Origin of the sequence: Ancylobacter koreensis (assembly GCF_023016525.1) — a bacterium.
Lineage (GTDB): Bacteria > Pseudomonadota > Alphaproteobacteria > Rhizobiales > Xanthobacteraceae > Ancylobacter > Ancylobacter koreensis.
The window spans coordinates 167,170-222,274 of sequence record NZ_JALKCG010000007.1; the positions used below are offsets into that span (position 1 = coordinate 167,170).

The window sequence follows — 55,105 nt, forward strand, 5'->3', positions numbered from 1 at the left end:
GCAACACGCACGGCACCGGCTGCACGCTCTCCTCCGCCATCGCCGCCGGGCTCGCGCGCGGGCTGAAGCTGCGCGACGCGGTGACGGCGGCGAAGGACTACCTCACCCGCGCGCTCGCCTGCTCGGAGGAACTGCATATCGGGCAGGGCCACGGGCCGGTGCATCACTTCCATTCCTGGTGGTGATTTTCCGGTGGTGATCGGCTGGGGGTGATCGTCCGGCCCTGACGCGGCGGCATCGATCTCGCGCGGGCGGCGTGGGGCTGCTATCGAGGCGCGTTCCCGCTGGTGCTTCCCCGTGCCCGTCATCGCGCCCCGCCATGCCATCGCCGCCGCCTATGCCGGGCTGTTCTTCGGCATCGGCGTGTTCCTGCCGTTCTTTCCGGTCTGGCTGCAGCATCGCGGCTTCGACGCGGCGATGATCGCGCTGGCGCTCGCCATCCCGCAGGGCGTGCGGCTGCTGACCATGCCGCTCGGCGGCTTTCTCGCCGACCATAGCGGAAGGCCCCGCGCGACGCTGATCGGCTATTCGCTGGCGACCGCCCTGTGCTTTGCCGGCATCGCGCTGGCGCCGGGCGCCGTCTTCGTGCTGCTCGGCCTCGGCATCGCCGCCGCCTTCTGGCAGCCGAGCCTGCCGGTGCTCGACGCCTATGCGGTGGCGCGCCGGCGCGAGGGGCTGCTCGACTATGGCCGCGTGCGGCTCTGGGGTTCGATGGCCTTCATCGGCGGCAATCTGGTGGCCGGCGGGCTGCTCGCCGGCCTTGTCGGGCCGGTGCCGCACGACGCGGTGATTTGGCTGATCGTCGCCGGCAGCCTCTCCGCCGCGCTGGCCGCCACCACGCTGAAGGAAGCGCCGTCCGTGCCGCGCGCCCATCGCGAGGGTGCCGCCGGCGGGTGGCGGCTCGTGAGAAGCCTCGCCCCGGTACTGCTGGTGGGCATGGCGGCGGCGGCGCTGGTGCAGGGTTCGCACGCCGTGCTTTACGCTTTCGCCTCCATCCAGTGGCACGCCAAGGGCCTGTCGGACGGCATCATCGGGCTGCTGTGGTCGCTCGGGGTGCTTGCCGAGGTGGTGCTGTTCCATTTCGGCACGCGGGTGACGCGGCGGCTGGGGCCGGAGCGGCTGCTGCTGCTCGGCGGGGTGGCGGGCATGCTGCGCTTCGCGGCGATGGCCTTCGATCCGCCGCTGCCGCTCCTGCTTCTGCTCCAGCCGCTGCACGCCCTGACCTTCGGCTGCACCTATCTCGGAACCGTCGAGCTCGTTGCCCGCCACGCCCCGGCAGGGCGCGGGGCCAGCGTGCAGGGGCTGGCGGCGATGGCGACCGCCGTCGCGATGGCCGGCGCGACGCTCGCAGCCGGGCCGCTCTGGCAGGCCTTCGGCGCGGCGACCTTCCTCGCCTCGGCCGCGCTCGCCACCGCAGGCGCCCTGCTGGCGCTGGCGGCGGGCTGGATGCGGGCGGATCAGCCCCAGAGCGCCGGCTCGGGCGGGTAGACCACGCTGCCCTCGTAACGCAGCGCCGGCTCGCGGTCCTGCGCCAGCAGCAGCGGCCCGTCGAGGTCGACGAAGCCGGCCAGCGGCGCCAGCAGCATGGCGGGCGCCATGGCGAGCGAGGTGGCGACCATGCAGCCAACCATGATGGCGAGCCCTTCGGCCTGCGCGGCGCGGGCGAGCTCGATGGCCTCGGTGAGGCCGCCGGTCTTGTCGAGCTTGATGTTGAGCGCGTCGTAGCGGCCGATGAGGGCGGCCAGCCCGTCGAGGCCGTGGGCGCTCTCGTCGGCGCAGATCGGCACTGAATGCTCGATCCGCGCCAGCAACTCGTCCTGCGCCGCCGGCAAGGGCTGCTCGACCAGCTCGATGCCGAGCCGCGCGCAGGCGGCGAGGTTCCCGGCGATGGTGTCCGCCGTCCAGCCCTCATTGGCATCGACGATCAGCCGCGTCTGCGGCACCGCCGCGCGCACCGCCTTGAGGCGCGCGATGTCACCCTCCGCGCCGAGCTTGAGCTTGAGCAGGTCGTGCCCGCTGGCGCGGGCGGCCTGCGCCATGGCCTCGGGCGTGTCGAGGCTGATCGTGTAGGCGGTGAGCGCCGGGCTGGGCGCCGGCAGGCCGGCAAGCTCGTGGACGCGTAGGCCGGCGCGCTTGGCATCGAGGTCCCAGAACGCGCAGTCGAGCGCGTTGCGCGCGGCGCCGGGCGGCAGCACGAACTGCAGCTCGTCGCGGCGCATCCCCGCCTCGACCTGCCCGGCGAGGGCGGTGAGTTCCTCCACCACGCCGGCGACGCTTTCGCCATAGCGCGCATAGGGCACGCATTCGCCCTGTCCGACACGGGCGCCGTCGCGCAGCTCGACCCGCACCACGGCGGCCTCGCTCTTGGAGCCGCGGGCGATGGTGAAGCTGCCGCGGATCGGGAAGCTCTCGGCGAGGACGTGCAGAAGGGCCATGATGGGCGGACCACAGGGGGCGGCCGAATCGCTGGCCGTTCCGGAGCATAATCCGGCCGCCGTCGGTCGTGGCGTCGCTTCGAAACCACACCGGCGGCGATTAAGTGCCGTTCCGTCCGCGCCGGCCCGGCATACGGGGTCGGCTCTCTCGACGGCCGGTGGCCTTACGGCTAAGAAATACATTGCGAATTCGGCGCATGGGGAGCCAGTCTTGGGAGCCGATCTTGGGAGCCGTTGAGGCGCCGCTGCTGGCCACCGCCCGCAATGGCCGCGAACTCGTGTTCGTGGGCAATGGCCGCTGGTTGGCCGTGCAGGGCCGGGGCCTCGAAGGCAGCGTCGATGCCGCGCTGGCCGAGATCGCCGCCGCCCCCACCGAAAGCGCCCGGATCGACCTCTCTGGCGTGCGCGGCTTCGACACGCTCGGCGCCGTGGTGCTGGACCGGCTGATCCAGGCGCTGGAAAAGGCCGGGGTGCGCTTCCAGATCGTCGGACTGGAGCGGCGCTTCCGCCCGCTGCTCGACGAGATCGTCAAGGGCAGCCACGAGAACCCGCCGCGCGCGCGCCATGTGAACGCCGTGCTCGGCGGCATCCAGCTCGTCGGCCGCACCACGGTGGCGACGGCGCAGGACGCCATGGCCCTGCTGTCTTTCATCGGCGCCGTCGTGGCGGCCATGCTGCGCGTCATCGTGCGCCCGCAGACCTTCCGCTTCACCTCGATGACCTATCATCTGGAGCGCACGGGCCTGCGCGCGGTGCCGATCATCGCGCTGATCACCTTCCTGATCGGCTGCATCATCGCCCAGCAGGGCATCTTCCATTTCCGCAAGTTCGGCGCGACGACCTATGTCGTCGACATGGTGGGCATCCTCACCCTGCGCGAACTCGGCGTGTTGATCGTCTCGATCATGGTCGCCGGCCGTTCGGGCAGCGCCTTCACCGCCGAGCTCGGCTCGATGCGCATGCGCGAGGAGGTCGACGCGCTGCGCGTGATGGGCTTCGACCCCAACGAGGTGCTGGTGCTGCCGCGCCTCGTGGCGCTGATCATCGCGGTGCCGCTGCTCACCTTCATCGGCAATATGTGCGCCCTCTTCGGCGGCGGGCTGGTGGCGTGGATCTATGGCGGCATCTCGCCGGAGATATTCATCAGCCGGCTCAAGGAGGCCATCGCCCTCAACACCTTCGAGGTCGGCATGATCAAGGCGCCGTTCATGGCCGCCATCGTCGGGCTGATCGCCTGCATGGAGGGCATGCGGGTGGGCGGCAGCGCCGAGTCGCTCGGCGCTCACACCACCGCCGCCGTGGTGAAGGCCATCTTCCTCGTGATCGTGGTGGATGGGCTGTTCGCCATGTTCTTCGCCGCGATCGACATGTGAGGGCGAGGGTGCACGCGGAACTCGACACTCCCGCAGGCCGGCACGAGGCGGGCGACATCGCGCCGGGCGAGCCGATCATCCGCGTGCGCGACATCGTGGTGGGCTTCGGCGACCGGGTGATCCTCAACGGCCTGTCGCTCGACGTCATGAAGGGCGAGATTCTCGGCTTCGTCGGCGCCTCGGGCGGCGGCAAGTCGGTGCTCACGCGCACCATTCTGGGGCTGGTGCACAAGCGCTCCGGCACGGTGGAAGTGTTCGGCCAGAACATCGACACGCTGAGCTATGAGGAGCGCCGGCAGCTGGAGCGCCGCTGGGGCGTGCTGTTCCAGCAAGGGGCGCTGTTCTCCTCGCTCACCGTGCGGCAGAACATCCAGTTCCCGATGCGCGAATATCTCGATCTATCGCCGAAGCTGATGGACGAACTGACCATCGCCAAGCTGGAAATGGTGGGGCTTTCCCCTGATGTCGCGGAGAAGGCGCCCTCCGAGCTCTCCGGCGGCATGATCAAGCGCGTGGCGCTCGCCCGCGCGCTGGCGCTCGACCCGGAGATCCTGTTTCTCGACGAGCCGACTTCCGGTCTCGACCCCATCGGCGCGGGCGAGTTCGACGATCTCATCGCCACGCTGCAGCAGACTTTGGGGCTGACCGTATTCATGGTAACCCACGATCTGGACAGCCTTCATACCGTGTGTGACCGCATCGCGGCGCTGGGCGAGGGCAAGGTAATCGCAGTCGGGCCGATCGAGACCATGCTGGCGTCGAAACATCCCTGGGTGTCGGCCTATTTCCACGGCAAGCGGGCGCGCGCCGCCGGCATCGTCTCCGAGGGGGCGCGCTGATGGAAACCCGCGCCAACTACACGATCATCGGCCTGTTCACCCTCGCCATCGTGGCGGCGGGCTTCATCTTCGTCTGGTGGTTCACCGGATCGAGCAATCGCGGGCCGCGCACCTCCTACGACGTGGTGTTCTCCGGCGTGGTGAGCGGCTTGCAGACCGGCTCGGCGGTGACCTTCAACGGCATCCCGGTCGGCGAGGTGACGGGGCTGCGGCTCGACGCGCAGGACCCGCGCAAGGTGGTCGCCACCATCGCCGTGCAGCCGAACACGCCGATCAAGTCGGACACCCGCGCGAACCTCGATTCCCAGCTCCTCACGGGCCTGTCCTCGGTCGGCCTCGTGGGCGGTTCGACCGACGCCACCGCGCTGCCGGCCCCGCCCGAGGGAGAACTGCCGCGCATCGACGCCAACACTTCGGCGGTGCAGGACCTGGTGCGCACGGCGCGCGAGGTGCTCGGCCGCGTCGACGACATTGCCACCCGCATCGACGAGCTGGTGCGCGCCAACGATACCAAGATCGCCTCGGTTATCGACAACGTCGACAAATTCACTACCGCGCTGGGCAACAATGCCGGCAACATCGACAACTTCCTGAAGGAGATGGGCGGGGCGGCGCAGCGCATCAGCACGCTGGCCGACAATCTCAACAATGTCGTCGTCTCGCTCGATCCGGCCAAGGTCGGCAGCACGGTGGACGATGTGGCGCGCTTCACTGCGCAGCTCGACGGCATGGCGATGAAGTTCAACTCCATCCTCGACAATGTGGCGGCGATGACGACCAGCGAGGAAGGCAAGGGCATGTTCAACGAGATCACCAGCGCGGCCACCGAAATCCGCAAGCTGGCGGTCAATCTCGACGCGCGCACGGCCGAGCTTTCCACCAATCTCAACAAGTTCACCGGGCCGGGGCTGCGTCAATACGAGGCGCTGGCGGTCGACGGGCGGCGGACGCTGGGTGAGATCGAGCGTGTTTTTCGTAATTTCGAGCGTAACCCCCGCCAGTTCATCTTTGGCGGGTCGAATGTTCCCAACTACACTGGGCGCTGACAGATGGGGCTCTGGGGAAGCTACGGGGGCGGGAGCGCAGGCGTGACGTTCAGCAAGACCTACCGCAGGCTGGCCGGCCGCGCGGGCGTGATGGCTCTTGCCCTTGCGCTCGGTGGCTGCGGCTCCCTCCTGTCCGGCGGCGACAAGTCGGTGCCGACCTTCGACCTGAGCGCGCCGGCGGATTTCAACGCGCCGCGCCGCGGCTCGGGGCTGATCGTCATCGGCCCGCCGACCGCGCTGCAGGTGCTGGACACCGCGCGCATCGTGGTGGAGCCGGCACCCGGGCAGATCACCTATCTCGACAATGCGCAGTGGAGCGACCGGCTGCCGGCGCTGTTCCAGGCGCGGCTGATCGAAGCCTTCGAGAACGGCAACCGCGCGCGTTCGGTCGGGCGCGCCGGCGACGGGCTGAGCCCGGACTACATCCTGCTGTCGGACCTGCGCGCCTTCGGCATCCGCGCCTTCGACGGCGACCCGCGCGCAGTGGTCGAGGTGTCGGTGAAGATCGTCGGCAACAGCTCCGGCCGCATCGTGGCGGCGGAGGTGTTCTCGGCCAGCGTGCCCGCCTCCTCCACCAGCGGGCCGCAGGCCACGCAGGCGCTCGACGCCGCCTCGGACGAAGTGTTCGTGAAGATCGTGCGCTGGGCCTCCGCCCGCTTCTGACCCCGCAGCTACGTAAGCTTCGGCGCGCGGCGGGGCGCGCGCCTCCCCTGAAATGCGAAAGCCCGGCGCGAGCCGGGCTTTGCTGCTTCTGGCGGCCGCCGCGCGGGCGGCGGGAGCTGCGCGATCAGAACTTGTAGCTGATCGCCGCGCGCACGACGTTGGTCGTCAGATCGGCTTCGGACGTGATGTAGCTGCCCGGCGTGCCGGCGAGATAGGTCGTGACGTCGCTCTTGCCGAGATCGACATAGAGATACTCGGCGCGCAGGATCCAGTTGTCGGTCAGCGCGTATTCGAGACCGCCGCCGACGGTCCAGCCGGTGCCGATGGTGGTGTCCGAGCCGCTCGTGGTGGTGAACGGGTCGGGAATGCCGCCGTCGAGGCCCGAGACCGAGGCGCTGGTCTTGACCTGGCCGTAGGCGAAGCCACCGGTGCCGTAGACCAGCAGGCGGTCGAAGGCGTAGCCGAGGCGGGCGCGCACGGTGCCGAACCATTCGAGATCGGCCTTGGCCTGATAATAGGGGCCAGAGGTGGTGGCGTAGAAGTCGAGCGAATCCTCCGCGCCGGTCCACTGGAAGTCGGCCTCGACGCCGACCACCCAGTTATTCTCGAACTGGTAATTGTAGCCAAGCTGGCCACCGGCGATCCAGCCGTCCAGGCCGCCGAACTTCACGTCGTTGCCGGCGTAGAAGCCGGGCTCCGGCGTGTAGACGCCGCCGGTGCTGTCGTAGAACAGCACGTCGGTCGCCTTGGACTCGCCCCAGCTGTAGCCGGCGTTGCCGCCCAGGTAGAAGCCGGTCCAGGAGAAGGGCGGGATCACCGCGATGGCGGCGGCGGGAGCCTTGGTGGGGTAGGGCAGGTCGGCGGCATAAGCGCCGGTGCTGGCGAGCAGGGCAGCGGCGCCGAGAAGCAGGGTGCGGTTCATGGGAGGCCTCCTCAATAGGTGCGTAAGGCACCCTATGACACTGAACTCACCAAATAGTTCGGTTGATCCGTACCGAGTCGTTTCCCGCACTCACTGTGTTCCGTATGCAACGATTGGGTGACATGAGGTATTATGTGGTTCATCGAGGGTATTGGGCTCCCTGATCTGCGCCCCTTCTAGCCGTTGCTTCCCGCGTGACGCAGCGACCGCTCACCAATGCGTGATCGCAGGAGCATTAAAAAGGGCGCGGCTCACGCCGCGCCCTCGGATGCTGTCCGCCCGCCGAAAGCCGGCAGGTGCCAACTCTGGCAGGCGGTGTCGGAAGCGTCGCGCTTCCTCAGAAGTCCATGCCGCCGCCCGATGAAGTCGGCTTGCACCGACTTCATGTATTTGCGTGGTGCCGGGCGGCGTTGGGAGCGTCCGGCTTCCTCAGAAGTCCATGCCGCCGCCCGCTGAAGTCGGCAGTTGCCGACTTCAGCCTCTGCGTGACGCCGGGCGGCGTTGGGAGCGTCCGGCTTCCTCAGAAGTCCATGCCGCCGCCCGGCATGGCCGGGGCGGCAGGGGCGGCCTTCTTCGGCAGCTCGGCGATCATCGCCTCGGTGGTGATCAGCAGCGAGGCGACCGAGGCCGCGTTCTGCAGCGAGGAGCGCAGAACCTTGGCCGGGTCGATGACACCCGCCTTGAACATGTCCACATACTCGCCCGACTGCGCGTTGAAGCCGAACGAATAGGTGTCCTTCTCAAGGATCTTGCCGACGATCAGCGAACCGTCCTCGCCGGCATTGGCGGCGATCTGACGGGCCGGGGCCTGGATGGCGCGGCGCACGATGTCGACACCGGTCTTCTGGTCGGCATTGGCGACCTGGATGCCTTCCAGCGCCTTGATCGAACGCAGCAGGGCGACGCCGCCGCCCGGCAGGATGCCTTCCTCGACCGCCGCGCGGGTGGCGTGCAGCGCGTCGTCCACGCGGTCCTTCTTTTCCTTCACCTCGACCTCGGTCGCGCCGCCGACGCGGATCACCGCGACGCCGCCGGCGAGCTTGGCCAGGCGCTCCTGCAGCTTCTCGCGATCGTAGTCCGAGGTGGTCTCCTCGATCTGCGCCTTGATCTGGGCGATGCGGCCCTCGATGTCGGTCTTGGAGCCCACGCCGTCGACGATGGTGGTGTTCTCCTTCTCGATCACCACCTTCTTGGCGCGGCCGAGCATGTTGAGCGTCACCGAGTCGAGCTTGATGCCGAGATCGTCCGAGATCGCGGTGCCGCCGGTCAGGATCGCGATGTCCTGCAGCATGGCCTTGCGGCGATCACCGAAGCCGGGGGCCTTCACCGCCGCGACCTTGAGGCCGCCGCGCAGCTTGTTGACGACGAGGGTGGCCAGAGCCTCGCCCTCGATGTCCTCGGCGATGATGAGCAGCGGCTTGGAGGTCTGCACCACCGCCTCGAGAACCGGAAGCAGCTCCTGCAGGCCGGAGAGCTTCTTCTCGTGGATGAGGATGTAGGGGTCCTCGAACTCGACCCGCATCTTCTCGGCATTGGTGATGAAGTAGGGGGAGAGGTAGCCGCGGTCGAACTGCATGCCCTCGACGACGTCGAGCTCGGTCTCGGCGGTCTTGGCTTCCTCGATGGTGATCACGCCCTCATTGCCGACCTTCTGCATCGCCTCGGCGAGGAACTTGCCGATCTCGGCGTCGCCATTGGCGGAGATGGTGCCGACCTGGGCGATCTCGGCGTTGGAAGTGACCTTCTTGGCGTTCTTCTTGATGTCGGCGACGATCGCCTCGACGGCGAGGTCGATGCCGCGCTTGAGGTCCATCGGGTTGATGCCGGCGGCGACCGACTTGGCGCCTTCCTTCACGATGGCCTGGGCGAGGACGGTGGCGGTGGTGGTGCCGTCGCCGGCGAGGTCGTTGGTCTTCGAGGCCACTTCGCGCACCATTTGCGCGCCCATGTTCTCGAACTTGTCCTCGAGCTCGATCTCCTTGGCGACGGTGACGCCGTCCTTGGTGATGCGGGGAGCGCCGAAGCTCTTCTCGATCACGACGTTGCGGCCCTTGGGACCGAGCGTGACCTTCACCGCGTTGGCGAGGATGTCGACGCCGCGCAGCATCTTGTCGCGCGCGTCGGTCGAAAACTTAACTTCCTTGGCAGACATGTCTCTCTCTCCGGTGGAGCGGCCGCCGATGAGGCGGCCTTAAGTCAGGCATTGCGGAAGGAGGCGGCGCTCACGCGGCCTTCTTGGCGGAGGCGGTGTCTTCCAGCACGCCGAGGAGGTCGGACTCCTTCATGATGAGGTAGTCGACGCCGTCGATCTTGACCTCGGTGCCCGACCACTTGCCGAACAGCACCTTGTCGCCGGCCTTCACGTCGAGCGGCACCAGCTTGCCGGCCTCGTCGCGCGCGCCCGGACCGGCCGCGACGACTTCGCCCTGCGAGGGCTTTTCCTTGGCGGTGTCGGGAATGATGATGCCGCCCGCGGTCTTCTCTTCCGCTTCGAGACGCTTGACCACGACCCGGTCATGCAGGGGACGGAACTTCATCGGTTCTCTCCAGATTCCTGAACGATCGTTTGATCCGGCCAGCCACCGGAACGCGTCGCCTGTCTGCCACGCGTCCGCTGCACTGCCGCGGCACATCTAGGCGGCGTGGAAAAGCCGCGCAAGGTGCGAACCGGAAAAAATTGGCAGTCATCAAAGGAGAGTGCCAACGGGCGGCGACACAGGCTGTCAGCACTCCGTCGTACATGCTGCTAGTGCATTGAAAGTCAACATGAAATGAATTTTTCGGCCTTGCCGCGCGCCGCGCCCTTCCTACAATCGGATTCGTCCACGAAAGGAGGTTGCGCATGGCAGGTCACCCGTCGTCGAACCCCGGCATATCGGGCGAGGCCCAGCCCGCCCGCGAGGCATCCGAGGATTTCCGCCGCCAGCTTGCGGGCTATGGCCTTACCACGGCCCAGATCCTCTACCGGCTGCCGGACCATCCGGCGATCCTGCAGAGCTATCTGTGGCAGTGCTACGATCTGTGCCCGCATTTCCCCGAGCTCAACCGTTTCCTCGATTTCTGGAAGCGCGAGCTGGAAGGGCCGCTGCACTCGGTGCGCGTCGCCCATGCCCGGCTGATCGGGCCGGCGGAACTGCGGGCGGTCGGCGGGCTCTACATGCTGAACTGACGGCCGGGACACGGTGCCATTGCCGGGCACGCCGGCAAGCTATGCCGAACGATGCCCTCTTCTTGACGCGAGTGACGTGCTATGAGGGCGCGGATCGGGGGTGCCTCGCGGCCTCCCGGCGACTGTCAGGCATTGGTCAAGGCCCCGTGGATCACCGTTCGCCCCGCACATCGGAGCTTCTCTCCGCCATCGTCACCGCCCATTCGGCGGAGCGTATCGGCGTCGGCGAGATCGTGCATGCGCTGCGCAACCGCGCCTTCGGCCTGTCCATCCTGCTACTGGGCCTGCCGAACTGCCTGCCCATGCCGCCGGGCCTGCCGGTGATCTGCGGAATATTGCTCTGCCTCGTCGGCGTGCAGATGCTGATGGGCCGCGACGAGCTCTGGCTGCCGCGCTGGCTCGCCAGCCGCACTGTCTCGCGCGCGCTGATCGAGAAGATCATCAACGGTTCGCTGAAATGGATCCGCCGCTTCGAGGGCTATTCGCGCCCGCGGCTGCCCTATTTCTCCTCGCCGTCGGCGCGCTTCGTGCTGGGCGGCATGGTGCTGGTGCTCGGGCTGCTGCTGCTGCTGCCGATCCCGATCTTCGGCAACCTGCCGCCGGGCATCGCGGTGGTGATCCTCGGCCTCGGCCTCGTCGAGCGGGACGGCGTGTTCATCTTCGCCGGCGTGGTCGCGACGCTTCTGAGCGTCGGCGTGATGGGCCTTTTGAGCTGGATGCTGTTCCAGGGCGCCGTCGCCTATATCTGACACCCCAGTGTATCGGCGGCAGCGTTAAATAACGCGAAGTTGCATTTCTTGGGATGCAACCTAAGGTAATTTCTCCATCCATCGACATGCGGGGGGCGTGGCATGAATGCGGGGGATTCGCCGAAGCCGGCCTCGGGGCCGGAGACGCCACGGCCGCGCCGGCGCCTGATCCTGTGTCTCGACGGCACGTGGAACACGGCGGACGGGGAGACGATCACGAGCATCGTCCGCCTGCGGGACATCATTGCGCCTGGACGGGTGGAACCGGAGGGCGGGGAGCCTGTCGAGCAGCATATTTACTACGACGAGGGCGTGGGAACGGGCGGCTGCTTCCGGAAACTGGTCGACGGGGCGACAGGCCGTGGCCTGAGCCGCAATATACGGCAGGCCTATCGCTATCTCGCCGGAAACTACCGGGAGGGCGACCAGATCGTCATCTTCGGCTTCTCGCGCGGCGCTTTCACCGCCCGCAGCCTTGCAGGCTATATCGGCGCCAGCGGCCTGCTGCGTCCCGAGCACTGCACCGCAGAGAATGAGCGGCGCGCCTGGGACCATTATCGCACGCCGCCGAAGGACCGCTTTCCCGCCGAAAGCCGGGGGCTGGCGGCGCTCTGCTTTCCGCCGGTGAGGATTTCCGTGCTCGGCGTGTTCGACACGGTCGGCTCCCTCGGCATTCCGGGCGTCCTGCGCAGCCTGTCGACGCGGCGCTTCCGTTTCCACGACGCGACGCTCGGCCAGAACGTGGAGATCGCCCTTCACGCGCTCGCGGCCGACGAGAAGCGGCACAGCTTCGGCCCGGCCCTGTGGCAGTTGCCGCAGCACAAGGCCTATGGCGTGGTCGAGCAGGTCTGGTTCCCCGGCGTGCACTCCGATGTCGGCGGCGGCTACGCGGAAGACGGCATCGGCCGCGTGGTTCTCGACTGGATGCTGAAACGTATCCACGCGCTGGGCAAGGCGCAGCAAATCGACGTGGCGCTGCGGCCCGAAGCCAGGCATCTGCGTGAAAGCACGCCGACCGATCAGGAGGCTGCGATCCACGAATCGCGCACGCCGATCTTCTTCCTGGACCGGCTGATGCCGAGTGTGCGCGTCATCGCCCAGCAGCGGCCGCAGCAGCGGGGGCGGGAGCGCATGAACAGCCTGCCACGCCATGCACGCCCGATCGGCGAGTATCTCCACATGACCTTGCTGATGAGGCTCTTCGATGCGAAGGGGCGGCCGACATTGCCGAACGCCTTTGCGCCGCTTGAGCGGATCGCGGCGGGTGCCGATGCCCCGATCGGCTTCGTGGACCTCGACGGGCGTCCCTATGAATGGGGTCGCAACCCCGACACGGGGGACCGGATGACGTTCTACCAGTTGCTGCCGGCGGAACTGCACGAGCCGCTCGACGCCTTTCTGGCCGGGCGCTGGAAGCGCAACCTTGTCGAGCCCGACCCGCGGACGCCTTTCTAGCCTGGGGGCCGACCGGCGGGTCGACCCTTCGACCCATTCGCCCTCAGCCGCGCCCGACGAAGGGGGCGGCGGTGGCCATGATGGTCATGGTCAGCACGTTGGCGTCGAGCGGCAGGCTGGCCATGTAGGCGACGGCGCGGCCGGCATGGGCGGGATCGAAGGTCGGCTCGACCATGATCTGGCCGTTCGCCTGCAGGATACCGGTCTTCATCTTCGCCGCCATGTCGGTGTCGGCATTGCCGATGTCGATCTGCCCGCAGGCGATGTTGTGGGCGCGCCCTTCCAGCGCCACCTGCTTGGTGAGACCGCTTACCGCGTGCTTGGTCGCGGTATAGGAGCCGGTCAGCGGACGGGGAGCGTGCGCCGAGATCGAGCCGTTATTGATGATGCGCCCGCCCTTGGGGTCCTGCGCCTTCATCAGGCGGATGGCCGCCTGAGTGCACAGGAAGACGCCCGTCAGGTTGACGTTCACCACGCGCTGCCAGTCCTCCAGCGGAATGTCCTCGATGGGCGTCGCCGGCGACCAGCCGCCGGCATTGTTGAACAGCACGTCGAGCCGGCCGAAACGCGCGGCCACTCCCTCGAACAGGGCAGCGACCGAGGCGGCGTCGGCGACGTCCGAGGTCACGACGTGGCCCTTGCCGTCCATGGCGGCGGCGACCGCTTCCAGCGGCTCGGCGCGGCGGCCGGTGAGCACGACGGTGAAGCCGGCCTCGCCGAGGGCGAGGGCGGCGGCCTTGCCGATGCCGGTGCCGGCGCCGGTGACGAGGGCGATGCGAGTGGCGTTCATTCTGGTTCCTCCCAAGGCCGGCGAAGATGAACGAGACCCGCAGGGGGGACAAGATCGCCGGGCATTGGCGCGTTGCGGTACGGTACGGGACTTGTTTTTCCGATGGCCGTAGGCAGCCAAGGAACCCGGAGATCGCTGCCGCGTTATCAAGCCAGCAGTCAAGTGAATCTACGGGAGGTGTAGGATCATGCCCGCTATTCTGATGTGGCTTATCGGTATTCCGATTCCGATCATCATTCTTTTGTACCTGCTCACCTGACGGTGACAGTACATCGCCCGCAGTGATGGGCGTTCCTTGCAAGAGAAAAGCCGGTCACAGGGGATGTGACCGGCTTTTTTCGTAATCGTTGCCGCTCAGCGCGCGCCGCCATAGGGCGGACGGGGAATGGAGTTATGCGCGGCACGCAGGGCGGCCGACCAGCGTTCGCGCAGATCGTGGAAATAGGGCTCGCCGGGCTCGATGCGGTAGTTCAGTTCGGATTCGCTGGCGTCGCGGCGGGTGACAAGGATGTCGATCGGCATGCCGACGCCGAGATTGGAGCGCATGGTCGAATCCATCGAGATCAGCCCGGACTTGAGGGCGTCGTAGAGGTCCATGTCGTAGCTGATGGAGCGGTCCAGCACCGGCTTGCCGTATTTGTGCTCGCCGATCTGCAGGAAGGGAGTGTCGTTGGTGCACTCGATGAAGTTGCCGGCGGCGTAGATCATGAACAGCCGCAGCCGGCCGCCGTTCACGCGTCCGCCGAACAGGAACGACACGTCGAAGCGGATATCCGCCTCCTTCAGCCCGGCGCCGTAGAGGTCGTGCACGTGGCGCACCGCCGCGCCGACAAGCTGCGTGGCGCGGAACATCGAGGTGCAGGTGGAGAGCGTTTCCTTCCTGCCGGTCTCGGGGTTCTCCAGCCCCTCCTGCAGGGTCGAGATGACGGCCTGCGAGATGGAAAGGTTGCCGGCCGTCGACAGCGCCAGCACATGGCGGCCTGGCTCCTCGAAGACGTGGAGCTTGCGGAAGGTCGACACGTTGTCGAGCCCGGCATTGGTCCGGGTGTCGGCAATCATGACGAGGCCGTCACGCACCAAGATACCACAGCAATAGGTCATGAAAGGCGCTTTCCCTGCTCCGCCCGCGCGCTGTCCGGCTGCGCTGATCCGGCGGCTATTCCCCACGCCCTTATAGCGGGGCGCTTTCCCGACGGGCAACCCGAGGCTGCCCGGCTAACCCTGAATCTGGCGGCTCGACTGGTCGACCTTGAGGGCGACGGTGAGATTCTCGTCGCCGCCGCCATAGCGGTTGCCGCGCACCGGCGCGGCGCCGAGATAATCGAGCCCGACGGCGACGCGCACATAGGCGTCGGTCGGGCATTGCCGGTTGGCGGCGTCGAAGCCGACCCAGCCGAGCCCTTCGATATGCGCCTCGGCCCAGGCATGGCCCGCTTGATGGCCGGCGCGCATCTCCACCTCGGCGCCGTCACCCACGAGATAGCCGCTGACATAGCGGGCCGGGATGCCGGCATGGCGGGCGCAGGCGGCAAAAATGTGCGCGAAATCCTGGCATACGCCGCGCTTGAGCCTGAACGCCTCGATGGCGGTGGTGGAGGCGTGGGTCGGGTCGGGATCGAAGGCCATCGCGTCGGCAATGGCGTCCATCAGCCCGTGCAGCCGGGTGATGCGGTCGCCTTCGCCGGCGCTCGCCGTCTCCGCAAAGGCCGCCAGCTCGGCATCGAGCGCAGTCAGCTCGGAGCCGCGCAGGAACAGCGAGGGCGGAAAGCGCTCGGAAATGCCGCGGATGACGCCGGCGGTGTCCTGCGTCTCGATCTCGCCCTCGACCAGCACGCGCAGCTCGGTGATCGGCCCCTCGACGGCGAAGGTGTGGGTGAGGTTGCCGAAGGCGTCCTCATGGGCGCGCAGCCGGCTGCCTTCCGACACGTCGATGCGCCAGGAAACGACGTACTGGCCGTCATGGTTGCGCGGCGTCAGGCGCAGGGTCTGGATCGCGCCATTGGCGGGCGGATCGTAGGTGTAGGTGGTGGCGTGGTTCACATGGATACGCATGACGCGGTGCCGGGTCAGAGCAGGTACTGTTCGGTAACGGTGGAGCCGAGGCGGTTGTTCTCGAAGACGAAGGAATCGATGAACTCGTGCAGGCCGGTGACGAAGATGTCGTCCATCCGGCTGTTGCCCAGCTTGGTGAGGGTGGAGCGGGCGATGCGCTGGGAGCCGCCCTGCCGCCCGTAATAGGCGGCGATGTCGTCGAGATAACGCGTGATGTTCTGGTAGCAGCTCGTCAGCGAGCGCGGCATCTGCGCGTTGAGGATGAGCAGGTCCGCCACCAGCCAGGGCTTCACACTCTCGCGGTAGACCCAGTGGAACGAAGTGAGCGCGGAGACCGAGCGCAGAATCGAGGCCCACTGGAAATAGTCGAGCGGTCCGCCGACATGCTCGGATTCGGGCAGCAGCACGTGGTACTTCACGTCGAGGATGCGCGCGGTGTTGTCGGCGCGCTCGACATACATGCCCACGCGCGAGAACCAGAAGGCGTCGTTGCGCAGCATGGTGCGGTAGGCGGCACCGTCGAAGCGCAGCGAGGTCTCCTTCACGAAGGAGAGGAAGCGGGCCAGCTCCTCGCGCGTCATATTCTTGGTGGAATAGCGCTTCAGCTCCAGCCAGGCCGAGTTGATGGTCTCCCACATCTCGATGGTGAGCGCCGTGCGCACCGAGCGGGCATTGGTGCGGGCGATCTCGAAGCAGTTGCGGATGGAGGAGGGGTTCTCCGGCGCGAAGGCGAGGAAGTTGATGACGTTCTGCTCGTTGGCGTCCTCGCCATGGACCTGCTTGAACAGGTCGGCGCAGCCGGCGGTGAGCAGGGCCGAGCGCCACTCATTGGTCGAACCGCCATAGGCGGCGGGAAGCTGGGCGAGGCGCTGGGTGACGTCGAGGATGCGGGCGAGGCAATCCGCCCGCTCCATGTAGCGGGACAGCCAGTAGAGATTGTCGGCAGTACGAGAGAGCATGGGACCCGCGTTCTATTTGGCGTTGCGCCAGGCGAGCGTTGCCACGCCCGCCGCGATCAGGAGTGAGCCGCCGATCCGGTTGATGGCGGAAACGAGCCGCGTGCTGCGCACCGCGCCGCGCAGGCGGCCGGCGAGCAGCGCGTAGCCGAAGGCATTGGCGGCGGCCAGCACGAGGAAGGTGGTCTCGAAGACGACCATCTGGGCGAGGAGGCCGCGCGCGGGATCGAGGAACTGCGGCAGGAAGGCCATGAAGAAGGTGAGGCTCTTCGGGTTCAGCGCCGTCACCAGCCAGGCATGCGCCATCATGTGCAGCGGCGAGCCGGCCGCCCGCGCCTCGCCGAGGCTCGCTTGGCCGCCCGCCCGCCAGAGCTTGATGCCGAGCCAGATGAGGTAGCCGGCGCCGATCCATTTGAGCACGGTGAACAGGGTGGCCGAGGTAGCGAGCAACGCGCCGAGGCCGAGCATGGAAAGCGTCATCGCTGTGAAGTCGCCGAGCGCCACGCCGAGCGCGACCGGCAGCGCCACCTTGCGTCCCTGACCGAGCGCATAGGAGACGACGAGCAGGATGGTCGGTCCGGGTATCACCAGCAGGACCGCCGAGGCGGCGACGAAGGCCAGCCATGTCTCTATCGGCATCTGTCTATGCGCTCCCACCCTGCGTCATCCCGGCCGCCGCGAAGCGTCGAGCCGGGATCGCTCACCAATTCCGCAGACGATCCCGGATCGGCCTGTGGCCGTCCGGGATGACGATCAGATTGTCTGAATCCGATCCGCTCGCTCCTCAGCTCTCCTCCAGCACCCAGGTGTCCTTGGTCCCGCCGCCCTGGCTCGAATTCACCACCAGCGAGCCTGCTTCCAGCGCCACGCGGGTCAGCCCGCCCGGCACGATGCGCACCTTGTCCGAGCCGGTAAGCACGAAGGGGCGCAGGTCGACATGGCGCGGCGCGATGCCTTCCTCGACGAAGGTCGGGCAGGTCGACAGCGCCAGCGTCGGCTGGGCGATGAAGTTGTTCGGGTCCTGCTTCAGCTTGGCACGGAACAGCTCGATCTGCGCCTTGTCGGCGCGCGGGCCGATCAGCATGCCGTAGCCGCCGGAGCCGTGCACTTCCTTCACCACCAGCTCGCTCAGGTGGTCGAGCACGTATTTCAGGTGGTCGGCCTCGCGGCAGCGCCAGGTCGGCACGTTCTTCAGCAGCGGCTCCTCGCCGAGATAGAAGCGGATGATGTCCGGCATGTAGCTGTAGACCGCCTTGTCGTCGGCGACGCCGGTGCCGACCGCGTTGGTCAGCGTGACGTTGCCCGCATTATAGGCGCTCATCAGCCCCGGTACGCCGAGCGCGCTGTCAGGCCGGAAGGCGAGGGGGTCGAGGAAATCGTCATCGAGGCGGCGATAGATCACATCGACCCGGCGCGGCCCCTCGGTGGTGCGCATGTAGACGACGTCGTTGCGTACGAAGAGGTCGCGGCCCTCCACCAGCTCCACGCCCAGCTTGTCGGCGAGGAAGGAGTGCTCGTAATAGGCCGAATTGTAGATGCCGGGGGTGAGCACCACCACCGCCGGATCGCTGCTGGCGCTGTGCGGGGCCACCGATTTGAGGGTGGCGAGCAACTCGTCGGTGTAGTTCTCGACCGGCGCGACGCGGTTGTCGGCGAACAGCTCCGGGAAGAGCCGCATCATGATCTCGCGGTTCTCCAGCATGTAGGAGACGCCGGAGGGCGTGCGGGCATTGTCTTCCAGAACGTAGAAGGTGTCGGCGTCGACGCGCACCACGTCGATGCCGGCGATGTGCACATAGAGGTCGTGCGGCACCTTCTGGCCGTTCATCTCCGGCCGGAAGGCCGGGTTCTGGTAGACGAGATCCTCCGGCACGACGCCGGCCTTCAGGATCTCGCGCCGCGAGTAGATGTCCTTGAGATAGAGGTTCAGCGCCTTGGTGCGCTGCTCCAGCCCGCGCGACATGCGGCGCCATTCGGTGCCGGTGAGGATGCGCGGGATGATGTCGAAGGGGATCAGCCGTTCCTGCGCATCGCTGTCGCCATAGACGGCGAAGGTGATGCCGATGCGCCGGAATATGAACTCCGCTTCCTTGCGACGATAGTCCAGCACGTCGGGCGGAACGTTGCTCAACCAGCGTGAAAGGGCGGCATAGGCGGGGCGGATCGAACCGTCCCCATTGGTCATTTCGTCGAAGGCGACGCTCATTGGTGTAAATCTACTCCCCAACTTCCCCAAGTTAGCTACAAAGCCCGTGCCAGCGGAAGGGGAGGAACAATCCGCATGGCGATATTCGGCGTATTGGGGGTGGTTTGCCCATTTGGCAGGCGCGCTGCCCTTGCTTGCGGCGGGCGCTGCGCTGAATTGCGGCGGGTAACAGGGGAGCCGGCGCGGCCGGGAGGGAGAATCGGATGACGAGCGCGGCAGAGCCGGTGACGGCGGCGATCCTGGTGATCGGCGATGAGATACTTTCGGGGCGGACCAAGGACCGCAACATCGGCTACATCGCCGAATATCTCACGGCGATCGGCGTCGACGTGCGCGAGGTGCGGGTGGTGTCCGACGTGGAGGAGGAGATCGTCGCGGCGGTGAACGCGCTGCGCGCCCGCAACACCTATCTCTTCACCACCGGCGGCATCGGGCCGACCCATGACGACATCACCGCCGACAGCGTGGCGAAGGCGTTCGGCGTTTCCATCGACGTCGACCCGCGCGCCCGTGCGATGTTGCTCGAATACATCAAGCCGGAAGACCTCAACGAGGCGCGGCTGCGCATGGCGCGCATCCCGGCCGGCGCCGAGCTGGTGCCCAATCCGGTGTCGAAGGCGCCGGGCTTCTGGATCGGCAACGTCATCGTCATGGCCGGCGTGCCGGCGATCATGCAGGCGATGCTCGACCAGGTGGCGCCGAAGTTGAAGACCGGGCGCGTCATGCTGTCGGAGAGCGTGCGCGCGGATGCCCGCGAGGGCGATGTGGGCGGCCCGCTCGCCGCGCTGGCCAAGGCGCATCCCGGCGTCACCATCGGCTCCTATCCCTTCGCCGACGAGAGCGGGCGCCCGAACACCAATCTCGTCGTGCGCTCGCGCGAGGCGGGGCTGCTCGACGCCGCCGTCGCCGATGTGAAGGCCATGCTGGCCGGGCTGCCGCGCCGCTAGCATCGCGCCAGAAGGCGGGGATTTCCCCGGCGCAGCACTGGAGAAGGCGGCGCGCTCCCGCTAATGATCTCGGCGAAGGCCCGCGCGGAAGCCGCGCGCGGGCGATCCGGGATGTGCGTGATGACCGACGACCGCCAGAACAAGGCCTTTCCGGTCTCCTGGGACCAGTTCCACCGCGATGCGCGCGCGCTGACATGGCGGCTCGCCGGGTCCGGCCCGTTTGTCGGCATTGTCTGCATCACCCGTGGCGGCCTCGTGCCGGCGGCCGTCGTCGCCCGCGAGCTCGGCCTGCGCATGATCGAGACGGTGTGCATCGCCAGCTATCACGACTACACCAAGCAGGGTGAGATGGAGGTGCTCAAGCCCATCGCCGAGACGGTGCTGGCGGCGGCGGGCGAGGGCGGCCAGGGTCTCCTGGTGATCGACGATCTGGTGGATACCGGCAAGACGGCCCGGCTGGTGCGCGAGATGCTGCCGCAGGCGCATTTCGCCACGCTGTACGCCAAGCCGCTTGGCCGGCCGCTGGTGGACACCTTCATCACCGAGGTGAGCCAGGATACCTGGATTTATTTCCCGTGGGACATGGGGCTGACCTTCCAGCCGCCGATCCGCGACGGGGTGGCGTGAGGAACGGACATGGCTGGCGGTTACGACGACCGGGAAGAAGTCTCCGACGAGGCCTATGAGGAGGCGTTCGAGACGCATCGCACGGCGCTTTACGACCTTCTCGTCGCCTATGCGGACGAGCACGAGCTGAGCGACGGCTTTCTCGCCCTGCTCGCCTCCGATATCGGCCTGTCGCTGCGCATGATCGCCTATGCCTCCGAGACGGAGAAGCCGTCAATCGGCGGCTTGCGGCTCGATCTCGACCGCTTCGCCCGCGAGCTCGGCGAAAGCGTGCGCGACGCCAAGAAGCACGCCGCCGAATTCATCGCCGAGGCGAGGGCCGCCCGCGAGGAAGAGGAAGCGGAAGACGACGAGGACGACGAGGACGGCGACACCGGGAACGGCGAGCCGGGCGACCGGCGCTCCTGAGCGGCCGGCTGTGTGACGTCAGTGCGCCCGGCGCGCGGGTGACGCCCACGAGCGCGCGGCCTTCAAGGAACCTTACCGATGACCCCCAGCTTCATCTCCGCCATTCTGCGCTCGCCGGCCACGGCCTTCCTCGCGCGGCTCCTGCTCGTCTTCATGTTCCTCGGCAGCGCCATCGACAAGATGACCAACTTCGCCGGCGCGCAGGCCGAGATGGCCCATTTCGGCCTGAACCCGCCCTGGCTGTTCGCGCTGGCGACGATCCTCACCCAGCTTGTCGGCTCGGTGCTCATCCTCGCCAACCGCGCGACCTGGCTCGGCGCGGGGGCGCTTGCCGTCTTCACGCTTCTGACCATTCCGATCGCGCATCATTTCTGGACCATGGAAGGTCCGATGGCGCTGATCGAATTCTATTTCACCGTCGAACATCTCTCGGTGATCGGCGGAATGATCCTCGTCGCCATCCTCGCCGAGCGCACGCGCGCGGCCTGACGGCGATACGTCGAGACGGGAGGTCTCATGAGCAGCGTGGCACGTACCATCGACCCCGGCAGCGACGCGGCCATCGCCGCCTCGGTGACGCCGCGCCCCATCGCGGAGGTGGCGGCGAAGCTCGGCGTGCCGGATGCCTCGCTGTTCCGCTACGGCCACGACAAGGCGAAGATCGCGCTCGACTTCGCCCGCCGCGCCGAAGCGAAGGCTGACGGCAAGCTCATCCTCGTCACCGCCATCAACCCGACCCCCGCCGGCGAGGGTAAGACGACGACCACCATCGGCCTCGGCGACGCGCTGGCGCGCGCCGGCAAGAAGGTCGCCATCGCCCTGCGCGAGCCGAGCCTCGGCCCGGTGTTCGGCTCCAAGGGCGGCGCGACGGGCGGCGGCCATTCGCAGATCATCCCCATGCAGGACATCAACCTGCATTTCACCGGCGACTTCCACGCCATCAGCGCGGCGCACAACCTGCTCGCCGCGGCCATCGACAACCACATTTACTGGGGCAACGCGCTCGACATCGACGTGCGGCGCATCAACTGGCGGCGCGTCGTCGACCTCAACGACCGCGCGCTGCGCAGCGTCATCGTCGGGCTCGGCGGCCCCGGCAACGGCTTCCCGCGCGAGGACGGCTTCGACATCACCGTCGCCAGCGAGGTGATGGCGATCTTCTGCCTCGCCCGTTCGCTGGAGGACCTGGAAGAGCGGCTCGGCCGCATGGTGGTGGCGCAGAACCGCGCCCGCCAGCCGATCACCGCCGGCCAGCTCAAGGTCACGGGCGCGATGACCGCGCTGCTGCGCGACGCCTTCCAGCCCAACATCGTGCAGACGCTGGAGGGAACGCCCGCTGTGGTGCATGGCGGGCCCTTCGCCAACATCGCCCATGGCTGCAACTCGGTGATCGCCACCCGTGCCGCGCTCGGCCTTGCCGACTATGTGGTGACGGAAGCCGGCTTCGGCGCCGACCTCGGCGCGGAGAAGTTCCTCGACATCAAGTGCCGGCAGGCGGGGCTGGCGCCCTCCGCCGTCGTCATCGTCGCCACGGTGCGCGCGCTCAAGATGCATGGCGGTGTGGCGCAGAAGGACCTAGGGCCGGAGAATGTCGCGGCGGTTTCCGCCGGCACGGGGAACCTCGTGCGACACATCGAGAACATGAAGGCCTTCGGCCTGCCGGCGGTGGTGGCGATCAACCGCTTCACCAGCGACACGCCGGGCGAGATCGAGGCCATCAAGCAGGCCTGCGCGGCGGTGGGCGCCAGCGTGCATCTGTGCTCGCACTGGGCCGATGGCTCGGCCGGCGCGGTGGACCTCGCCGCCGAGGTGGTGGAGCTTGCCGCCGGGCCCTCCGCCTTCAGGCCGATCTATGAGAGCGGCCTGCCGCTGCTGCAGAAGATCGAGACCATCGCCCGGCGCATCTACCGCGCCGGTGCCGTCGCCATCGAGGCGGGCGCGCTGAAGAAGCTCGCCGAGTTCGAGGCGATGGGCCATGGCGAGCTGCCGATCTGCATGGCCAAGACGCAGTACAGCTTCACCGCCGACCCCACCCGTCGCGGCGCGCCGGAGGGCTTCACCCTGCCGGTCCGCGAAGTGCGCCTCTCGGCCGGGGCGAGCTTCGTGGTGGCGCTGTGCGGCGACGTGATGACCATGCCGGGCCTGCCCTCGCACCCGGCGGCGGAGGACATCTTCGTCGACGAGACCGGCTTCATCGGCGGGGTGTTCTGAGCGGGGCCGCAGCGTTACCTGTGCGATGGCGGGGGACGGATGGCGGCATTAGGGTAAGGGAACCAACTCTGCGGACGTGGCGAAACTGGTAAACGCAAGGCACTTAAAATGCCTCGTCTTCAATGGCTTACGGGTTCGACCCCCGTCGTCCGCACCATTTGGCTCAAGTGACGTCGAGAAGCAGAACGTCGTCGATACCGCTCAAGCATCGCTTCGCAGCGGGATCGACGTCGGCCTCTCCGGGACAAGCTTCGCCACCCGCCCGCTCAGGCGGGCGTCACGCGCCAGATGCAGTCGCCGACATCGTCGACCACCAGGAGGCCGCCGCGCTTGTCGACCAATACGCCGACAGGCCGGCCGAGGGCCTTGCCGTCCACGCGGAAGCCGCCGAGGATTTCCTCCGGCGCTCCGGCCGGCGCCCCGTCCGCGAAGGGGACGAAGATCACGCGGTAGCCGGCCGGCGGGTTGCGGTTCCACGAGCCGTGCTGGCCGATGAACACGCCGTTCTTGAAGCGCGCGCCGAAGCGCTCGTCGTCGACGAAGGTGAGGCCGAGCGAGGCGGTGTGGCAGCCGAGCGCGTAATCGGGCTTCAGCGCCGTCGCCACGAGGTCCGGGCGCTGCGGCTTCACCCGCTCGTCGACGGTCCGGCCCCAGTAGCTGTAGGGCCAGCCATAGAAGGCGCCGTCCTTCACCGAGGTCATGTAGTCGGGCACGAGGTCGTCGCCGATCTCGTCGCGCTCGTTCACGCTGGTCCAGAGTTCGCCCGTCACCGGGTTCCAGTCCATGCCGACCGGGTTGCGCAGGCCGCCCGCGAAGACGCGCAGCGCGCCGCTGGCGATGTCGACCTCAAGGATCGCCGCGCGGTTCTCCTCCTCCTCCATGCCGAATTCGGCGACGTTGGAGTTCGAACCGACGCCGATATACAGCTTGGTGCCTTCCTTGTTGGCGACGAGGCTCTTGGTCCAGTGATGGTTGCGGCCCGCCGGCAGGTCGCAGATCTTCACCGGCGGCACGTCGATGCGGGTGGTGCCCTCCACATAGGGGAAGCGCACCAGCGAATCGGCATTGGCGACATAAAGCTGGTCGCCGACCAGCGCCATGCCGAAGGGCGAGGTGAGGTTCTCGATGAAGGGCAGCTTCACCTCGGCGAAGCCGTCGCCGTCGGCGTCGCGCAGCAGGGTGATGCGGTTGGCGCTTTTCACCCCCGCGCCGGCGCGGGTCATGACGAAGCCCATTGCCCACCAGCGCAGGCTGAAGATGCCGGCCGGCCAGGGCGGCGAGGCGGTCTCGGCGACGAGGATGTCGCCGTTCGGCAGTTCGTAGATCCAGCGCGGATGGTCGAGCCCGGCGATGAAGGAACCCACCTTGAAGCCGGGAGCGGGCTTCGGCGCGGCGCCTTCCGGCCAGCCGATGGCGGGCGCGATCTTCATGATCGGGATCAGCGTCGGCTTCGGCTTGGGCAGGTTCGGCGCGGCGCCGTAGCCCTCGTTTTCCGCCAGCGCCGGGGATTTGCGCAGGGCGGTGAGCAGGTGGACCGTTCCCGTGATGCAGGCGCCAAGGAAACCGCTGATCTTCACATAATTGGCCATTGTCGGCTCCGGCTGTCGGGAAAGCGCCATCTCATCGCGGAGCGCGCTGCAGCGCAATACCCCGAAGGATCATGACCAAGCGTCAATTCCGCGGTTTCACGGCGCCGGGGCGGCGAGCAGGGCGGCGGTGGCGTCAGCGCTCTCGGCGAGGCGCTTGACCGGCAGGATGTGCGGCTCGGCCGATTTCGCCAGTGCGGTCAGATCGAAGCGGGTGAAGTTGAGGCTCGTATAGTCGCGCAGGAAAAACAGCTTGCGGTCGAGGTCCGACAGGCTGGTCCAGGAGGTGAACTCGGTCGCGTAGGGCGCGCCGGCCGCCTCCTGGAGCCCTTCGACTTCCAGATGGCCGCCGCCCTGGGCGGGATAATCGATGCTGACGCCGCGCGGGCGGTCGAAATTGTTCATGATGTGGCCGAGCGTGCGCACCGCCAGATCGGGCGTCGCCGCCTTCTCGGTGAAATGCGCGTAATAGGCCGCGCGCACGAAGCGGCCGACCGAGGTGTTCGAGGCGGGCAGGGCGGCCGTGGCGATGCCGGAATCGGGCTGCGCCACCTTGAAGCCGCCGAAGGCGCCGGTGGAGCGGTCGACATTCACCAGATGCGTGTAGTTGTTGAGATTGGTGAGGTGCCAGCCGAATTCGGGGCCGTTGGTCATCACGCCTACCGGGTTGTCGTGCACGCTCATCTGGCCGCGATTGAATTCCAGCACCAGCGAGTGTCCGGCGGCGTCGTGCACCACGTAGTGGAACGGCGAGACCACGCCGCCGAGAATGGCGAGCGGCACCAGCTCGATGGGCTGGCCGGCCAGCGCCTCCTTCACCTGCGCCACCGTGTCGAACTGGCCGAGGCACCAGCTTCCCAGATCCGAGGCGGAGAGCACGGCCTGCGTCATCGCGACGGATTCATGCTTGCCGGCGGCGGTGGGGTAGGACAGCAGGCTGAACGTCAGCCCCTTGTCGTTCATTCCCTCCAGCACCTTGAGGTCGTCCATCCGCAACGGCGCCTCAGCGGTCGGCACGCGGGCGGGCATGGTGACGGCGAGCACGGCGTTGCGCCCGGTGTAGTCGACCGGGGGATGGCCGGGAATGTCCGAGCGCGTGGCGAAGCCGGCGGGCAGATAGGCCATCAGGTAGGGCAGGTCGACGGTCAGTTCGAGCGTGCGGCCGAAATAGGGCTTGCCGGCGGTGTCGCGATAGATGAGCGAAGTGCACATGTCCCGTCTCCTGCTCTGCCCCCGGAGGGCCGGGAGGTCGATGCGCCGGCGGGTCTGTTGCCGGCAAATCATCGGCCGGGCTCCTCGCCGGCCTCCCCGGTACTTGGTGGCACACTCTGCACGGCGCGGAAAGCTGGAACACCCTCGCGTACCGGCGCCGCCACCCGGTGCGTGTCGCCTTTTCGGCTACGGGAGCGGGGATGCGCGGGAGGGATTGAGGCGGCGTTTCCCACGGGCGCCGCGTCGATCCGGGCATCGCGGGAATTTGATCTTCCCCCAACGGCTTGTTACGCCTTTGCAGGCGTCGACACCGACTCGCGAGGCCCTGCCGGGAGGTAGCCGTTGCAGCATGAAGCCCGCGTCCCGGACGGATCCGGTCGGTGGCAACGCCGCCGCGAGGCGATGGTGCGTGCGGCGCTGGCGATCGGCTCCACTCTCGGCGTTTCAGGCTGCGCGCCGCTCGGCGCGCCGACCGTCGCCATGTTCGGCGCCTATTTCCCTTCCTGGCTCGCCAGCGCGCTCGTCGGCATTCTCGGCGCGGTGCTGGTGCGGCTGGTGTTCATCCGCGCGGGTATCGACGACGCGATCCCGGTGCGGCTGCCGGTCTATGTCTGCATCGCCTTTGGCATCGGCTTCCTGTTCTCCCATCTCGGCTTCGGGAGGTAGGCCATGGAAGAGGGCGCAAACGGCGGCGGCGGCGAGGTGAAACGCCGGCTCGGCATCGTGGTCAGCCTGCTGGCGCTGGCGGCGGCGGTGGTGTTCGGCTGGCGTTTCTTCCAGAATGCCGAACTCAACCCGCTCTCGCAGGATGCGGTGCTCACCGCGGATATCGCGGCCATCTCGGCGGCGGTGCCGGGGCGCATCGTCACCATCGCGGTGAAGGAGAACGACGCGGTGCGCAGGGGCGACCTGCTGTTCGCCCTCGACCCCGCCACCTATCGCCTGCAGGTCGAGCAGGCGGCGGCGGACCTCAAGCTTGCCGAGGCGGGTTTGGCCGACAAGCAGCGCGCCGTCTCGGCCGAGCGCACCAATGCCGTCATCGCGCATGAGCAGGTGACCCGCGCGCGCTCGAACCTCGAACTCGCCACCCAGACGCTGAGCCGGCTGGAGGCCCTGCGGCCCAAGGGCTATGTCAGCCAGCAGCAGGTGGACGACGCCGCCACCGCCAAACGCGACGCTGACGTGAGCCTGCGGCAGGCGGTGCAGCAGGAGGAGGCCGCCACCGTGCTGGTGAGCGACACCGCCGCCGCCGTGGCGCTGGTCGAGGCGCGCCGGGCGGCGCTCGCCATCGCCGAGCGGGCGCTGGAGGATACGCAGGTGCGCGCGCCCTTCGACGGCAAGGTGGTGGGACTGGAATCGGCGCCCGGCGGCTATGTGCTGCCCGGCCAGTCGGTCTTCGTGCTGATCGACACCGGGGCGTGGTTCGCCTCCGCCTCCTATGTCGAGACGGAACTCGCCGGGATCAGGGTCGGCAACTGCGCCACCGTCTACGCGCTGGCGAACCGCGACGTGCGCATCGAAGGCCGGGTCGAGGGCATCGGCTGGGGCGTCGCCTCGCAGGATGTGATCAACCTGCCGCGCGTCATGCCGATCGTGCCGAAGACGCTCGACTGGGTGCGGGTCGCCCAGCGCTTCCCGGTGCGGATCCGGCTCCTCGATCCTCCCGCCTCCCTGATGCGCGCGGGCGCGTCCGCCACAGCGATCGTGCACCATGGAACGGACTGCTGAAACGCTGAGGCCGCCCTCGCCCTGGGCCGGCGTGTTCCGGCAGGCCGGGCGCGACCTGCTGCCGTTCCCCGGCCGCTTCGCCATGACGTGGCGCGTTGCCCTGCTGTGTGCGCTCGTGACGGGCGTGGCGATGCTCTACAAGGTGCCGGAATCGGCAATCAGCTGCTATCTCATCATCTTCCTGATGCGGCCGAACGGCGCCGAAAGCGTCGGTCAGGCGATCGGCGTGACGATTCTCATCAGCGTCGTCGTGCTGGGGCTGGCGCCGGTCATCCAGGCGACGGCGGATAACCCGTTCCTGCGCATCGCGGTGATCGCCGGCACCTCCTTCGGCTTCCTGTTCCTCTCCTCGGCCACCCAGCTCGGCGAGATCGGCGCGATCATCGCGCTGGTCATCGCCTTCGTGATGACGTTGGTCGATCAGGTGCCGGCCGGCGAGGTGGTGACGCGCGGCCTGCTCTATGCGTGGCAGATGGCCGTGATGCCGATGGCGATGATGCTCGGCTTCTGCCTGATCTTCAGCACAGGGCCGCACACGCTGCTGCGCGCGACGATCACGCGCCGGCTTGCCGCCGTCGCCGCCTTCCTCGCCGGGGAGCCGGACGGGCGCGCGCGGCTGCGCGAGGAACTGGCGCGCGGCAATGAGGAGGCCGGCAAGCAGGCGAAGCTCGCCAGCCTGTTCCACACCGCGCCGACCGCAACCGTCGGCTGGCTGGCGGGTGCCGCTGCCTCGACCTACCGGCTGATGCTTGCCGCGCTGGCCCTGCCGGCCGACGCTTCCGCCGAGCGGGCCGCGCTCGCCGTCCGCTGCCGCACGTCGGCGGAAGCGGTCGCCATGGGCGGCAGGCCGATGGACGAACCGGGCGAGGGCGGCGACGGGCCGGCCGCTGCGGCGCGCGAGGCGCTGGAAGCTCTGGCGCGCCCGGACGGCGGCGGCGCGGTGAGCGAGAAGCCGCCCTTCTTCGCTCCCGATGCCTTCACCAATCCCGATCACCAGCGCTTCGCGCTGAAGACCACGGCGGCGGCGATCACCTGCTATCTGATCTATTCGATCATCGACTGGCAGGGCATCCATACCGCGCTCGTCACCTGCTACGTGGCGGCGCTCGGCACCACGGGTGAGACGGTCCGCAAGCTGGCGCTGCGCATCACCGGCTGCCTGATCGGCGCCGCCCTCGGGCTGGGCTCGATCCTGCTCGTCATCCCGCATCTGGAATCCATCGGCGGGCTGATGGCGCTGGTGTTCTGCGCCATCATGGTCGCCGCCTGGGTGTCGTCGGGCAATGAGCGCATCTCCTATGGCGGGGTGCAGATCGGGCTCGCCTTCCTGCTCACCGTGCTCGACGGCTTCGGCCCGTCCACCGACATGGACGCGGCGCGCGACCGCGTGGTCGGCATCCTGCTCGGCAATCTCGTGATCTATGCGATCTTCACCCAGATCTGGCCGAAGGGCGCCGCCGTCGAGGTGCGCGAGCGCGTGGCGGGGGCGCTGGAGACGCTGGCGCGGCTGGCGGCGCTCGCCACGCCCGAGCGGGCGCGTGCCGTGAGCGAGGCGGCGCGGATCGAGGTCGAGGTCGACAAGGCGGGGGCGGGGCTCGACCTCCTGCCGTTTGAGCCGGCCTATCAGCGTCCCGCCGCCGCTGAGCTGCGCCGCCTGCGAGGGCTGGTCGCCGAGCTGCGCGAGACGCTTCCCGCCCTGCTCTTCGCCTCCGAGCTGCCGCCCGACACGCCGGAGCGCCTGCGCGCGGCCGCCGTGCGGGTCGCGGGCGAGGGTGAGGCGGGGCCGGCGGAGGCGGGCGAGGAGCCCGATGAATCTGCCTCGTCTTCGGCAACGGGTCTGGCCCTGCGCCTGCGGCGTCTCGAAACTCTGGCGGCGGGGTAGGGCGATGGGATGTTTCGCCGCGCTTCTGCCCCTGCACCGCCTGTTCGGGCCGGCGCTCGTCTTCGCCGCTGCCATGGCGATCGCCGGCTGCGCCACCAGCGCGCTGAAGACCGCGCCGCAGGATCCCTCCTCGCCCTGGACCGGGCATGAGGGCGACGCCAGCGCCTTCGGCGACGTACCCGGCGATACCCAAGCCCCCGCGGCCGCATCGCCGGTGAAGGACTTCTCCGTGCCGGCCGATCCTGAAGCGTCGATGCTGGTGCCGACGCCCGGCGTCGAGACACGGCATAGCTACGACCTGCCCCAGCTCATCGACGTCGCGCAGAACCAGAACCCGCTCACCCGCGTCGCCTGGCAGCAGGCGCGGCAGGCGGCGCTGGCGACCGGCATGGTGGAAGCGACCTATCTGCCCTTTATCTCGGCCAATGTGATCGGCGGCTGGCAGGACTTTTCCGCGCCGCTTCCGGTGCAGGTCGGCGACACGAAGGAGGTGACGACGAAGGTCGAGGGCGTGTCCTCGCAGCTCGCGCTGCAATGGCTGCTGTTCGATTTCGGCCAGCGCGACGCGCTCCACAAGGCGGCCCGGCACAATGCGACAGCCGCCAACGTGCTGTTCAACGGCGCGCACCAGAAGATCATCTATGCGGTGACGCGCAGCTATTTCCTCTATGGCGCGGCGCGCAGCCGCGTGCGGCTGGCCGAACAGAACCTCGCCAACAGCCGCAGGATCGAGGATGCCGCGCGCGAGCGTTCCGACAAGGGCCTCGGCACCACGGTGGAGGTGGCGCAGGCCCGCCAGCAGGTGGCGCAGGCGCAGTTCGGGCTGGTGCAGGCGCAGGGCGGCGAGCGCGACGCCTATCAGGTGCTGCTCGGCGCTGTCGGCGTCTCGCCGATGACCGCCATCAAGGTGCGCGAGGCGAGCGGCCGGCGCCTGCCCGACAGCGTCGGCGCGCCGACCGAGGAGATGATCAAGGCTGCGCTGGCCCGCCGCCCGGATGTGCTGGCGAGCCTCTCGGCCATGCGCGCCAGCCAGTCCGCCATCGGCGCGGCGCAGGCCGAGTTCCTGCCGAAGGTGTTCCTCGGCGCGGTCACCGGCGCGGGCGACGCCAGCTTCAGCGCCACCGGTCTGCCCACCATCGGCCAGCAGGCCTCCGCCACCGGCGTGCTCGTCGGCGTGACCATGCCGCTCTACGATGGCGGCCTGCGCGCCGCACAGCTCAAGAACGCGGAATCGCTTGCCGCCGCCACGCAGGCGACCTTCCAGAAGACGCGCGACGACGCCGCGCGCGAGATCGTGGTGAGCGCGGACACGCTGCGCTCGGCGCTCGCCTCCTACCGCGCGGCGACGGCGCTGGCCGAGGCGGCGGCCGTGACCTATGACGCGGCGCTCGACGCCTATAAGAGCGGCGTCGGCAACATCACGGTGGCGACGGCGGCCGATAGCGGGCTGCTCACCGCCCGGCAGGCGCAGGCCGACGCGCACGCCGCCTCGCTGGTGGCGGCGGCCAACCTCGCCTTCGTGCTCGGCGCCATGACGTCGAGCGAACTGCCGGGCAGCCTCGCGCGGCCCTGAGGGCGCGCCTCAGCCGATGGTCATCAGGCTGGCATTGCCGCCGGCCGCCGCCGTGTTGGTGCTTACCGAGCGCTCCAGCATCAGCAGGTCGAGCGGGTAGAGCTCGCCGCGCGCCAGCGCGTCGGGGGCGAGGCCGTGCACCAGCACGATAGGCCCGTCGCGTCCGGCAATGGTCTCGTTGAGCTGGCGCAGCGCGTCGCCGTCGCCCTCGAAAAGCACGGCGTCAAAGGCGGCGCCCGCGAGGCTGTCGACCATGCCGATGCGCGCCTTCACCGCCTCCGGCAGCGCCGGCAGGAAGGAGCCTTCCAGCAGCACGCGGTTGCCGGTCGCGAGAGCCGAAGCGATCTGCACGGCGAGGCCCTTTTCCGTGGCGGCCAGGCACAGCACCGTGCCGCGCGGCGACAGGGCGTAGAGGTTGCGCTCGCCCACCGGGCCGGCAAGCTCGACACGATGGCCGTAAGGCGAGGCGTCGACCGCCCGGCCGGCGAGGTCGCGCGTGTCGGGGTCGGACTGGAAGTCGACCCAGAGCCGCGCCTCCTCGGGAATGCCGGCGGCGGGAAGCGTCCCCGCAGGGCGCGTCGCCAGCAGGCGGCCGAGATAAAGCGGCCCACCCGCCTTGGGCCCGGTGCCGGAGAGCCCGTGGCCGCCGAAGGGCTGCACGCCGACCACCGCGCCGATGACGTTGCGGTTGACGTAGACATTGCCGACCTCGATGCGCCAGCCGACATGGGCGATGGTTTCGTCGATGCGGGTGTGCAGGCCGAAGGTGAGGCCATAGCCGGTGGCGTTGATCGCGTCGATCAGCGCGTCGAGATCGTCGCGGCGGTAGCGCACCACATGCAGCACCGGGCCGAACACCTCGCGCTTCATCTCCGCGATGTCGTCGATCTCGATAAGGGTCGGCGACACGAAGGTGCCATGGCGTGCGTCCTCGCCGAGGGCGAGCTGCTCGACGCGGCGCCCGGCCTTGCGCAGGCGCTCGACATGCGCGTCGATGCCGGCCTTCGCCTCTGCCGTGATGACCGGGCCGATATCGGTCGACAGATGCACCGGATTGCCGACCGCCAATTCCTTCAGCGCGCCGCGCAGCATCTCCAGCATGCGGTCGGCGACGTCTTCCTGCAGGCACAGGATGCGCAGCGCCGAGCAGCGCTGGCCGGCGGAATCGAAGGCCGAGGACAGCACGTCGGCGACCACCTGCTCGGCCAGCGCCGAGGAATCGACGATCATCGCGTTCTGCCCGCCGGTCTCGGCGATCAGCGGGATGACGCTGCCATCCGGGTTCAGCCGGCCGGCAAGCTGGCGCTGGATGAGGCGCGCCACCTCGGTAGAACCCGTGAACATGACGCCGCGCGTGCGGGTGTCACCTACCAGCGCCGCGCCGACATCGCCGGCGCCGGGCACGAGTTGCACCGCGCCCGCCGGCACGCCCGCCTCGCGCAGCAGGTTCACCGCCGTGAAGGCGATGAGGGGCGTCTCTTCGGCGGGCTTGGCGAGCACCGCATTGCCGGCGGCGAGCGCGGCGGCGACCTGCCCGGTGAAGATGGCCAGCGGGAAGTTCCACGGGCTGATGCAGACCACCGGGCCGAGCGGGCGGTGGCTGTCGTTGGAGAAGCCGTCGCGCACCTGCGCGCCGTAATAGCGCAGGAAGTCGACCGCCTCGCGTACCTCGCCGATGGCGTTGGGGAAGGATTTTCCCGCCTCGCGAACGATGATGCCGAGGAGCTGCGGCAGACGCGCCTCCATCAGCTCGGCGGCGCGGAACAGGCAGGCGGCGCGCTCGGCCGGCGGGGTGGACTGCCAGATCGGTGCGCTGGCCTGCGCGATCTCCATGGCGCGCGCGACGGTCTCGGGCGTCGCCTCCTCGACCGTGCCGACAATATCGCGGCGGTCGGCCGGGTTCGACACCGGGCGGGCGATGCCGGGGGCGGGGCCGTCGCCGAGGAGCGGGGTGGCGTGCAGCGGCGCGGCGCTGCTGGCGAGCAGGGCGGCGGCCAGCGAGGCCAGGCGCTGCTCGTTGGAGAGGTCGAGCCCGGCCGAGTTGCGGCGCTCCGCCCCGAAAAGATCGGCCGGCGCGGCGATGCGCGGGTGCGGCGCACCGAGCGGCTCGATGCGCAGCGCGGCGTCGACCGGGCTCTCGACCAGCTCGTCCACCGGCACCTCCGGGTCGGCGATGCGGTTCACGAAGGAGGAGTTGGCGCCGTTCTCCAGCAGCCGGCGCACGAGATAGGCGAGCAGGGTCTCATGCGTGCCGACGGGCGCGTAGATGCGGCAGGGCCGGCCCAGCTTCTCGCGGCCGACGACTTCCTCATAGAGCGGCTCGCCCATGCCGTGCAGGCACTGGAATTCATATTGCCCGGCATAGTAGTTGGCACCCGCCATTTCCATGACGGTGGAGAGCGTCTGGGCGTTATGGGTGGCGAATTGCGGGAACACCGCGTCGGGCGCGGCGAGCAGCTTGCGGGCGCAGGCGAGGTAGGAAACGTCGGTATGGACCTTGCGGGTATAGACCGGGAAGTCCTCGAGCCCGTCCACCTGCGCGCGTTTGATCTCGCTGTCCCAGTAGGCGCCCTTGACCAGACGCACCATGAGCCGGTGACCGGAGCGGCGGGCGAGGTCGACGAGATAGTCGATCACATAGGGGCAGCGGCGCTGATAGGCCTGAACGACGAAACCGATGCCGTTCCAACCGCTTAGGCTCTCTTCGAAACAAAGCGATTCCAGAAGGTCGAGCGAAATCTCCAGCCGGTCGGCCTCCTCGGCGTCGATGTTCAGGCCGATGTCGTAGTGCCGGGCGAGTTTCGCCAGCGTGACAATGCGCGGCAGCAACTCATTGATAACGCGCGAATATTGCGCGCGGCTGTAGCGCGGGTGAAGGGCCGAGAGCTTGATCGAGATGCCCGGCCCCTCATAGATGCCGCGCCCGGCCGAGGCCTTGCCGATGGCATGGATCGCCTGCTCGTAATCGGCGAAATAGCGCTGCGCGTCGGCCTCGGTGGTGGCCGCCTCGCCCAGCATGTCGAAGGAGTAGCGAAAGCCCTTTGCCTCCATGCGGCGCGAATTGGCCAGCGCCTCGGAGATGGTCTGGCCGGTGACGAACTGTTCGCCCATCATCCGCATGGCGACGTCGACGCCCTTGCGGATCAGCGGCTCGCCGCCGCGCCCGATGAGCCGCGTGAGCGCGCCGGAAAGGCCGGCCTCGCTGGAGGTGGAGGTGAGCTTGCCGGTGAGCACGAGGCCCCAGGTGGCGGCGTTGACGAAGAGCGAGGGGCTCTGGCCGACATGGGCGTGCCAGTCGCCATGGCCGATCTTGTCGCGGATCAGCGCGTCGCGGGTGGCGCGGTCGGGAATGCGCAGCAGCGCCTCGGCGAGGCACATCAGGGCCACGCCCTCCTGACTGGAGAGCGAATATTCGTGGATCAGCCCCTCAACCGGACCCTTCTGGCCCTTCTCGCGCAGCGCCTCGACGAGCGCGCGGGCGCGGGACTTCGCCGCCTCGGCCTTCGCCGGCGGCAGCGTCGCCGGGCCGAGAAGGACCGGGACGGCCTCGGTTTCCGGCACGCGATAGGCATTGGTGATGCGGGCGCGCAGCACGCTCTGCGGCTGGACGCCGCGCGCGAAGGGCAGGAACGGGCTCTCTGCCGCGCCAGCGTCGCCGGAAGTCGCCGCCGCCTCGTCCGGGGGCAATATCGCCGCGAGGCCGAGTTCCGTGCGCTCGACGGCGACGGTGAGTGCCTGCTTGACGAGGGCGTGCACGGTGCAACCCTCGCGCTCGGCAGCGGCCTTGAGGCGCGCGCGCAGCGCCTCGTCGATCTTCACGCCGATTGTGGTCGCGGTCATGAGGCGAGGCTCCCGGGAGAGATGCGGACAACAAAGTGTAACCGTTAATCCCTAGAGGTGCAACCCGATGAAGCCGGTGTAACCCGCCTCGACGGCGGTGGGCTCGCGGGCCGCCGCCCGTGTCGTACGATCCGGTCACATCGAGGATACTCCTTGCGGCGCGCCCGGGCATACCTACGTGCAGGCAATGACCCGTCTCTCCCGCGTTCCCCTCTCCGTGCTCGACCTGTCCTTCGTCGCCTCGAACGGCACGGGGCCGCAGGCGCTGCGCGACACGATCGAACTCGCCCGCCACGTCGATGCGCTCGGCTATGAGCGTATCTGGGTGGCCGAGCATCACAATCTCCCCTCGGTGGCCTCCGGGGCGCCGGACATCATGGCCGGCCAGATCCTCGCCGCGACCGGGCGCATCCGCGCCGGCTCGGGCGGAGTGATGCTGCCCAACCATTCGCCGCTGATGGTGGCGGAGCGCTTCAAGGTGCTGGAAGGCCTCTATCCCGGTCGCGTCGATCTCGGGCTCGGCCGGGCGCCGGGTACCGACCATCTCACCTCGCACGCGCTGCGCCGCCGGCAGGACCTCGACCCCGGCGACGACTTTCTCGACCGGCTGCGCGAGCTGATGGCGTGGGACACTGGCCAGTGGCCGGCGGACCATCCCTACCGCAACATCAAGGTGATGCCGGTTGATGTGAAGCTGCCGCCGCTCTGGCTGCTCGGCTCGTCCGGCTACAGCGCGCGGCTCTCGGCGCAGATCGGCGTCGGCTTCGCCTATGCCCACCATTTCGCCCAGCACGATGTGCTTGACGCGATGCTGAGCTACCGTGCCGCCTTCCAGCCCTCGGACCGGCTGGCCCAGCCGCATGCCATCCTTGCGCTGGCGGTGGTCTGCGCGCCGACCGACGACGAGGCCGAATGGCTGGCGGGCAGCGTCGACCTCGCCCATCTGCGGCGCGCGCGCGGCGGGCACGATCCGATCCCCACGCCCGAGGAGGCGGCGGCCTATCCCTATAGCGAGGCCGACCGGGTGTTCATCCGCCGCAACCGCGAAAAGGTGCTGGTCGGCGGGCCGGAGAAGGTGGCGGAGGGGCTGGAGCGCTTCCTCGACACGACGCTGGCGGACGAGCTGATGATCGCCACCGCGATTCCCGACCTCGCGGCGCGCAAGCGCTCCTTCGAGCTGGTGAAGGCGCTTCAGGCGGCGCCGGTGGAGGCGTGATCGCCTCTCAGTGAAGCGGCGTCATCCCGGACGGCCGTCAGGCCGAGCCGGGATGGCGGGCCGAACGGGGAGCGATCCCGGCTCTCGCCGTGCTCGGCCAGAATGACGTCCAGGAGAGGGTCATGCCTTCCCCCGCGCCGGCCGCGTCACCAGCCAGATGCCGAGCGTGATCGGCACGATGCCGAGAATGTCGAGTGGCGGCACCGCTTCGCCGAGCAGCAGCCAGCCGAAGAACAGGCCGAGCGGCGGCATGAGGAAATGCAGGCTCGACGCCGCCGTCGCCGTGGTGCGGGTGAGCAGGTAGAACCACAGGCCGAAGCCGCCGATCGACACGCCGACGACAAGGAAGGCGAGGCCGCCGAGGAGCTGGGCGGTGAAACGCACATCGCCCGGGTTTTCGAAGGCGAGGGCGACCGGGATGAGGACGATGCCGCCGGCGAGGCACTGGATCGCGGTGCCGGTCCACACGCCGCCGCGCGGCGCGAAATATTTGAAGCCGAGCGTGCCGGCCGCCAGCGCCGCGACGCCGCCGGCGATGAGCAGCGTACCCTCAAGGCTTTCATGCGCGCCGGCGAGGCGCGAGCGCAGTACGATCACCACCCCGATCAGGCCAAGCCCGATGCCCGCCGCCTTGCGCAGGCTCATCCGCTCGCCGAGCAGGGGGCCGGCGCCGAGCGCCACCAGCAGCGGCAGGCAACTGGTGAGCACCGCCGTGTAGGCGGAGGAGGTGAAGGTGAGCGCAGTCCAGTTGAAGCCGAGATAGACCGCGTTGTTGAGGATGCCGATCATGATCAGCACCGCGAGGTCGCGCCGGCGCAGCACCGGGCGTCCGTCGATCAGCCGCGCCAGACCCAGCATGAGCGTGCCGGCGATGAGCAGCCGCACGCAGAGCAGCGTCAGCGGCGGGCAATCGGCCAGCGCCAGCTTGGCGCCGGCGAAGGCCGACGACCACAGGATGCAGAACAGCGCCACCAGCAGTGGCAGCGGCAGGCGCATAAGTGTGTGTGGCGCGGCGGCGTGGCACGCGCCGGCGCTCGATGCGAGGGGCATCGGTCATCTCCATCGGTTGATGGCGTGCAACCTAGGCGAAGTGTGATGGATCGGAAAACGAGATGTTTTCATGGAGTGCATGAGAAAATCCGATCCAGACAGTCGGCCGGTTCAGGGCCGCCAGCCATAGATCCAGCGATAGCGCTCCAGAACTGCCTCGCCGGAGCGGGCGCGCATGACGAGATCGCGCGCCATCCGGGCCGGGCCGGCCAGGTGATAGATCCGGTCCATGCCGCGCGCGGCGCGCTGCACGCGAGCGGTGCGCGGGCGGCGCAGCGCTTCGTAGCGGCGCAGCGCGGCGGGAATGTCGGCCTCGCCGGAGAGTGCGTCCGCCAGCACCACGGCATCCTCGATGGCCTGCGCGGCGCCCTGCGCGAGGAAGGGCGGCATGGCGTGGGCGGCGTCGCCCAGCAGCGTCACCGGGCCGTCGCCCCATTCAGGCAGGGGATCGAGATCGAACAGCGCCCAGCGCAGCCAGCGGTCCGGCGCGGCGAGCAGGGCGTGCGCGTCGCGGCTCCAGCCGCGATAATGGGTGAGCAGGTCGCCCGGCAGGCCCTCCTCGCTCCAGCCATGCACCTCGCGCTCGTCCGGCGTCACCGCGACGAGGTTGATCGCCTCGCCGGCCTGCACCGGATAGGAGACCAGATGCGCGCCGGGGCCGAGCCACAGCCGCGTCACCGGCTCGGCGAGAGGTGCGGGCAATGCGTCCGCCCGCACGGTCGCCCGCCAGGCGGCGCGGTGGCGGAAGGAGGGGCGTACCTCGGGATGCAAGGCGAGGCGCACCGCCGAGCGCAGCCCGTCGGCGCCGATCAGCGCCTGCGCTCGCAGGGGCTCCTCAATGCCGGCGAGGTGCAGGGCAATGCCTTCCGGCACGGTCTCGAAGCGGGTGAGCGCGTGGCCGAGGGTGAGCGAGATCGCCGGCGTCGCGCGCACGGCGGCGAGCAGGGCGGCCTGAAGATCGGCGCGGTGGATGACGATGAAGGGACCGCCGAAGGCGGCCTCGGCGGGGTCGCCCATGGGTGCGCCGGTGAGGCGGGTGCCGCGCCGGCCGTCCATCACCTCGAAGCCGCGCGGCACGACGGCGCGCTCCGCGACGCGCTCATAGATTCCGAGGGATTTGAGGCAGCGTGTGGCGTTGGCGGCGAGCTGGACGCCGGCGCCGGCCTCCTCCAGCACGCGAGCGCGCTCGACGAGCGCGACCTCGAAGCCGGCGCGCGCCAGCGCCAGCGCGGCGGTGAGCCCGCCTATACCGGCTCCCGCTATGGCGATGCGGCGCGCGGCCACCGGAAAGCGGCCGGTCAGGCGGCGGCCGGCGTCTCGTAGAGGCTGCCCGGAGGGTTCGATTCGGTGCCGTGCAGGTGCCCGTCGAACTTGTAGAGCGTCGAGCAATAGGGGCAGATGATCTCGTCGTCCGAGCCCATGTCGAGGAAGACATGCGGGTGGTCGTAGGGCGGCAGCGCGCCGACGCACATGAATTCCCGGGCGCCGATGGAGATGCTCGGCACGCCCGCCGAATTGTGGAAGTGGGGAACGACGTGGCCCGCCATGATGTCCGCCTGTCCGCGCTTGCGTTGAAATCGGCGCGACCATAGCCGCTGGCGGCGGCGCGTCCAAGGGGGCGGGCGCCGCCGTGGGCGGGGCTGTGGGTCGCAGGCCGGGCGCTCGGCACGCGGAGCGAGGGCTTCCGCTGCGTCGCGAACCCCATCGCTTCGCCACAATGAAAGCCTAGGAGATACGCCTGACGCGTCCGCTCGCCCCCTGCACGCCATCCATGTACCGCTTCTTCGCCGCCGTCGGTTTCCTCTTCGCCTTTGCCGGCGTCGCCCACTGGGTCGTGCCGGCGGGGCGGCAGGCCTATGCGCTGGTGGCCGCGCGCGACGATGCGGCACGCCTCGCCGACCTGCAGCTTGAGGGCGTGCTGACGCCGCAGCGCGCCGCGAGCGAGATCGACGCCGCTCTGGCGCAGGACGATGGCGAACTGGCGGCGAGCTTCGTTGAACTCGCAGAGGCGCGCGGCATCGAGGTCTCGCCCGAGCAGCAGGCGCGCATCGCCCTCGCCAACGCGCCGGGTGCCCGCTTCGCACGCGGCGCGGGCCGCTTCGGGCAGGGCTTCCTCACCGGCGAGGGCGAGGACCTCGCGGGTCTCGCGGGCGCCACCGCAAGCGACCTCACCGTCTGGGGCGACGTGCGCGACCTCGGCCGCGAGGCGATTCACTGGGCAAAGGGAGAGCCGGTCGACCGGCTGATGGTCGATCTCGCCGGCGCCGGCATCGCGGTGACGGGGGCGACCTATGCCGCCTTCGGCGCGCCGCTGACGCTGCGGGCGGGGCTTTCCGTGCTCAAGGGCGCGCGGCGTGCCGGCGCCATGGGCGGGCGCTTCGCGGGAAATCTGGCGACTGCGCTGCGCGGCGGGCGCAAGGCGGAAGTCGCGACCCTCGTCGCCGATCTCGGCGCGGCGGGCTCAAAGGCCGGCACGCGCGCCACCTTCGCGGGGCTGCGCCATGTCGACGACGCGGCGGGCGCGGCGCGGCTGCGCGGGCTCGCCGAGGCCAAGGGCGGCCAGACGCTCGCCATCGTGAAGACGCTGGGGCGCGGGGCGCTGTTCGTCACCGAGGCGATGGCCAGGCTTGCCTTCTGGGTTCTCGCCGCGGCTGCCAACCTCGTCGGACTGGTGGCGTCCTTCAACTCCACCGTAGTGGCGATGCTGCGCCCGCTGTGGAAGAAGAAGCGCAGCCGGGCGCCGCTGCCCGCCTGACGCGAGGAGGCTCCCATGCGTTCCCTTGTAGCCGCCGCCCTGCTGCTGCTCGCCATTCCGGCGGGCGCGGCGGAGAACCGCTGCGGCTGGCTGGTCAATCCCACGCCCGGCAACTGGTATCTCTCCGACCGCGACGGTGACTGGTGGATGCGCTCGCAGGGCGGCATGGAGGCGGTGGGCTTCGACAATTTGCCCGATTTCGACATGAAGCAGTATGTGAAGCTGCAGCCCAACGGCTACGGCTATGGCTGCGCCTGCGTCAGCGCCGACACCGACAAGGCCGAAGGCAACATCACGCGCATCTATTCCGGCAAGATTTTGCCGCTGTCGCGCTGCCGGAACGACAAGACGCTGAAGACGCCGGGTTAGCGCGTGCATGGCCGCCATGAGGCGGTCCCGCTTGGCAGGGCGGGTCGACCTCTCTAGCGTGCGGCTCCTTCAAGGGAGCGTGCCATGCCGACCTTCAGCCATGACGGTATCGAATTCGCCTATCTCGACGAGGGGCGGGGCGATCCCATCGTGCTGGTGCACGGCTTCGGCTCGACCAAGGAGATCAACTGGGTCGGGCCAGGCTGGGTCTCGACGCTGACGCGTGCCGGGCGGCGGGTGATCGCGCTCGACAATCGCGGCCATGGCGCCTCGGCCAAGCTCTACCAGTCCGAACTCTACGATCCTTGGCTGATGGCGCGCGACGTGATCGCGCTGGCCGATCATCTCGAACTGAAGCGCTTCGATCTCATGGGCTACTCCATGGGCGGACGCATCGGCACCTGCGCGGCGCTGCTGGCGCCGGAGCGGGTGCGCAACCTCATCCTCGGCGGCATCGGCATCCATCTGGTCGAGGGCGCCGGCCTGCCGATCACCATCGCCGACGCGTTGCGGGCGCCTTCGCTCGACCATGTGACGGACCCCATGGGGCGGACCTTCCGCGCCTTCGCCGACCAGACGAAGAGCGACCGCGAGGCGCTGGCCGCCTGCATCGTCGGCTCGCGCCGCACGCTGACCCGTGAGGAGGTGGCGCGCATCGCGGTGCCGACGCTGATCGCGGTGGGCACGCGCGACCCCATTGCCGGGGCAGCGCGCCCGCTGGCGGCGCTGATCCCCGGCGCGCGGACGCTCGACATTCCCGACCGCGATCACATGGTGGCGGTGGGCGACAAGGTGTTCAAGGAAGCCGTTCTCGGCTTTCTCGCTGAGCCGCGCTGAGAGGGCAGGGCAGGCGGCGGTAGCGTGTTGTTCCTTGCATTTCGATTCAAGAGCGCCCGAAAGCCGAGTCGTTTGAATCGCTTGCAGGCACTTGTTCGCGCATCGATTCCGGTCGTCTTCACAAACTGATTCAGGAAATCGCCGGGCAACGCTGGGGGTGCGCTTCTATGCGCAAACGCAAGGTTCCCCGCGTAGGATCACCCTATCGGCTGTGCTAGGCTGCCACCAACTCGGGATATCCGCCGGCGCCCGCGCGCGACCGGCGAAGGAAAAAACCATGGCGCAGAATACGCTTCAGCGTGTCGAGTCGGCGCGCCCGCTCGACAAGGTCGATCCGGTCTGGTCGCGCATCCGCAGCGAGGCCGAGGATATCGTGGCCAAGGAGCCGGCGCTTGCCAGCTTCGTGTTCTCCACCGTTCTCTACCATCCTTCCCTCGAAGAAGCGGTCGGCCACCGCGTCGCCCAGCGGCTCGACCATGTGGATATGCCCAGCCACCTCATCCGGCAGGCGTTCCGCGAGGCGGTGACCGAGGACCCGGAGCTGGGCCTCGCCATCCGCGCCGACATTCTGGCCGTGTGCGACCGCGACCCGGCCACCGCGCGGGCGGTGGAGCCGCTTCTCTATTACAAGGGCTTCCACGCCATCCAGGCGCACCGCCTCGCGCACTGGCTGCTGAAGAGCGGGCGCAAGGATTTCGCGCTCTATCTCCAGAGCCGCGCCTCCGTGGTGTTCCAGGTCGACATCAACCCCGCCGCCCGCTTCGGGCGCGGCATCTTCTTCGACCACGCCACCGGCATCGTGGTGGGCGAGACGGCGGTGATCGAGGACAATGTGTCGATCCTGCAGGGCGTGACGCTCGGCGGCACCGGCAAGGAGCATGGCGACCGCCACCCGAAGATCCGCAGCGGCGTGCTGCTCGGGGCCGGCGCCAAGGTGCTGGGCAATATCGAGGTGGGCCGCTGCGCCCGCGTCGCAGCCGGCTCCGTGGTGCTCAAGGCGGTGCCGCCCGCCACCACCGTCGCCGGCGTGCCGGCCAAGGTGATCGGCCAGGCGGGCTGCGCGGAGCCCTCGCGCAGCATGGACCAGATGTTCGACGACCTGCCCTTCCTCGGCGAGGCCATCTGACGGCCGGCGACCGGAGACGGGGGTAAAGCGCGGCGGGCCGGTTGCGCCCGCGCGCCGGGCGTGGCAAGCCTGCGCCCCAACCAACATCCGGGAGTACCGACTTTGGAAAAGAAGGACCTCGATCGCGTCCAGACCTATATGCGTCGCCTGTTCACCAACACGCAGATCCGGGTCGTCGCGCGTCCGAAGAAGAAGGACTCCGCCGAGGTCTATATCGGCGAGGAGTTCATCGGCGTCCTGTTCGAGGACAAGGAGGACGGCGACCTCTCCTACAACTTCCAGATGGCGATCCTCGACACTGATCTCGAAGACTGAGCCCGGAGAGGCGCTGAGATGGCAATCTACGCTCTCGACGGGGTGGCGCCGGAACTGCCGGCGCTCGGCCGCTACTGGATCGCGCCCAATGCCGAGATCATCGGCAATGTCGCGCTCGGCGACGAGGCGAGCGTGTGGTTCGGCACGGTGATCCGTGGCGACAATGAGCGCATCACGCTCGGCGCGCGGGTGAACATCCAGGAACTGTGCGTCCTGCACACCGACCCGACCTTTCCGATGACCATCGGCGAGGACTGCACCATCGGCCACAAGGCGATGCTGCACGGCTGCACCATCGGCGCCAACAGCCTCATCGGCATGGGCGCGACCATCCTCAACGGCGCCAAGATCGGCCGTAATTGCCTCGTCGGCGCCGGTGCTCTTGTCACCGAGGGCAAGGAATTCCCCGACAATTCGCTGATCGTCGGCGCGCCGGCCAAGGTGATCCGCACGCTGGACGAAGCGTGGGAGAAGCGCATCCACGGTACCGCCGCGCATTACGTGCGCAACTGGCGGCGTTTCGCCGAGGGATTGCGGAAGATCGACTGAGGCTCTGCCCCTGTCTCGTCATCCCGGCCGAGCGCAGCGAGAGCCGGGATCGTGCTCCATGACGTCACGCGATCCCGGACCGGCCTGCGGCCGTCCGGGATGACGGCGGGCCTCAGTTCCGGCCGACCGAGTAGGGCGCCAGAACGTCGCCGAGCGACACCCAGCTATCGACATTCTCCTGCGACTGGCGCTTGACGAAGCGATAGCCGGTCTCGTGCCACAGCACGATGGCCTCCTCCTGATTGTCGAGCACCAGGTCGCCCCGGTCGGTGATCACGGTGAGCACGGCATGGCCATCTCCCTTGCGGTCGCGCACCACGGTGACGAGCAGCGTGTCGGCGGGCCAGCCGAGCGCGATGAGCCTGCGGCGCTTGAGCAGCGCATAGTCCTCGCAATCGCCATAGCCGTCGGCCGGGTAGGTCCAGCGCTCGATCTCGCCGTAATGGTCGATGTCGGTCATCGGCTGGATACGCCGGTTGATATCTTCGTTGACTTCGCGGAGCTGCGCATAGGTGGCGTCGGTGAGCGCCACCATGCCGCCATGCCCGCGCGGGGCGCCGCATTCGCCGGGGTTCTCGGCGCAGAAGCGCGCATAGCCGAGCGGCACGGTGGTATTGACGCCGACCGTCATGTTGGCGGCGAAGTTCGAGAACATCGCCACCCGTTCCTTCGCCTGTACCGGCGTGGCCGACAGGCCGGACGCCAGCGCTACTGCGAAGATCGTGCCCATTACCGTCGCTCTAGTCGCGAGGAGGGCCCGTTCGAGCCTCTTTTTCATCGCGTACCTCATCCCTGTCTATGGATGAGATCATAGCGAAGAGGTTTTTATGCTCGTCTAAGCGATGCCGAAGATTCGTCACAACGATGAACATGGACTGTTAACGTGTCTTTTTACTGCCGTTAACCAAGGCAATAGGCAAACTGTTCATCACGTGGATTAAGCCCCCTGCAAGCCGGGAGTGCCTTGCGGGGTCGGCAGCGAGTCGCCCGTGCAACGGCGGCGAGCCTTGCCGCCGCGCGCGCGGCAGCCTATGTGATCGAGGTGCTCGAACCGCCCCGCCTCGCCGCGCAGAGACGCGAACCCATCCTCAACGTGCCGCCGGTAATCACCGTGCTGGCGGCGGTGATGCTGGCCATCCAGCTCATCCGCGACTGGGTGGACCCGGACACCGGCGTCGAGATCCTGGCGCTGTTCGCCTTCATCCCCGCGCGCTTCGATCCTTCCGTGCTGGCCGAGGGCGTGCTGCCGGGCGGCACGGCGGCGGACATCTGGACCTTCGTCACCTACGCGTTCCTGCATGGCGGCTGGTCGCATGTCGGCCTGAACCTTCTGTGGATGCTCGCCTTCGGCACGCCGGTGGCGCGCCGCTTCGGGGCGCTGCGCTTCCTCGCCTTCTTCGCCGTGACGGCGGCGGCGGGCGCGGGGCTGCACCTGCTGACCCATGAGGGCGAGCTGGTACCGATGATCGGCGCCTCGGCGGCCGTGTCGGGCTGCATGGCGGCGGCGCTGCGCTTCATGTTCGCCCATGAGGGCTACGCCATGTGGCGGCCGGACATGGCGGACGAGGTGGCCCATTTCCCCGCCCCGCCGCTGCTCGCCGTGCTGCGCGACCGCCGGGTGATCGGCTTCGTCGCCGTGTGGTTCGCCATCAACATCGCCTTCGGGATCGGCGCGCCGGCCGGCATCGTCGACGGCAGCGTCGCCTGGCAGGCGCATATTGGCGGCTTCCTCGTCGGCCTGCTGCTGTTCCCGCTGTTCGACCCGATCGGGCGCCGGCCGGACGACGGGCGGCACATACGTCGCTACGGGCGCTGAGCCGCCCCGCACTAACGCTGCGGGAACCTATTGCCTGACACAGCGTAAAGACGGATCATCCTTCCATAAGGCTCACCCGCAATGCCGGGAAGAAGCCGAGAACAGCGGGCGACGGGGCGAACACCGGCAGCACCGCCGATGCCGGGAAGGAGATACGCCATGACGGTTCGTAAGATCTTGGAAGAAAAGGGCTTCGACGTTCAGACGATCGGGCCGCAGGAAACGCTGCGCGCGGCGACCGAGCTGCTCGCCGATAAGCGAATCGGTGCCATCGTCGTCACCGACGGGGAACGCCGCGTGGTCGGCATCCTCTCGGAACGCGACGTGGTGCGGGTGATCGGGCTCGACGGGCCGGGCCGGCTCGACGACGCGGTCGCCTCCGTCATGACCTCGAAGGTCGTGACCTGCGACGGCAACGAGACGGTTCACCAGATCATGGAGCACATGACGGCCGGCCGTTTCCGCCACCTGCCGGTGGTGCAGGACGGGCGCCTCGTCGGCATCATCTCCATCGGCGACGTGGTGAAGCATCGCCTCGCCGAGATGGAGAACGAGAGCCACGCCATGCGCGAATACATCATGTCCGCCTGAAGCATCGACGGCCCGGCTGTGATGGCCGGGCCGGCGCCGATTCTTGCTCAGAAGCGGGGGGTATCGGTCTTCTTCGGCGCGCCGTAGACCGTCGAGGGGTCGTAGAGCTTGCCGGCATCGTTCACGCTGAGCTTCAGCGCGGGCGAGGGCGCATTGCCGAGCGGCACCGAACGGAAGAAGCAGGAGCGGTGTCCGGTGTGGCACGAGGCGCCCGGAACGCCCGGGGCAAGCTCAGCCATGCGCACGCGCAGTAGAACGGCGTCCTGGTCGCAATCCACCCGCAGCTCGACCAGCTTCTGGATGTGGCCGCTCTCCTCGCCCTTCTTCCACAGCCGGCTGCGCGAGCGGCTGTAGTAATGGGCGACGCCGGTCTCGATGGTCAGGGCCAGCGCCTGCGCGTTCATATGCGCGACCATCAGCACGGCGCCGTCATCAGCATCGACCGTGACGGCGGTGACAAGCCCGGCGGCATCGAATTTCGGGGAGAGGCGGTCGCCTTCCTCGATCTCGGCGGTGCTGCCGCGCGGGGCGAAAGTGGCGTCGGTCACGGCAACCTGCTTGTGCGCGGCGCGCTCACGGACGCATGCCGCGCAGCAGGCTCATGAAGCGAACCTGCTCCTGCGGGTCGTCGCGGAACACGCCGGTGAACTGGGTGGTGACGGTGGAGGCGCCCTGCTTGCGCACGCCGCGCATGGCCATGCACATGTGCTCGGCCTCGATCAGCACCGCCACGCCGCGCGGCTTGAGGGCCTCGTCGATCGCGGTGATGATCTGCGAGGTGAGATGTTCCTGCGTCTGCAGGCGGCGGGCGAAGAGGTCGACGATGCGCGCGATCTTCGACAGGCCGACAACGCGCTCGACCGGAAAATAGGCGACATGCGCCTTGCCGACGAAGGGCACCATGTGATGCTCGCAGTGCGAGTAGAACTCGATGTCGCGCACCATTACCATGTCGTCGAAATTGCCGATCTCGCCGAAGGTGCGGTCGAGAATGGCCTCCGGGCCGGCACGGTAGCCGCTGTAGAATTCCTCATAGGCGCGCACGACGCGCTTGGGCGTGTCGAGCAGCCCCTCGCGGGTGGGGTCGTCGCCGGTCCAGGCGATCAGCGTGCGGACGGCGGCTTCCGCCTCTTCGCGCGAGGGGCGGCGCTCGGCGGCGGCGGCTTCGATTTCGTTCTGGGCACTACGCATCAGAGTCTTGAGCACTGCATCCATGACGGACTCCGTTCGACGGCGCGATTTCCCAACCGGACGCCGAGGTTTCGCCGGTTCGATACGCCATACGCGCCATCTCCCGCCCTGGATCAGCGACGCATCCCGACCATAGCTTTCCTGCGAACGCACCGGAAGGGATATCCGGCTGTTGCTTTCGCAGGGCGGCCACCGCACCTATATAGGCCGGTGCCGGCAGGCCGCAACGTGGGCGAGGGCGGCATTTGCCGAAGCGAACGGACAAGGCATGCTGAACGAAATCTACAATCGGCGCATACTTGAACTGGCAGCCGACATACCACGGCTGGGCCGGCTTGCCGCGCCCGACGCGTCGGCAACCGCGCATTCGAAACTTTGCGGCTCCACCGTCACCGTCGACCTCGCGCTGCGCGACGGCGTGGTGGCCGATTTCGCCCATGAGGTGCGCGCCTGCGCGCTCGGGCAGGCCTCGTCCTCGGTGATGGGCGAACTCGTCGTCGGCTCGACGCCGGCGGAACTGCGCGAGGTGCGCGAGGCCATGCGCCGCATGCTCAAGGAGAACGGCCCGCCGCCCGGCGGGCGCTGGTCCGAGCTTGCCGTGCTGGAGCCGGTGCGCGACTACAAGGCGCGCCACGCCTCGACGCTGCTGACCTTCGACGCCGTGGTCGACGCGCTCGACCAGATCGAGGCACGCGCGAGCGCGGCGCAGGCGGCGGAGTAGGGGCTTTTCGCGGGCCGTCATCCCGGCCGAGCGCAGCGAGAGCCGGGATCGTCATCCGCCTATCGGCACACGATCCCGGATCGGCCTGCGGCCGTCCGGGGTGACGACGAGTGTGGCGGCGGTCTCACGTCCCGGAGCGGGTCTAGCGCTCGGTGAAGAAAGTGAACAGCACCTCGCCCTTTTCGCCGGTGAGGCAGAGGAAGCGGTTGGCGCTGTCGGAGCGGTCGCGTTGGATATAGGCCTCGCCCATGATGACGCCCTTCACCGGCGTGTCGCCGAGCTTGGCCTCGGCCTGCGCGATGGTGAGCCCGTCGACGTCGATATAGATGTCGGTGATCGAGGGCGAGCGCAGCTTCAGCTTGGCCAGCGCGTCGGCCTTGCAGGTGGCGACGCGCTGCATGTCGGGGTCTACCTCGGGCGACGCCGCTGCCGACGCGTCCGGCTGGGTGTCGCCGGCGGCGGGAGCAGGCGCGGCGGGCGGCTGCTGGGCCGAGGCGGGCGCCGCTACGACGAGACTGAAGGCGCTGAGGCCGAGGGCAAGAGCGAGTGTCGCGGGAACGCCATGGATCGTCATCGTCACCTCCCCATTCGCCTTCCGGGCTCGCCGGTGCGCGTGAAGGGCAACGCCGGGCGCCGGGGCCGGTTCCCCGATAGGGGCGGGCGGTGACGAACCCGCCGAACCCTGCGACGCGGCTGCGCAGTCATGCCGCGCGCCTGCCGCGCCTTCTGATGCGGGTGCCGATCCTCGTCTATCGCTACACCTTCTCGGCCTTCATGGGCCGGCAGTGCCGCTATCTCCCGACCTGCTCCGAATTCGCCGAGGAGGCCATCGAGAGGCATGGCGCCTGGGCGGGCGGCTGGATGGCGGCGGGGCGCATCTGCCGCTGCCATCCCTGGGGTGGCGCTGGCTATGAGGCGGTGCCGGTCGAATTGCCGCCCAAAGCCGCGTGGTATATGCCGTGGCGCTACGCGCGGACCCCTCACGGCGAGGTGTCGCGCGACTGACCGAAACAAGCCTAACTGAAACGAGCCTACCTGAAACGAGCCTACCTGCGTGGTTCGCAGGAGTGGGCAGGAGAAAAGCCTATGTCCGAGATTAATCTTACTTTCCCCGATGGCGCCGTCCGAGCTTTCGCCTCCGGCACCACGGGTACCGAGGTCGCCGCCTCCATCGCCAAATCTCTCGCAAAAAAATCGCTCGCCATGAAGCTCGACGGCGTGCTGAGCGACCTGTCCGACCCCATCACGGCCGATGCGAAGTTCGAGCTCGTCACCCGCGAGAGCCCGGAAGCGCTCGAACTCATCCGCCACGACGCCGCGCATGTGCTGGCGGAAGCCGTGCAGACCCTGTGGCCGGGCACGCAGGTGACCATCGGCCCGGTGATCGAGAACGGCTTCTATTACGACTTCTTCCGCAACGAGCCCTTCACCCCCGACGATTTCGCCGCCATCGAGAAGAAGATGCGCGAGATCATCGCCCGCGACGCGCCCTTCACCAAGCAGGAGTGGAGCCGCGAGGAGACCAAGCGCGTCTTCCGGGAGAAGGGCGAGGCGTTCAAGGTCGAGCTGGTGGACGCCATTCCCGGTGACCAGTCGATCAAGATCTACCATCAGGGCGAGTGGTTCGACCTCTGCCGTGGCCCGCACATGCCGAGCGTGGGCAAGGTGGGCGACGCCTTCAAGCTGATGAAGGTGGCCGGCGCCTATTGGCGCGGCGACGCCAACAACCCGATGCTGACCCGCATCTACGGCACGGCGTGGCGCACCCGCGAAGAGCTCGACGCCTATATCCACCAGCTGGAGGAAGCCGAGAAGCGCGACCATCGCCGGCTCGGCCGCGAGATGGACCTGTTCCACTTCCAGGAGGAGGGGCCGGGCGTCGTGTTCTGGCACCCGAAGGGCTGGAATCTGTTCCAGAACCTCGTGTCCTACATGCGCCGCCGCCTCGCAGCAGACTACAGCGAGGTCAACGCCCCGCAGGTGCTCGACAAGTCGCTGTGGGAGACCTCGGGCCATTGGGGCTGGTACAAGGACAACATGTTCAAGGTGCAGCCGGCCGGCGACACCGAGGACAATGACCGGGTCTATGCGCTGAAGCCGATGAACTGCCCCGGCCATGTGCAGATCTTCAAGCACGGGCTGAAGAGCTACCGCGACCTGCCCATGCGCCTCGCCGAGTTCGGCGCCGTGCACCGCTACGAGCCGTCAGGCGCGCTGCACGGGCTGATGCGGGTGCGCGGCTTCACCCAGGACGACGCCCACATCTTCTGCACCGAGGATCAGATGGCGGCGGAGTGCCTGAAGATCAACGAGCTGATCCTCTCCACCTATGCCGATTTCGGCTTCGAGGAGATCGTGGTGAAGCTCTCGACCCGGCCGGACAAGCGCGTCGGCTCCGATGCCGTGTGGGATCACGCCGAGGAGGTGATGACCCGCGTGCTGGAGACCATCGAGAAGCAGTCGGGCGGGCGCATCAAGACCGGCATCCTGCCGGGCGAGGGCGCGTTCTACGGGCCGAAGTTCGAATACACGCTGCGCGACGCCATCGGCCGCGAATGGCAGTGCGGCACCACGCAGGTCGACTTCAACCTGCCGGAGCGCTTCGGCGCCTTCTATGTCGACGCCGACGGGCAGAAGAAGACGCCTGTCATGATCCACCGCGCCATCTGCGGCTCGATGGAGCGCTTCACCGGCATCCTCATCGAGCACCACGCCGGGCATTTCCCGCTCTGGCTGGCGCCGGTGCAGGCGGTGGTGGCGACCATCACCTCGGAGGGCGACGAGTACGCGCAGGAGATCGTCGCGCTGGCGAAGAAGCGCGGGCTGCGGGTGGAGCTCGATATCCGCAACGAGAAGATCAATTACAAGGTCCGCGAGCACTCGCTGGCCAAGGTGCCGGCGCTCGTCGTGGTTGGCCGCAAGGAGGCCGCCGAGCGCACCGTCTCGATCCGCCGCCTCGGCTCGCCGAACCAGACCACGCTGACGCTCGACGAGGCGCTGGATTCGCTGGTCGCGGAGGCCAGCCCGCCGGACCTGCAGCGGGACTGAGGCGGCGGTCGCCCCTTCCACACGCGTCATCCCGGACGGCCGAAGGCCGATCCGGGATCGCATGGCGCGCCGGTGAGCGATCCCGCGGCTTCGCTGCGGGGAGCCTGCCCTTGGGCTTGCCGGAGGCAAGACCCGAGAGGCCGGGACGACAGCCTAGACCGAAACACCGTCATGACCGGGCTTGACCCGGCCATCCACGCCTTCAATGGAGGAATTCATGGATCCCCGGGTCAAGCCCGGGGATGACGGCCGCGAGCGGGGGATGACGGCGTGAAGGGCGCAGGTCGCGACGGCGACGACGGTCATCCCGGTCGCCTGCGCCTCCGGTGCCTCGCTACTCGTCCGGCGTCTCCGCCGGGCGGACGGGCTCGGGCTGCGGCTTTGGCGTGGGCGGAGCGGGCGGTGGCGGGGCCGTGTAGGGCAGGGTGTTGCGCTTCTGGCTGGGATTGGCCGTGGCGCCCGGCACGTTGAGCCGGCGCTGCTGCGCGGTCCAGCTCGATGGACCCTGCATCAGGTTCTGGCTGTTCGGCCGGACCGAGCCGGGACGTTGTTGCATGTAGGGCGAACCCGTCTGCGCGAGCGCCGGCACGGCGCCAAGCATCAGCGCCAGCGTCGCCGCCGTGAGAAATGTACGTGGCACCTGTGCGCCTCCCTCGCCTCTATCTAGGGTGCCGGGGGCCCGCGCGCCACGGTCCTTCGCGGGACGGAACGATGCAATATTTGTCGGCGCCGGAATTTTCCCCGGCGTTGCCATGGCGGGTCAATGCGTGGATATTCCGCTGGCCCCGCGTCGGCGGCGGCGTTCTCGGAGCGGTGGAAGCGAACATGGCGGACCAGAATGCGGCCATTCTGGTGGTCGATGACGTTGCCGAGAACCGGGACCTGCTGATCCGCCGCCTGCGCCGGCTGGGCTTCTCGCGGCTCGACGAGGCGGCCGACGGGCATGCGGCGCTCGCCGCCATCGGTCAGACCCCTTACGACCTCGTGCTGCTCGACATCATGATGCCCGAACTCGACGGCTTCGGCGTGCTGGAGCGGCTGCGGGCGGACGGGCGTATCAACGAGCTGCCGGTGATCGTCGTTTCCGCGCTCAACGAGATCGAACCGGTCGTTCGCTGCATCGAGCTCGGCGCCGACGACTTCATCTTCAAGCCGTTCAACCCGACCCTGCTGCGCGCCCGCGTGCTCGCCACGCTGGAGAAGAAGGCACTGCGCGACCGCACGCGCGACGAGCTGCGCCGCAAGCAGATCGAGCTGACCGAGGCGCGCACGCTGCAGCTCTCGCTGGTGCCGCCGCCCTTCGCCGGCACGGTGGGCGGGCGCCGCGTCGCCATCGAGACCTTTCTGGAGCCGGCGAAGGAAGTCGGCGGCGATCTCGTCGATTATTTCCCGGTTGGCGAGGGCCGCATTGCGGCGATCGTCGGCGACGTCTCCGACAAGGGCGCCGGTGCCGCCCTGATGATGGCGCGCACCCATTCCATGTTCCGCGCGCTGGGCACGCGGCCGGATGCGGCGGAGCTGTTCGCCGACCCCGCCCGCCCGGCCGAATTGGTCAACGAGGCGCTGGCGCGCGGCAACGCCTCCTGCATGTTCGTGACGCTGCTGCTGGCGGTGCTCGACGCGCCTTCCGGCCGGCTGTCCTATGTCCGCGCCGGCCATGTGCCGCCCTATCTGCGGGCCACCGACGGCACCGTCTCGCGCCTGACCGCCGCCGGCGGGCCGGCGCTCGGCGTGATGGAGGGCATGCCCTACAGCAGCGCCACGGTGACGCTGGCGCCGGGCGAGCGGCTTCTGGTCATCACCGACGGGCTGACCGAGGCGCACGACCCGGCGGGCGAGCCTTACGGCGAGGAGAAGGTGGGCGCGTTCCTCGCCGACCTGTCGGGTGGCGAGCGGCTGCCGCTACCGCGTCTTGCGGCGGGGGTCCGCGCCTTCGAGGCCGGGCTGCCGGCCTTCGACGACATGGCGGCGCTGCTGCTGTCGCTCGATGTGCCGGGAGAGGTCTGAGACGTGCGGCCTGAGATTTCGGGGGTGGAGATGGGCGAGAACGCCGCGAGGGACGAGATGGACCACGGCAACGAAGCGACGCTGCTGCGCGCCACGCTGGAGAACATGTCGCAGGGCGTCGCCATGTACGACGCCAGGCACCGGCTGGTCATCTGGAACCAGCTCTTCCGCGACTATCTCGACATGCCGGACGAGTTTCTCGGCACCGAGCACACCTTCTCGGACTACATCCGCTATCTCGGCGAGAGGGGCGAGTTCGGCGACGTCGACATCGAGGTCGCGCTGGCGCAACGTCTCAAGCAGCTGGAGACCCATCACCGCTTCGAGCGCACCCGGCCGGACGGCACCGTGCTCGAAGTACGGCGCGATCCGGTGCCGGGCGGCGGATTCATCGCCATCTACACCGACATCACCGAGCGCAAGCAGGCCGAGACCAAGCTGCGCGAGGCCAAGGAGGCGGCCGAATCCGCCAGCCGGGTGAAATCCGCCTTCCTCGCCAATATGAGCCACGAGCTCCGCACGCCGCTCAACGCCATCATCGGCTACAGCGAGATTCTCTCCGAAGACGCGGCCGACGAGGGCAACACCGCCATGGTGGCAGACCTCGACAAGATCCAGGCCGCCGGCAAGCACCTGCTGGGGCTGATCAACGACATCCTCGACCTCTCCAAGATCGAGGCCGGGCGGATGGACGTCTATCTGGAACAGGTCTTCCTCAGCCGCATGGTCGAGGAGGTGAAGACCATCGTCGGCCCGATGATGACCAAGAACGCGAACGAGTTCGTCATCGACTGCCCGGTCGACATCGGCACGCTGCGCACCGACCTGACCAAGCTCAAGCAGAGCCTCATCAACCTGCTGAGCAACGCCGCCAAGTTCACCAAGCAGGGCACGGTGACGCTGCGCATCTCGCGCGTCACCCAGGTCGATGGCTGCGGCACGGTGCGCTTCGACGTGACCGACAGCGGCATCGGCATGAGCGAGGAGCAGATGGGCCGCCTGTTCCAGGCCTTCACCCAGGCGGATTCCTCGACCACGCGCAATTTCGGCGGCACCGGGCTCGGCCTCACCATCACCAAGCATTTCGCCGCCATGCTGGGCGGCGCGATCTCGGTGGCGAGCGAGCCGGGCAAGGGCTCGACCTTCACGATCGAGCTGCCGGCGGAGACGCGGGCCGCCGCCGCCGATGGCTCCACCGGCGCCGTTCTCGATCCCGGCGCGCCGGCCGAGCCGGGGGCGATCACCGTGCTGGTGGTCGACGACGATCCCGCCGTGCACGAGGTGCTCGCGGCGACGCTGGGCAAGGAGGGCTACATTCTGCGCCATGCCCGCGACGGGGTGGAGGCGCTCAACATCATGCGCGCCGACCCGCCCGACCTCGTGACGCTCGACGTGATGATGCCGAAGATCGACGGCTGGTCGGTGCTCGGCATCATGAAGTCCGAGCCCGCGCTGGAGCACATACCGGTCATCATGCTGACCATCGTGGACGACCGTAATCTGGGCTATTCGCTCGGCGCCTCGGAATACATGACCAAGCCGATCGACCGGCAGCGGCTGATCGCGCTGATCCACAAATTCGCCCCCGGCAGCGAGGAGGGCGTCGTGCTGGTGGTGGACGACGACCCGCAGGTGCGCGCGCTGGTGCGCCAGACCATCGAGAGCGTCGGCCTTCATGTGGCGGAGGCCGCCGATGGCGCGGAAGCGCTGGCGTGGCTCGATGCGCACCGGCCTCCCTCGCTGGTGCTGCTCGACCTGATGATGCCGGTCATGGACGGCTTCACCTTCCTCGCGCAGGCACGCGCCGTGCCCAAATTCGCCGAACTGCCCATCGTGGTGCTGACGGCCAAGGAACTGACCGACCACGAGCGCGACTTCCTGGCGCGCAACACGCTGCTCATCCTCAACAAGAGCGCGCAGCCGATCGGCACGCTGGGCGCCGCCCTGGCCCACATCGCCAGCCACAACCGCTGAGGAGCGCGTGCGATGACGAAGATCCTTCTCGTGGAGGACAACGAGATGAACCGCGACATGCTCTCGCGGCGCCTCTCGCGCAACGGCTTCGAGGTGGTGATCGCGGTCAACGGGCAGGAGGGCGTCGACCTCGCCCTCGCCGAGAAGCCGGCGCTTATCCTGATGGACATGAGCCTGCCCGTGCTCGACGGCTGGGAGGCGACGCGCCGGGTGAAAGCGAACCCGGAGACCGCCGGCATCCCGGTCATCGCCCTCACCGCGCACGCCATGGCCAAGGACCGCGACGACGCCATGGCGGCGGGCTGCGACGAGTTCGACACCAAGCCGGTCGAGATGCCGCGCCTGCTCGGCAAGATCCGCGCGCTGCTCGGCCTGCCGGACTGAGCCGGGCGCCGGACACGGGCGGGCCGCGCGCGGGACTGTCATCGCTTCGTCATGTGACGGCTCCACAACGTGGCGCGGCCGGCGCGCCTCCGCCGAGACCACCCCCCAGCGAAAGTAGTCGAGCGTTATGGCGATCGTTGCGCTTTTGATGTGCGGGCTGGGGCTGTTCTTCATTGGCGTGCGGAGCCTGTCGGCAAATCTGGTGCCGCTGGTCGGGCGCCGCGCCCGCGCCGCCTTCGCGCGGGCACTGCTCGGGCCCTTCAGCACGGCGGCGAGCGGCACCCTCGCCGGCATGATCACCCAGAGCTCGACGGCCGTGTCGTGGATCGTCGTCGCCTTCGTGCGCGGCGGCGTGCTGAACGAGGGCCGTCCGCTGCTGGCGCCGACCTGGTCCAATGTCGGCACGGCCCTGCTGCCGCTGATCGTCGCCATCGACACCTCGGTCGCGGCCGGCATCGTCATCGGCATGGTCGGTTTCGCCACCTAT

General features: G+C 68.6%; 55 protein-coding genes and 1 tRNA gene (2 of these 56 running past the window's edge). 35 read left to right on the forward strand and 21 right to left on the reverse strand.

Going from position 1 to position 55,105, the window contains the following annotated elements:
• Together thiD and MWN33_RS15990 are read left to right on the forward strand one after the other, a co-directional pair.
• A protein-coding gene (thiD, locus tag MWN33_RS15985; RefSeq protein ID WP_247202030.1) for a bifunctional hydroxymethylpyrimidine kinase/phosphomethylpyrimidine kinase crosses the window boundary here: on the forward strand, positions 1–185 show its 3' portion. The gene continues 622 nt to the left of window position 1, outside the view; 185 of the gene's 807 nt are visible here — the last part of the coding sequence; the start codon falls outside the window, past its left edge; its stop codon occupies positions 183–185.
• Between the two features lie 112 nt (positions 186–297).
• Positions 298–1,488: an MFS transporter gene (locus tag MWN33_RS15990; protein ID WP_247202031.1), complete on the forward strand. Its 1,191-nt coding sequence runs from the start codon at positions 298–300 to the stop codon at positions 1,486–1,488.
• Here MWN33_RS15990 and dgcA read toward each other — a convergent pair.
• A complete protein-coding gene (gene dgcA / locus MWN33_RS15995) occupies positions 1,458–2,435 on the reverse strand; it encodes an N-acetyl-D-Glu racemase DgcA (RefSeq protein ID WP_247202032.1) in 978 nt (325 codons plus the stop codon). The genes MWN33_RS15990 and dgcA overlap by 31 nt on opposite strands.
• 224 nt (positions 2,436–2,659) lie before the next feature.
• On the opposite strand from dgcA, the gene MWN33_RS16000 reads away from it, so the two are divergent.
• Genes MWN33_RS16000 through MWN33_RS16015 form a run of 4 tightly spaced genes read left to right on the forward strand, consistent with a single transcriptional unit; the run spans position 2,660 to position 6,356 of the window.
• Positions 2,660–3,808 carry an ABC transporter permease gene (locus MWN33_RS16000; protein WP_247202033.1) on the forward strand — a complete coding sequence of 383 codons (1,149 nt, stop codon included), beginning with the start codon at positions 2,660–2,662 and terminating at the stop codon, positions 3,806–3,808.
• A gap of 8 nt (positions 3,809–3,816) precedes the next feature.
• A complete protein-coding gene (locus tag MWN33_RS16005) occupies positions 3,817–4,647 on the forward strand; it encodes an ABC transporter ATP-binding protein (RefSeq protein ID WP_425532015.1) in 831 nt (276 codons plus the stop codon).
• A complete protein-coding gene (locus MWN33_RS16010; protein WP_247202034.1) occupies positions 4,647–5,693 on the forward strand; it encodes an MlaD family protein in 1,047 nt (348 codons plus the stop codon). Before MWN33_RS16005 ends, MWN33_RS16010 begins: the two co-directional genes overlap by 1 nt.
• A gap of 42 nt (positions 5,694–5,735) precedes the next feature.
• Entirely contained in the window at positions 5,736–6,356 is a 621-nt protein-coding gene (locus tag MWN33_RS16015; RefSeq protein ID WP_247202035.1) for an ABC-type transport auxiliary lipoprotein family protein, read from the forward strand.
• Between the two features lie 124 nt (positions 6,357–6,480).
• On the opposite strand, the gene MWN33_RS16020 is transcribed toward MWN33_RS16015, so the two are convergent.
• From MWN33_RS16020 to groES, 3 genes are all read right to left on the reverse strand, one after another.
• Positions 6,481–7,278 (reverse strand): outer membrane protein, encoded by a 798-nt coding sequence (locus MWN33_RS16020; protein ID WP_247202036.1) that lies wholly within the window; start codon positions 7,276–7,278, stop codon positions 6,481–6,483.
• A gap of 520 nt (positions 7,279–7,798) precedes the next feature.
• Positions 7,799–9,430, reverse strand: coding sequence for a chaperonin GroEL (groL, locus tag MWN33_RS16025; RefSeq protein WP_247202037.1), 1,632 nt, complete (start codon positions 9,428–9,430; stop codon positions 7,799–7,801).
• 70 nt (positions 9,431–9,500) lie between these two features.
• Positions 9,501–9,815 (reverse strand): co-chaperone GroES, encoded by a 315-nt coding sequence (groES, locus tag MWN33_RS16030; RefSeq protein WP_247202038.1) that lies wholly within the window; start codon positions 9,813–9,815, stop codon positions 9,501–9,503.
• Between the two features lie 305 nt (positions 9,816–10,120).
• Between groES and MWN33_RS16035 the strand changes: the two genes are divergently transcribed.
• From MWN33_RS16035 to MWN33_RS16045, 3 genes are all read left to right on the forward strand, one after another.
• The gene (locus MWN33_RS16035; RefSeq protein ID WP_247202039.1) at positions 10,121–10,447 is read left to right on the forward strand and encodes an usg protein; all 327 of its coding nucleotides are present in this window, start codon (positions 10,121–10,123) and stop codon (positions 10,445–10,447) included.
• Positions 10,448–10,593: 146 nt separating this feature from the next.
• Entirely contained in the window at positions 10,594–11,196 is a 603-nt protein-coding gene (locus MWN33_RS16040; RefSeq protein WP_247202040.1) for an exopolysaccharide biosynthesis protein, read from the forward strand.
• Between the two features lie 102 nt (positions 11,197–11,298).
• Positions 11,299–12,651: a DUF2235 domain-containing protein gene (locus tag MWN33_RS16045; protein ID WP_247202041.1), complete on the forward strand. Its 1,353-nt coding sequence runs from the start codon at positions 11,299–11,301 to the stop codon at positions 12,649–12,651.
• Between the two features lie 43 nt (positions 12,652–12,694).
• On the opposite strand, the gene MWN33_RS16050 is transcribed toward MWN33_RS16045, so the two are convergent.
• The 6 genes from MWN33_RS16050 to MWN33_RS16075 all read right to left on the reverse strand — a co-directional run bounded on the left by MWN33_RS16050 (position 12,695) and on the right by MWN33_RS16075 (position 18,655).
• Positions 12,695–13,441, reverse strand: coding sequence for an SDR family oxidoreductase (locus MWN33_RS16050; RefSeq protein ID WP_247202042.1), 747 nt, complete (start codon positions 13,439–13,441; stop codon positions 12,695–12,697).
• A gap of 354 nt (positions 13,442–13,795) precedes the next feature.
• A complete protein-coding gene (locus MWN33_RS16055; protein ID WP_247202043.1) occupies positions 13,796–14,542 on the reverse strand; it encodes a proteasome-type protease in 747 nt (248 codons plus the stop codon).
• A gap of 114 nt (positions 14,543–14,656) precedes the next feature.
• Complete coding sequence (locus tag MWN33_RS16060; protein WP_247202044.1) at positions 14,657–15,493, reverse strand: transglutaminase family protein; 837 nt, start codon at positions 15,491–15,493, stop codon at positions 14,657–14,659.
• A gap of 14 nt (positions 15,494–15,507) precedes the next feature.
• Positions 15,508–16,452 (reverse strand): alpha-E domain-containing protein, encoded by a 945-nt coding sequence (locus MWN33_RS16065; protein ID WP_247202045.1) that lies wholly within the window; start codon positions 16,450–16,452, stop codon positions 15,508–15,510.
• A gap of 12 nt (positions 16,453–16,464) precedes the next feature.
• A complete protein-coding gene (locus MWN33_RS16070) occupies positions 16,465–17,088 on the reverse strand; it encodes a LysE family translocator (protein ID WP_247202046.1) in 624 nt (207 codons plus the stop codon).
• Between the two features lie 145 nt (positions 17,089–17,233).
• Entirely contained in the window at positions 17,234–18,655 is a 1,422-nt protein-coding gene (locus tag MWN33_RS16075; RefSeq protein WP_247202047.1) for a circularly permuted type 2 ATP-grasp protein, read from the reverse strand.
• A 203-nt stretch (positions 18,656–18,858) separates the two neighbouring features.
• Here MWN33_RS16075 and MWN33_RS16080 point away from each other — a divergent pair, with 203 nt between their 5' ends.
• The 6 genes from MWN33_RS16080 to MWN33_RS16105 all read left to right on the forward strand — a co-directional run bounded on the left by MWN33_RS16080 (position 18,859) and on the right by MWN33_RS16105 (position 23,005).
• Entirely contained in the window at positions 18,859–19,602 is a 744-nt protein-coding gene (locus MWN33_RS16080; protein WP_247202048.1) for a competence/damage-inducible protein A, read from the forward strand.
• A gap of 120 nt (positions 19,603–19,722) precedes the next feature.
• On the forward strand, positions 19,723–20,229 hold the full coding sequence (gene gpt, locus MWN33_RS16085) for a xanthine phosphoribosyltransferase (protein WP_247202049.1): 507 nt from the start codon (positions 19,723–19,725) through the stop codon (positions 20,227–20,229).
• Between the two features lie 9 nt (positions 20,230–20,238).
• Complete coding sequence (locus tag MWN33_RS16090) at positions 20,239–20,637, forward strand: hypothetical protein (RefSeq protein ID WP_247202050.1); 399 nt, start codon at positions 20,239–20,241, stop codon at positions 20,635–20,637.
• A gap of 78 nt (positions 20,638–20,715) precedes the next feature.
• On the forward strand, positions 20,716–21,126 hold the full coding sequence (locus MWN33_RS16095) for a DoxX family protein (RefSeq protein ID WP_247202051.1): 411 nt from the start codon (positions 20,716–20,718) through the stop codon (positions 21,124–21,126).
• Positions 21,127–21,153: 27 nt separating this feature from the next.
• A complete protein-coding gene (locus MWN33_RS16100) occupies positions 21,154–22,848 on the forward strand; it encodes a formate--tetrahydrofolate ligase (RefSeq protein ID WP_247202052.1) in 1,695 nt (564 codons plus the stop codon).
• A gap of 70 nt (positions 22,849–22,918) precedes the next feature.
• Positions 22,919–23,005, forward strand: a tRNA-Leu gene (locus MWN33_RS16105).
• 109 nt (positions 23,006–23,114) lie between these two features.
• On the opposite strand, the gene MWN33_RS16110 is transcribed toward MWN33_RS16105, so the two are convergent.
• A complete protein-coding gene (locus MWN33_RS16110) occupies positions 23,115–24,437 on the reverse strand; it encodes a PQQ-dependent sugar dehydrogenase (RefSeq protein ID WP_247202053.1) in 1,323 nt (440 codons plus the stop codon).
• Positions 24,438–24,533: 96 nt separating this feature from the next.
• Positions 24,534–25,646, reverse strand: coding sequence for a linear amide C-N hydrolase (locus MWN33_RS16115; RefSeq protein ID WP_247202054.1), 1,113 nt, complete (start codon positions 25,644–25,646; stop codon positions 24,534–24,536).
• A 402-nt stretch (positions 25,647–26,048) separates the two neighbouring features.
• On the opposite strand from MWN33_RS16115, the gene MWN33_RS16120 reads away from it, so the two are divergent.
• Genes MWN33_RS16120 through MWN33_RS16135 form a run of 4 tightly spaced genes read left to right on the forward strand, consistent with a single transcriptional unit; the run spans position 26,049 to position 30,829 of the window.
• The gene (locus tag MWN33_RS16120; protein WP_247202055.1) at positions 26,049–26,312 is read left to right on the forward strand and encodes a YtcA family lipoprotein; all 264 of its coding nucleotides are present in this window, start codon (positions 26,049–26,051) and stop codon (positions 26,310–26,312) included.
• 3 nt (positions 26,313–26,315) lie between these two features.
• Complete coding sequence (mdtN, locus tag MWN33_RS16125) at positions 26,316–27,374, forward strand: multidrug transporter subunit MdtN (RefSeq protein WP_247202056.1); 1,059 nt, start codon at positions 26,316–26,318, stop codon at positions 27,372–27,374.
• A complete protein-coding gene (locus tag MWN33_RS16130) occupies positions 27,358–29,256 on the forward strand; it encodes an FUSC family protein (RefSeq protein ID WP_247202057.1) in 1,899 nt (632 codons plus the stop codon). The genes mdtN and MWN33_RS16130 overlap by 17 nt, the downstream gene beginning before the upstream one ends.
• 4 nt (positions 29,257–29,260) lie before the next feature.
• Positions 29,261–30,829, forward strand: a complete 1,569-nt coding sequence (locus tag MWN33_RS16135) for a TolC family protein (RefSeq protein ID WP_247202058.1) — start codon at positions 29,261–29,263, stop codon at positions 30,827–30,829.
• Positions 30,830–30,838: 9 nt separating this feature from the next.
• Here MWN33_RS16135 and putA read toward each other — a convergent pair whose 3' ends face one another.
• Positions 30,839–34,669 carry a trifunctional transcriptional regulator/proline dehydrogenase/L-glutamate gamma-semialdehyde dehydrogenase gene (gene putA, locus MWN33_RS16140; protein WP_247202059.1) on the reverse strand — a complete coding sequence of 1,277 codons (3,831 nt, stop codon included), beginning with the start codon at positions 34,667–34,669 and terminating at the stop codon, positions 30,839–30,841.
• Between the two features lie 187 nt (positions 34,670–34,856).
• On the opposite strand from putA, the gene MWN33_RS16145 reads away from it, so the two are divergent.
• On the forward strand, positions 34,857–35,885 hold the full coding sequence (locus MWN33_RS16145; protein WP_247202060.1) for an LLM class flavin-dependent oxidoreductase: 1,029 nt from the start codon (positions 34,857–34,859) through the stop codon (positions 35,883–35,885).
• Positions 35,886–36,005: 120 nt separating this feature from the next.
• Here MWN33_RS16145 and MWN33_RS16150 read toward each other — a convergent pair whose 3' ends face one another.
• The 3 genes from MWN33_RS16150 to MWN33_RS16160 form a co-directional block, all read right to left on the reverse strand.
• Positions 36,006–36,935, reverse strand: coding sequence for a DMT family transporter (locus tag MWN33_RS16150; protein WP_247202061.1), 930 nt, complete (start codon positions 36,933–36,935; stop codon positions 36,006–36,008).
• Positions 36,936–37,046: 111 nt separating this feature from the next.
• Complete coding sequence (locus tag MWN33_RS16155) at positions 37,047–38,219, reverse strand: FAD-dependent monooxygenase (RefSeq protein WP_247202062.1); 1,173 nt, start codon at positions 38,217–38,219, stop codon at positions 37,047–37,049.
• A gap of 14 nt (positions 38,220–38,233) precedes the next feature.
• Positions 38,234–38,482, reverse strand: coding sequence for a zinc-finger domain-containing protein (locus MWN33_RS16160; RefSeq protein WP_247202063.1), 249 nt, complete (start codon positions 38,480–38,482; stop codon positions 38,234–38,236).
• Between the two features lie 224 nt (positions 38,483–38,706).
• On the opposite strand from MWN33_RS16160, the gene MWN33_RS16165 reads away from it, so the two are divergent.
• From MWN33_RS16165 to MWN33_RS16190, 6 genes are all read left to right on the forward strand, one after another.
• On the forward strand, positions 38,707–39,690 hold the full coding sequence (locus tag MWN33_RS16165; protein WP_247202064.1) for a hypothetical protein: 984 nt from the start codon (positions 38,707–38,709) through the stop codon (positions 39,688–39,690).
• A gap of 15 nt (positions 39,691–39,705) precedes the next feature.
• A complete protein-coding gene (locus tag MWN33_RS16170) occupies positions 39,706–40,059 on the forward strand; it encodes a DUF4087 domain-containing protein (protein WP_247202065.1) in 354 nt (117 codons plus the stop codon).
• Between the two features lie 84 nt (positions 40,060–40,143).
• On the forward strand, positions 40,144–40,896 hold the full coding sequence (locus tag MWN33_RS16175) for an alpha/beta fold hydrolase (protein ID WP_247202066.1): 753 nt from the start codon (positions 40,144–40,146) through the stop codon (positions 40,894–40,896).
• A 277-nt stretch (positions 40,897–41,173) separates the two neighbouring features.
• On the forward strand, positions 41,174–42,022 hold the full coding sequence (gene cysE / locus MWN33_RS16180; RefSeq protein ID WP_247202067.1) for a serine O-acetyltransferase: 849 nt from the start codon (positions 41,174–41,176) through the stop codon (positions 42,020–42,022).
• 102 nt (positions 42,023–42,124) lie between these two features.
• The gene (locus MWN33_RS16185; protein WP_247202068.1) at positions 42,125–42,337 is read left to right on the forward strand and encodes a DUF3126 family protein; all 213 of its coding nucleotides are present in this window, start codon (positions 42,125–42,127) and stop codon (positions 42,335–42,337) included.
• Positions 42,338–42,355: 18 nt separating this feature from the next.
• The gene (locus MWN33_RS16190) at positions 42,356–42,886 is read left to right on the forward strand and encodes a gamma carbonic anhydrase family protein (RefSeq protein WP_247202069.1); all 531 of its coding nucleotides are present in this window, start codon (positions 42,356–42,358) and stop codon (positions 42,884–42,886) included.
• 112 nt (positions 42,887–42,998) lie between these two features.
• On the opposite strand, the gene MWN33_RS16195 is transcribed toward MWN33_RS16190, so the two are convergent.
• Positions 42,999–43,616, reverse strand: coding sequence for a transglutaminase-like cysteine peptidase (locus MWN33_RS16195; protein ID WP_247202070.1), 618 nt, complete (start codon positions 43,614–43,616; stop codon positions 42,999–43,001).
• Positions 43,617–43,928: 312 nt separating this feature from the next.
• Between MWN33_RS16195 and MWN33_RS16200 the strand changes: the two genes are divergently transcribed.
• Both MWN33_RS16200 and MWN33_RS16205 read left to right on the forward strand, forming a co-directional pair.
• Entirely contained in the window at positions 43,929–44,702 is a 774-nt protein-coding gene (locus MWN33_RS16200) for a rhomboid family intramembrane serine protease (RefSeq protein ID WP_247202098.1), read from the forward strand.
• 159 nt (positions 44,703–44,861) lie between these two features.
• On the forward strand, positions 44,862–45,293 hold the full coding sequence (locus tag MWN33_RS16205; protein WP_247202071.1) for a CBS domain-containing protein: 432 nt from the start codon (positions 44,862–44,864) through the stop codon (positions 45,291–45,293).
• Positions 45,294–45,340: 47 nt separating this feature from the next.
• Here MWN33_RS16205 and hisI read toward each other — a convergent pair whose 3' ends face one another.
• Both hisI and folE read right to left on the reverse strand, forming a co-directional pair.
• Positions 45,341–45,841: a phosphoribosyl-AMP cyclohydrolase gene (hisI, locus tag MWN33_RS16210; protein WP_247202072.1), complete on the reverse strand. Its 501-nt coding sequence runs from the start codon at positions 45,839–45,841 to the stop codon at positions 45,341–45,343.
• A gap of 25 nt (positions 45,842–45,866) precedes the next feature.
• On the reverse strand, positions 45,867–46,508 hold the full coding sequence (gene folE, locus MWN33_RS16215; protein ID WP_247202073.1) for a GTP cyclohydrolase I FolE: 642 nt from the start codon (positions 46,506–46,508) through the stop codon (positions 45,867–45,869).
• A gap of 244 nt (positions 46,509–46,752) precedes the next feature.
• Between folE and MWN33_RS16220 the strand changes: the two genes are divergently transcribed.
• Positions 46,753–47,205, forward strand: a complete 453-nt coding sequence (locus tag MWN33_RS16220; RefSeq protein ID WP_247202074.1) for an iron-sulfur cluster assembly scaffold protein — start codon at positions 46,753–46,755, stop codon at positions 47,203–47,205.
• A gap of 142 nt (positions 47,206–47,347) precedes the next feature.
• Here the strand turns inward: MWN33_RS16220 and MWN33_RS16225 are convergent, their stop codons facing one another.
• Positions 47,348–47,779 carry a hypothetical protein gene (locus MWN33_RS16225; RefSeq protein ID WP_247202075.1) on the reverse strand — a complete coding sequence of 144 codons (432 nt, stop codon included), beginning with the start codon at positions 47,777–47,779 and terminating at the stop codon, positions 47,348–47,350.
• A gap of 152 nt (positions 47,780–47,931) precedes the next feature.
• Here MWN33_RS16225 and yidD point away from each other — a divergent pair, with 152 nt between their 5' ends.
• Positions 47,932–48,210 (forward strand): membrane protein insertion efficiency factor YidD, encoded by a 279-nt coding sequence (gene yidD / locus MWN33_RS16230; RefSeq protein ID WP_425532016.1) that lies wholly within the window; start codon positions 47,932–47,934, stop codon positions 48,208–48,210.
• Positions 48,211–48,291: 81 nt separating this feature from the next.
• Positions 48,292–50,253 carry a threonine--tRNA ligase gene (gene thrS / locus MWN33_RS16235; protein ID WP_247202076.1) on the forward strand — a complete coding sequence of 654 codons (1,962 nt, stop codon included), beginning with the start codon at positions 48,292–48,294 and terminating at the stop codon, positions 50,251–50,253.
• Between the two features lie 334 nt (positions 50,254–50,587).
• Here thrS and MWN33_RS16240 read toward each other — a convergent pair whose 3' ends face one another.
• The gene (locus tag MWN33_RS16240) at positions 50,588–50,893 is read right to left on the reverse strand and encodes a hypothetical protein (protein WP_247202077.1); all 306 of its coding nucleotides are present in this window, start codon (positions 50,891–50,893) and stop codon (positions 50,588–50,590) included.
• A 185-nt stretch (positions 50,894–51,078) separates the two neighbouring features.
• On the opposite strand from MWN33_RS16240, the gene MWN33_RS16245 reads away from it, so the two are divergent.
• From MWN33_RS16245 to MWN33_RS16260, 4 genes are all read left to right on the forward strand, one after another.
• The gene (locus MWN33_RS16245) at positions 51,079–52,260 is read left to right on the forward strand and encodes a PP2C family protein-serine/threonine phosphatase (protein ID WP_247202078.1); all 1,182 of its coding nucleotides are present in this window, start codon (positions 51,079–51,081) and stop codon (positions 52,258–52,260) included.
• 3 nt (positions 52,261–52,263) lie between these two features.
• The gene (locus MWN33_RS16250; RefSeq protein ID WP_247202079.1) at positions 52,264–54,234 is read left to right on the forward strand and encodes a response regulator; all 1,971 of its coding nucleotides are present in this window, start codon (positions 52,264–52,266) and stop codon (positions 54,232–54,234) included.
• Positions 54,235–54,246: 12 nt separating this feature from the next.
• The gene (locus MWN33_RS16255) at positions 54,247–54,618 is read left to right on the forward strand and encodes a response regulator (protein ID WP_247202080.1); all 372 of its coding nucleotides are present in this window, start codon (positions 54,247–54,249) and stop codon (positions 54,616–54,618) included.
• 127 nt (positions 54,619–54,745) lie between these two features.
• Positions 54,746–55,105 carry the beginning of a Na+/Picotransporter gene (locus MWN33_RS16260; RefSeq protein WP_247202081.1) on the forward strand. The gene runs 1,233 nt beyond the window's last position, so the window shows 360 of its 1,593 coding nt (coding positions 1–360); the start codon lies at positions 54,746–54,748; its stop codon lies beyond the right edge, outside the window.

Excerpts from the sequence above, each read along its gene's own strand:
- dgcA (WP_247202032.1), bottom strand. The coding sequence starts at position 2,435 with ATGGCCCTTCTGCACGTCCTCGCCGAGAGCTTCCCGATCCGCGGCAGC.
- MWN33_RS16010 (WP_247202034.1), top strand. The coding sequence starts at position 4,647 with ATGGAAACCCGCGCCAACTACACGATCATCGGCCTGTTCACCCTCGCC.
- MWN33_RS16020 (WP_247202036.1), bottom strand. The coding sequence starts at position 7,278 with ATGAACCGCACCCTGCTTCTCGGCGCCGCTGCCCTGCTCGCCAGCACC.
- groL (WP_247202037.1), bottom strand. The coding sequence starts at position 9,430 with ATGTCTGCCAAGGAAGTTAAGTTTTCGACCGACGCGCGCGACAAGATG.
- groES (WP_247202038.1), bottom strand. The coding sequence starts at position 9,815 with ATGAAGTTCCGTCCCCTGCATGACCGGGTCGTGGTCAAGCGTCTCGAA.
- MWN33_RS16035 (WP_247202039.1), top strand. The coding sequence starts at position 10,121 with ATGGCAGGTCACCCGTCGTCGAACCCCGGCATATCGGGCGAGGCCCAG.
- MWN33_RS16045 (WP_247202041.1), top strand. The coding sequence starts at position 11,299 with ATGAATGCGGGGGATTCGCCGAAGCCGGCCTCGGGGCCGGAGACGCCA.
- MWN33_RS16050 (WP_247202042.1), bottom strand. The coding sequence starts at position 13,441 with ATGAACGCCACTCGCATCGCCCTCGTCACCGGCGCCGGCACCGGCATC.
- MWN33_RS16055 (WP_247202043.1), bottom strand. The coding sequence starts at position 14,542 with ATGACCTATTGCTGTGGTATCTTGGTGCGTGACGGCCTCGTCATGATT.
- MWN33_RS16060 (WP_247202044.1), bottom strand. The coding sequence starts at position 15,493 with ATGCGTATCCATGTGAACCACGCCACCACCTACACCTACGATCCGCCC.
- MWN33_RS16065 (WP_247202045.1), bottom strand. The coding sequence starts at position 16,452 with ATGCTCTCTCGTACTGCCGACAATCTCTACTGGCTGTCCCGCTACATG.
- MWN33_RS16070 (WP_247202046.1), bottom strand. The coding sequence starts at position 17,088 with ATGCCGATAGAGACATGGCTGGCCTTCGTCGCCGCCTCGGCGGTCCTG.
- MWN33_RS16075 (WP_247202047.1), bottom strand. The coding sequence starts at position 18,655 with ATGAGCGTCGCCTTCGACGAAATGACCAATGGGGACGGTTCGATCCGC.
- MWN33_RS16080 (WP_247202048.1), top strand. The coding sequence starts at position 18,859 with ATGACGAGCGCGGCAGAGCCGGTGACGGCGGCGATCCTGGTGATCGGC.
- gpt (WP_247202049.1), top strand. The coding sequence starts at position 19,723 with ATGACCGACGACCGCCAGAACAAGGCCTTTCCGGTCTCCTGGGACCAG.
- MWN33_RS16090 (WP_247202050.1), top strand. The coding sequence starts at position 20,239 with ATGGCTGGCGGTTACGACGACCGGGAAGAAGTCTCCGACGAGGCCTAT.
- MWN33_RS16095 (WP_247202051.1), top strand. The coding sequence starts at position 20,716 with ATGACCCCCAGCTTCATCTCCGCCATTCTGCGCTCGCCGGCCACGGCC.
- MWN33_RS16100 (WP_247202052.1), top strand. The coding sequence starts at position 21,154 with ATGAGCAGCGTGGCACGTACCATCGACCCCGGCAGCGACGCGGCCATC.
- MWN33_RS16110 (WP_247202053.1), bottom strand. The coding sequence starts at position 24,437 with ATGGCCAATTATGTGAAGATCAGCGGTTTCCTTGGCGCCTGCATCACG.
- MWN33_RS16115 (WP_247202054.1), bottom strand. The coding sequence starts at position 25,646 with ATGTGCACTTCGCTCATCTATCGCGACACCGCCGGCAAGCCCTATTTC.
- MWN33_RS16120 (WP_247202055.1), top strand. The coding sequence starts at position 26,049 with ATGGTGCGTGCGGCGCTGGCGATCGGCTCCACTCTCGGCGTTTCAGGC.
- mdtN (WP_247202056.1), top strand. The coding sequence starts at position 26,316 with ATGGAAGAGGGCGCAAACGGCGGCGGCGGCGAGGTGAAACGCCGGCTC.
- MWN33_RS16130 (WP_247202057.1), top strand. The coding sequence starts at position 27,358 with ATGGAACGGACTGCTGAAACGCTGAGGCCGCCCTCGCCCTGGGCCGGC.
- MWN33_RS16135 (WP_247202058.1), top strand. The coding sequence starts at position 29,261 with ATGGGATGTTTCGCCGCGCTTCTGCCCCTGCACCGCCTGTTCGGGCCG.
- putA (WP_247202059.1), bottom strand. The coding sequence starts at position 34,669 with ATGACCGCGACCACAATCGGCGTGAAGATCGACGAGGCGCTGCGCGCG.
- MWN33_RS16145 (WP_247202060.1), top strand. The coding sequence starts at position 34,857 with ATGACCCGTCTCTCCCGCGTTCCCCTCTCCGTGCTCGACCTGTCCTTC.
- MWN33_RS16150 (WP_247202061.1), bottom strand. The coding sequence starts at position 36,935 with ATGCCCCTCGCATCGAGCGCCGGCGCGTGCCACGCCGCCGCGCCACAC.
- MWN33_RS16160 (WP_247202063.1), bottom strand. The coding sequence starts at position 38,482 with ATGGCGGGCCACGTCGTTCCCCACTTCCACAATTCGGCGGGCGTGCCG.
- MWN33_RS16165 (WP_247202064.1), top strand. The coding sequence starts at position 38,707 with ATGTACCGCTTCTTCGCCGCCGTCGGTTTCCTCTTCGCCTTTGCCGGC.
- MWN33_RS16170 (WP_247202065.1), top strand. The coding sequence starts at position 39,706 with ATGCGTTCCCTTGTAGCCGCCGCCCTGCTGCTGCTCGCCATTCCGGCG.
- MWN33_RS16175 (WP_247202066.1), top strand. The coding sequence starts at position 40,144 with ATGCCGACCTTCAGCCATGACGGTATCGAATTCGCCTATCTCGACGAG.
- cysE (WP_247202067.1), top strand. The coding sequence starts at position 41,174 with ATGGCGCAGAATACGCTTCAGCGTGTCGAGTCGGCGCGCCCGCTCGAC.
- MWN33_RS16190 (WP_247202069.1), top strand. The coding sequence starts at position 42,356 with ATGGCAATCTACGCTCTCGACGGGGTGGCGCCGGAACTGCCGGCGCTC.
- MWN33_RS16195 (WP_247202070.1), bottom strand. The coding sequence starts at position 43,616 with ATGGGCACGATCTTCGCAGTAGCGCTGGCGTCCGGCCTGTCGGCCACG.
- MWN33_RS16205 (WP_247202071.1), top strand. The coding sequence starts at position 44,862 with ATGACGGTTCGTAAGATCTTGGAAGAAAAGGGCTTCGACGTTCAGACG.
- folE (WP_247202073.1), bottom strand. The coding sequence starts at position 46,508 with ATGGATGCAGTGCTCAAGACTCTGATGCGTAGTGCCCAGAACGAAATC.
- MWN33_RS16220 (WP_247202074.1), top strand. The coding sequence starts at position 46,753 with ATGCTGAACGAAATCTACAATCGGCGCATACTTGAACTGGCAGCCGAC.
- MWN33_RS16225 (WP_247202075.1), bottom strand. The coding sequence starts at position 47,779 with ATGACGATCCATGGCGTTCCCGCGACACTCGCTCTTGCCCTCGGCCTC.
- thrS (WP_247202076.1), top strand. The coding sequence starts at position 48,292 with ATGTCCGAGATTAATCTTACTTTCCCCGATGGCGCCGTCCGAGCTTTC.
- MWN33_RS16245 (WP_247202078.1), top strand. The coding sequence starts at position 51,079 with ATGGCGGACCAGAATGCGGCCATTCTGGTGGTCGATGACGTTGCCGAG.
- MWN33_RS16255 (WP_247202080.1), top strand. The coding sequence starts at position 54,247 with ATGACGAAGATCCTTCTCGTGGAGGACAACGAGATGAACCGCGACATG.